The organism is Acidimangrovimonas pyrenivorans (assembly GCF_042643245.1).
Taxonomy (GTDB): Bacteria; Pseudomonadota; Alphaproteobacteria; order Rhodobacterales; family Rhodobacteraceae; genus Acidimangrovimonas; species Acidimangrovimonas pyrenivorans.
The window spans coordinates 54993-110710 of sequence record NZ_JBHRSK010000015.1 but is presented as its reverse complement, the minus strand read 5'-3'; the positions used below and the strand labels follow the sequence as shown (position 1 = coordinate 110710).

Below are 55718 nucleotides of genomic sequence, written 5' to 3'. Positions count from 1 at the left end.
GACTGGAAGGCGAAGACGCCGTCGGAACAGGCGGCGAAGTAGCGCGAGACGTTCATGTGGCCGAGGAAATCGCAGTCGGCGGGGTCGACGACCGAGCGGAAGGTGAGCATGGCGGGCACGGGCGGTCTCCTCGGACAGGGCTGTTCCCGCTTCATCATAGGCCGCCGCCGGGGGCAGGCCAGCAAAGACGGGACAGCAAGGACGGGCCAGCAAGGACGGGACAGAAAAGAAATGGCCCCGGGCCGAACCGCCTGTCGCGGTCTGGCCCGGGGCCCCTGTCTCACACCGTCCGGCCGGATCAGCCGATCGCGGCGGCCTTCACGTCATCGTCGATATGCGGGACGTATTGGGCGAAGTTGTCGGCGAACATCTTGACCAGCTTGGCCGCCTGGCGGTCATAGGCGGCGTGGTCGTCCCAGGTCCGGCGCGGGTCGAGCAGGACATCGGCCACGCCCGGGGCCGCGACCGGCACCTCGAAGCCGAAATTCGGGTCCTTGCGGAACTCGGCCTCGTTCAGCGAGCCGTCCAGCGCCGCGGTCAGCAGCGCCCGGGTCGCCCGGATCGGCATCCGCGAGCCGACGCCGTAGGCGCCGCCGGTCCAGCCGGTATTGACCAGCCAGCACGACGCGCCGTGCTCGGCGATCTTTTCCTGCAGCAACTTGCCGTAGACCTCGGGCCGGCGCGGCATGAACGGCGCGCCGAAGCAGGTCGAGAAGGTCGGCTCGGGCTCGGTCACGCCCTTCTCGGTGCCGGCCACCTTGGCGGTAAAGCCCGACAGGAAGTGGTACATCGCCTGCGCCGGGGTTAGCCGCGCGATCGGCGGCAGCACGCCGAAGGCGTCGCAGGTCAGCATGATGATGTTCTTCGGATGGCCCGCCAGCCCGGTCTCGGAGGCGTTCGAGATGTAGTGCAGCGGATAGGCGCAGCGCATGTTCGCCGTCAGGCTGTCATCCTCGAAATCCAGTTCCTTGGTCTGGGGATCGAAGACCATGTTCTCGACCACGGTGCCGAATTTCTCGGTCGTGGCGTAGATCTCGGGCTCGTGCTCGGGATTGAGGTTGATGGTCTTGGCGTAGCAGCCGCCCTCGAAGTTGAAGATGCCCTTGTCCGACCAGCCATGCTCGTCATCGCCGATCAGGGTGCGGCTCGGGTCGGCCGACAGCGTCGTCTTGCCCGTGCCCGACAGGCCGAAGAACACCGCGGCGTCGTTCGGATCGTCATTGGCGTGGTTGGCCGAGCAGTGCATCGGCATCACGCCCTTGCCCGGCAGGATGTAGTTGAGCAGGGTGAAGACCGATTTCTTGATCTCGCCGGCATATTCGGTGTCGGCGATCAGGATCAGCTTCTTGTCGAAGTTCAGCGCGACGACGGTCTTGGTGCGGCAGCCGTGACGCTCGGGGTCGGCCTTGAAGCTGGGGCAGTTGATGATGGTGAACTCGGGCAGGAAGCTGTCGAGCTCCTCGCGCGCCGGGCGGCGCAGCAGGTGGCGCGAGAACAGCGCGTGCCAGGCCATCTCGGTCACCACGCGGACGTCGAGCCGGTGCTCGGGATCGGCGCCGCCGTAGAGATCGGAGACGAAGACGTCGCGGCCCTCGAGATGCGCGATCATGTCGGCCTGGAGCCGGTCGAAGGCCTCGGGGTCCATCGGCTTGTTGTTCTCCCACCAGATCGAGTCCTCGACCGTGGGGGTGCGCACCACGAACTTGTCCTTGGGCGAGCGGCCGGTATGGACGCCGGTCTCGACGAGGAAGGCGCCCCCGTTGCCCAGCGTGCCTTCCTTGCGCTTGAGCGCGGCCTCGATCAGCGCGGGCTCCATCAGGTTGTAATAGACATTGCCCAGTCCGCCAATGCCCTGATCTTCCAGGCGATGCGCCGGGTTCACGCGTCCATTTGTCATCTGCAAGCTCCCAGTGCCGCTTGCGCGGCTCTTCAAATAAAAGGTGCGGCGCAGGGGGCCAACTCGGCGCCGATCGATCCGGCAGGGGACCGACAAAGGCCCTATAGCATGACGGTTCTGCGAAGGAACAGGAACCTTTGCCACAGTTAGCGCAACCAAGTTCAAGATAGCGCAACCATCCCGCGAAGGTGAGACATATTAGTCAAAGGTTACGATTTTTCGAGTCTGCTGGATCCGTGTCAACGCTCTGATTCGCAGTTTGCAGTTGATTCCGGTGCGCGGAATTCGGACAATGTGGCAAAAAGCGGGCACAGATCAGAGCAGTATGGGGATTAGTGTTATGTCGAGGATCGCACTCGTCGATGACGATCGAAATATCCTGACCTCGGTTTCGATGACCCTCGAGGCCGAGGGGTTCGAGGTGGATACCTACAATGACGGCCAGTCGGCGCTGGATGCGTTCAACAAGCGCCTGCCGGACATGGCCGTGCTGGACATCAAGATGCCGCGGATGGACGGGATGGACCTGCTCCAGCGGCTGCGCCAGAAGACGTCGATGCCGGTGATTTTCCTGACCTCGAAGGATGACGAGATCGACGAGGTCCTGGGCCTGCGCATGGGCGCGGACGATTACGTCAAGAAGCCGTTCTCGCAGCGCCTGCTGGTCGAACGCATCCGGGCGCTGCTGCGCCGGCAGGAGGCGATCGCCGGGGACGAGGTGGCGACCACCGAAGAGACCAAGGTGATGGAGCGTGGCAGCCTGCGCATGGACCCGCTGCGCCACGCGGTGAGCTGGAAGGGGCTGGACGTGTCGCTGACCGTCACCGAGTTCCTGCTGCTCCAGGCGCTGGCCCAGCGGCCCGGCTTCGTCAAGAGCCGCGACCAGTTGATGGACATCGCCTATGACGATCAGGTCTATGTCGACGACCGCACGATCGACAGCCACATCAAGCGGCTGCGCAAGAAGATGCGCTCGGTCGACCCGGATTTCTCGGCGATCGAGACGCTTTACGGTATCGGTTACAGATATAACGAAGAATGACGATCGCTTCGCGGATTGACACGCGCGACTCGAAATCCACGGCCAAGCCCGATGTGGTGCTGGGCGAGGATTGGGTCGGCACCGACGCCGACCCGGATACCCGGGCGCGGCGGCGGCGGTCCGGGCTTGTCTCGCTGAATCGCTCGCCGCTGGCGCGCAAGATCATCACCTTCAATTTGATGGCGCTGATCTTGCTGGTCGCGGGGGTGCTCTATCTCAACCCGTTCCGCGAAAGCCTGCTGGCGCAGCGCGCGACCGGGCTGACCAACGAGACCCGGCTGATCGCCAATCTGGTCGCCGACCGGTTGCCGCAGGACGGGCCGGTTTCGGGCGCCGCGGCGCAGGCGGCGCTTGCCGGGGCCGATCTGTCCACCGGGGTCATCGTCCAGGTCTTCGATCCCGCCGGGGCGCGGGTGGCGCAGGTCGACGGGCCGGCGCCGCAGCCGGCGCCCGAGGGCGGCGTGACGATCATCAGCGATTTCCTCAACTCGGTCTGGGCCGGGATTTCCGATCTCCTGGCCCCGCGCCACGGGCTGAACCGCGACCGCGATCCGGCGGCGCAGGCGCAGGCCCTAGTGGCGGCCGCGGCCGGGGGCGAGATCCGGGTCGGCAGCGGGCGCGACTCCGCCGGCAACACCATTCTTTCGGTCGCCGCGCCGATCCTGCGCGACGGCCAGATGCTGGGCGTGGTCACTGTCACCGGCGCGGCCGGTGAGATCGACCGGCTGGTCCGGCACGAGCGCGAGCAGATCCTGCAGATGTTCGTCATCGCCATCCTGGTGTCGATCGGCCTCAGCCTCGTGCTCGCCTCGACCATCGCCAACCCGCTCTCCGACCTCGCCGCCGCGGCCGAGCTGGGCCGCGACCGCCAGGCGCGCAAGATGGATCCCGGCCGGGTGCGCATCCCCGATCTCGCGGCGCGCCCGGACGAGATCGGCCGGCTCTCGGTCGCGATGCGCGGCATGGTCGGGGCGCTCTACGACCGGATCGACGCCAACGAGCAATTCGCCGCCGACGTCGCGCACGAGATCAAGAACCCGCTGGCCAGCCTGCGCTCGGCCGTGGCCTCGCTGCGCCTGACCAAGCGCGAGGATCACCGCGACAAGCTGCTGTCGGTGATCGACCACGACGTGCGCCGGCTCGACCGGCTGGTGAGCGACATCTCCAACGCCTCGCGGCTCGACAGCGAGCTGGTCAAGGAGGACGAGGAAGAGTTCAACCTGCTCAAGATGATGGGCGCCCTGGCCGAGCATCTGGGCCAGCAGGCGGCGAGCCGCGGGGTGGACTTCATCGCCGACCTGCCGCCCGAACCGATCATGATCCACGGCCTCGAAGGGCGGCTGGCACAGGTCTTCGTCAACCTGATCACCAACGCGATCTCGTTCTGCGAAGAGGGCGACGCGGTCCGCGTCTGGGCCCGCAAGCGCGAGAACCGGGTGCTGATCGTGGTCGAGGATACCGGGCCGGGGATTCCGGAGCAGGCGCTGGGCAAGGTCTTCAAGCGGTTCTATTCCGAACGGCCGCCGGGCCAGTTCGGCGATCACTCGGGGCTCGGCCTGGCGATCTCGAAGCAGATCGTCGAGGCGCATGGCGGCGTGATCTGGGCCGAGAACATCCGCCCGACCGATGCCGACATCACTTCGGACCCGCTCGGCGCCCGTTTCGTGGTGGGCCTGCCGGTGTGACACCCGAGCCGTCCGAAGAAACCATCCTCCATGCCAGCTGCGTCGCGGTCTCGGGCCGCGGCGTGCTGATCCTCGGGGCTTCCGGCGCCGGCAAGTCGGGGCTGGCGCTGCAGCTGATGGCGCTGGGGGCGGAGCTGGTCGCGGACGACCGCACAAGGGTGATCCGCCGCGACGATAGCGTCATCGCCCGCGCCCCCGCCGCCATCGCCGGCCGGATCGAGGCGCGCGGCCTGGGTATCCTCGGCGCCGAGGCGCTGGCCGAGGCGCCGGTCCGCCTGGTCGTCGATCTCGACCGGCCCGAACCCGACCGGCTGCCGCCGCTGCGCGAATACCGGCTGCTGGGCCTGGCGGTGCCACTGTGTCACAGGTCCGAAACGGTCCATTTTCCTGCCGCGATCATACAATATGTAAGGGGAGGACGGATCGCGTGAGGAAAGGCCGGGGATGACACAGGACCGCGAAGAGCACCGGGTCGTGCTGGTGACGGGGCCTTCGGGCGCCGGGCGCTCGACGGCGATCCATGCCTTCGAGGACCTCGGTTACGAGGTGATCGACAACCTGCCCTTTTCGCTGGTGCCGCGGCTGCTGGAAGGGCCGCCGCTGGTCCGGCCGCTCGCCCTGGGCATCGACGTCCGCAACCGCGACTTCAGCGCCGCCGGCCTGATCGAGCTGATCGACCGGCTGACCGCGCGGCCCGATATCACGCCCGAGGTGCTGTTCATCGATTGCAGCAGCGACGAGCTGATCCGGCGCTATTCCCAGACACGCCGCCGCCACCCTTTGTCGCCGGGCGACGAACCGGCGCAGGGCATCGCGCGCGAGATCGACCTGCTGGCGCCGATCCGGGTGCGGGCCGACGTCCTTATCGACACATCCGAGATGACGCCGCACGACCTGCGCGCCGAGATCGGGCGCTGGTACGACAAGGGCGGGACGGCGCGGCTGGCGGTTTCGGTCCAGTCCTTCTCGTACAAGCGCGGGGTGCCGCGCGGGGTCGACATGATCTTCGACTGCCGCTTCCTGCAGAACCCGCATTGGGAGCCGGAGCTGCGCGACCTCGACGGCCGCGACCTGGCGGTCGCCGATTACGTCGAGGCCGATGCGCGCTTCGAGGAGTTCTTCCGGCTGCTGACCGAGATGTTCGAGCTGCTGCTGCCGGCGCAGCTGGACGAGGGCAAGCCGCATTTCTCGATCGGCTTCGGCTGCTCCGGCGGCCAGCATCGTTCTGTCGCGGTGGCCGAAAAACTGGCCAAGGCGCTTGCGGATCGGGGATGGCAAGTGTCTAAACGGCACAGGGAACTGGAACGGCGGGCCACGGTGGCGCGCACGGGATCGGCGGGGTAGCGGGGCGTGATCGGGATCGTGATCGTCGCACATGGGGGCTTGGCGCGCGAGTATCTCGCCGCCGTCGAGCATGTCGTGGGCGCCCAGCCCGGCATCCGCGCGATCTCGATCGAGGACGACCATGACCGCAGCGCCAAGCAGGCCGAGATCTGCCGGGCGGCGGACGAGGTCGACGACGGCTCGGGCGTGGTGGTGGTGACCGACATGTTCGGTTCGTCGCCATCGAATCTCAGCCTGCGCGCCTGCGTCCCCACCGACCGGCGGATCCTCTACGGCGCAAATCTGCCGATGCTGGTGAAACTGGCGAAATCGCGCCGGCTGTCCGTGCCCGCGGCGGTGAAGGCCGCGATGGAGGCCGGGCGCAAATATATCGACAGCGTCGATGTCGACGGAGGGCAGGAAGAGTGATGGCTGACAAGGTCTTGCGCATCATCAACGAGAAGGGGCTGCATGCCCGCGCCTCGGCGAAATTCGTCGAGCTGGTCGAGGCGCATGACGCCGCGGCCGAGGTCTCGAAGGACGGGATGAGCGTTTCGGGCGATTCCATCATGGGCCTTTTGATGTTGGCAGCGTCGCGCGGAACCTCTATTGAAGTTCGGACCAGCGGACCGGAGGCCGACAAGCTGGCGGATGCCCTTGAAGCCTTGGTGGCGGACCGGTTCGGGGAAGAGTTTTGACGACGGGCGGGCCGCGCCTGGAAGGACCGAAGATCCGTGACTGACCACGTCCATCACTCGAACAGCAACTATGTCGGCGATCCCGACTACAAGCCTTACGACAAGCGGCGGCTGTCCTATGCCGGCACCTTCACCGACCCGCGCAAGGCCAACACCATCCGCACCATCGAATGGCTGACCGGCAAGCTGACCCTGCTGCGCCTGATCCGCCAGTTCGAGGCCCGCGGTCCGGCCTTGGGCGAGGAGTTCTGGCAGCGCACGCTCGACGTGATGGGGATCGACCTGAAGACCCCGGAAGAGCAGATCGCCCGGATCCCGAGGGAGGGCCCGGTGGTGGTGGTGGCCAACCACCCGCACGGGCTGGTCGACGGGCTGGTGATGGGCCGGCTGGTGGCGCGGGTGCGGCAGGACTTCAAGATCCTCACCCGCTCGCTGCTGACCGGCATCGACGAGATCGCCTATCACATGGTGCCGGTGCCCTTCCCGCACGAGGAGAACTCGCTGCAGAAGAGCCTCGAGATGCGGCGCCACGCGATGGAGCATCTGGCCGATGGCGGCGTGGTGATCCTGTTCCCCTCGGGTCAGGTCGCGGCCTCGGAAACCTGGTTCGGCCCGGCGGTCGAGGCCGAGTGGAACCCGTTCACCGCCAAGATGGTGCTGCGCAGCGGGGCGACGGTGCTGCCGATCTATTTCCCGGGCCAGAACTCGCGCTGGTACCAGATCGCCAACCGTATCTCGCCGACCGTCCGCCAGGGGCTGCTCCTGCACGAGATCGCCCATGCGCTGAACAAGCCGCAGGCGCCGGTGATCGGCGCGCCGCTGGCGCCGGAGGAAATCAAGGACTGGTCCTCCAACCCGCGCGGCTTCATGGCCTGGCTGCGCGAAACCACCCTCGCTCTGGGCTGACATTCCGGCCGTGGCCGGGCACGCGGCGCGATGCGCTGCCCGGCGGCCATCAGCCGGCCGCCGCTGTCGCAATTCACAAACACGCCTGCAACAGGGCGCCGATACCGGCTTTTCGGGCTTCCGGCTGTCCTGCGGCAGATGATCGCATCGGGCGCGCGGGCGCCCGCGCACCTGGCTGCAGGCGCGGTAATACGGCGCGTCGGAAATTTAACATCACAATTAGTCACACATATGTGAATGCTTGCGAAATGTCGTGAGCCGTGCAAACGTTGATCGCATGGGAGGAAGCGGCATCCGCACCTTGCCTCGGCAGGGTGAGGAGAATTTGGTGGACTTTGCGCGCTCACGGGGAGGTGAGCGCGCCGAGGGGATTGCGCCGCGATCTGCCTCCCTGACCAACCGGGCCCGGAGGATCAGGGGCCCGATCAACTCGGGAGGAATCATGAAACAGATGACCAACCGCAGGAATGCCCTGCGCACGCTGGCCGCAGCTGGCGCCGCGGGCCTTGCCGCGCCGCATATCGCCTCGGCCCAGGCCAATGGCACGACCTGGAAGATCCAGACCTCCTGGCCCGGTGGGGTCGGGCTGCAGATCTTCAAGGACTGGTGCGCCACCATCGTCGAGAAGACCGGCGGCGAGCTGGCCTTCCAGCCCTTCGGCGCCAATGACGTCGTCGGCGATTTCCAGCTCTATGACGCGGTGAAGAACGGCGTGCTCGACGCTGTCAACCCGTTCACCATCTACGCCCAGGGCATCATTCCGGCCGGGGTGTTCCTGAGCTCCTATCCGCTCGGCCTGCGCAACCCGCACGAGTTCGACGTCTTCTACTACGGCCTCGGCGGGCTCGAGATGGCGCGCGAGCTCTACGCCGCGCAGGGGATGCATTTCGTCGGCCCGGTCCATCACGGCCCGAACATCATCCACTCGAAGGTGCCGATCCGCTCGATCGACGACTTCCGCGGCCGCAAGATGCGGCTGCCGGGCGGCATGGTGGCCGAGGTCTTCGGCGAGATCGGGGCCGAGACCACGGTTCTGCCGGGCTCGGAGATCTTCCCGGCGCTGGAAAAGGGCACCATCGACGTCGCCGACTATGTCGGCCCGGCGGTGAACTACGCGCTCGGCTTCAGCCAGGTGACCAAGTACATCTCGATGGGCCCGCCCGGCATGATGTCGCTCTACCAGCCGGTCGACATCATGGACATCACCGTCGGCATGGACGCCTGGAACAAGCTCAGCCCGCAGATGCAGCAGTTCGTCGAGATGGAGACCCAGGTCTATTCCAACCATCACCACGCGATGATCCAGAAGGCCGACCAGGAGGCCTGGGCCAAGTTCGAGGCCGACGGCACCGAGGTCACGCGCCTGAGCCAGGACGACGTCGAACTGATGACCGAGGTCGCGGTGCCGATCTGGTTCAAGTACGCCAACCGCGACAAGGCGAGTGCCCGGATCTTCAAGACCCAGCTCGACTACATGATGTCCGGCTCGCTTGGCTACGTGACGCCCGATCTGGTCGACGGGCTCGAACTCAAGCTCTGACGGCGTTCGCGCCATGCAAGATGCGGGCCTGCGCGGGGGACGCGCGGGCCCGTTACAGCTGACGGCCGGGCGGGTGTCCGGCAACGGGGGGAGGGCCATGCCCAACATCGATTTCACCTTGCCGCACTGGGCCTACTGGGCGGGGTTGATCCTGTTCCCGCTGGTCGCGGCGGCGCTGGCCAACCGGCCGCGCAAGACCGAGCGGCGCTATTCGCTCAGCTTGGGCTATTTCATCCTGGTCACCGGCGGCATGCTCGGGCTGCACCGCTTCTACCTGAAGAACCTGCTCGGGCTGCTGTTCATCCCGGTCTTCGTCGCCATCCTCTATGCCAATTCGCAGGGCCACGACGCCCGGGGCACCCTGTCCAACATGGCCAACGCTGTGCGCCAGGCCGAACGCGTCATCGAGCGCGAGACCGACCGGGTGAAGACGGCCGAGGCCGATCTGCCGGACCTGCGTCAGAAGCTGGCCGAGGTCGAGCAGGGCAGCTTTGCCGAGCGCCGGGCGCAGCGCAATCTCGAGCGCGCCGAGCAGCGGATCAAGGACGGGCGCGCCCGCATCGCCGAGGCCGAGACCACGCTGGCGGATGACCGTCCGGCGATGGCGGCGGCGCAAGCGCAGCTGGCGCGCTGGCGCAACGTTTCCAAATACGCCTTCTGGCTGATCCTCGCCGCGCTCGGCATCGACGCGCTGCTGATGCCGATGATGGTGGGCCGCGCCAATGCACGGTTGCCCGTGCATGAGGAGGAAAGCGAGGTCGAGCGCGCGCTCGAGGCGCTGGAAGAGGAGGAGACGGCGGAGGACTCGCGCCACGTCTCGACCGGCTGGACCGGCTGGATCGACCGGCTGTCGCTGCGCGCCGGCGAATTCGTCAGCTACTGGGCGATCATCGCCGTCTTCGTCTACTATTTCGAGGTCATCAGCCGCTACGTCTTCAACAGCCCGACCAACTGGGCGCACGAGGCGATGTACCTGATGTTCGGGATGCAATACCTGATCGCCGGTGCCTACGCGATGCTGACCGAGAGCCATGTCCGGGTCGACATCTTCTACGCGCCGCTGTCGAAGCCGCGCAAGGCCTGGGTCGACCTGCTGACCTCGGTCTTCTTCTTCATCTTCGCCGGCACGCTGCTGGTCACCTCGTGGATCTTCGCCTTCGACGCCATCGCCGTGCCCACCGGCAACGGCCTGGTCTCGGACTGGGCGCGGGGCGAGATCGGCGCCGGCCAGATGATCGCCAACTGGAACATGGCGCAATGGACCGACCCCAATATCCGCTGGGGCGAGATCAGCTTCAACGAATGGGAGGTGCCTCTTTGGCCGATGAAATGGGTCATGGTGATCGGCGCCCTGCTGCTGGTGCTGCAGGGCATATCGAAATTCGCGAAAGACGTGCGCGCCGTGATGGGCAGGGGCTGAGCCATGGGACTTGAGATCGGAATCGAGTGGCTCACACTCATCATGTTCGGCTCGCTGGTGGTGCTGCTGATGGCAGGGCTGCCGCTGGCCTTCGTCACCGGCGGCCTCGCCTGCGTCTTCCTCTTCGTGCTGGGCGACGAACGGGCGCTGAACATCGTGCCCAGCCGCATCTTCCCGCTGATGACGAATTACCAGCTCTCGGCGATTCCGTTGTTCATCTTCATGGCCTCGATGCTCGAGAGGGCGGGGATCATCAACGAGATGTTCGACGTCATCTACAAGGTGCTGGGTGGCGTTCGCGGCGGGCTGGCGGCGGCGACCATCATCGCCTCGACCGTTCTGGCGGCGATGGTCGGCGTGATCGGCGCGGCGGTGGTGACGATGGGGATCATCGCCCTGCCGGCGATGCTCAAGCGCGGCTACGATCCCAAGATCGCGATGGGCTCGATCATGGCCGGCGGCACGCTGGGCATCCTGATCCCGCCGTCGATCCTGGCCATCATCTACGCCGTCGTCGCCGAGCAGTCGGTGGGCGAGCTGTTCATCGGCGCCGTCATTCCGGGGCTGCTGCTGTCGGGCATGTATGTCGCCTATGTCATCCTGCGCTGCACCATCAATCCCGACATGGGGCCGCCGATCCCGATGGAGGAACGGGTCTCGACGGCCGAGAAGTTCCGGCTGATGGGCAACATGTCGGCGCCGATCTCGCTGATCGTCATCGTGCTGGGGGTGATCTTCACCGGCGTCGCGACGCCGGTCGAGGCCGCCGGCATCGGCACCTTCGGCGCGATCATCGTCGCCGCCATCCACCGCAAGCTGGACTGGCAGACGATCCGCGAGGCCGCCCTGACCACGCTCAAGGCCTCGGCCATGGTGATCTGGATCATGTTCGGCGCGACGATCTTCGTCGGGCTCTACGTGCTCGAGGGCGGGCAGGAATTCGTCCAGAACGCGCTGCAGGCCACCGGCCTCGGCCCCTGGGGTATCCTGATCATCATGCAGATCGTGCTGATCATCCTCGGCATGTTCCTCGACTGGGTCGGCATCCTGCTGCTCTGCGTGCCGATCTTCGTGCCGATCATCAAGGCGCTGGGGGCGCCGGCCTTCGGCCTGACCGACCCCGACGACCTCGTGCTGTGGTTCGGCGTGCTCTACCTCGTCAACATGCAGATGAGCTTCCTGTCGCCGCCCTTCGGCTATGCCCTGTTCTACCTGCGCGGCGTGGCCCCGCCCGAGATCCCGATGGGCGACATCTTCCGCTCGGCACTGCCGTTCCTGGCGCTGCAGGTGGTCGGGCTGGTGCTGTGCATGGTCTTCCCCGAGATCATCATCTGGCTGCCCAGGCTGGTCTACGGCTGAGACGACAAAGCGGCCCGGAGACGGGCCGCTTTTCCGATCCGCTGGATCGCAAGAGAGGATGGACGAAGGCTGCCGGGGTCCGACGGGACCTCGGCAGTTCGCTTTCGGGGGCTCAGCGCGTCGGCACCGGGGTCTCGCCGCGATAGTCGTAGAAGCCGCGGCTCGTCTTGCGGCCCAGCCAGCCGGCCTCGACATATTTCACCAGCAGCGGGCAGGGCCGGTACTTGGTGTCGGCCAGCCCGTCATGCAGCACGTTCATGATCGCCAGGCAGGTGTCGAGGCCGATGAAATCGGCCAGTTCCAGCGGCCCCATCGGGTGGTTGGCGCCGAGCTTCATCGACTCGTCGATCGAGCGCACGTTGCCGACGCCCTCGTAGAGCGTATAGACCGCCTCGTTGATCATCGGCATCAGGATGCGGTTGACGATGAAGGCGGGGAAATCCTCGGCGCTGGCGGCGGTCTTGCCCAGCCGCTCGACCACGGCCAGCAGCGTCTCGTAGGTGGCGGTATCGGTGGCGATGCCACGGATCAGCTCGACCAGCTGCATCACCGGCACCGGGTTCATGAAGTGGAAGCCCATGAACTTCTCGGGCCGGTCGGTGCGGCTCGCCAGCCGGGTGATCGAGATCGAAGAGGTGTTCGAGGTCAGGATCGTCTCGGGCTTGAGATGCGGCTGCAGGTCCTCGAAGATCGCCTGCTTGACGGTCTCGCGCTCGGTCGCGGCCTCGATCACCAGGTCGGTCGGGCCCAGGTCGGCCAGCGTCAGCGTGGTGCGGATGCGGCCCAGGGCGGCGGCCTTGTCCTCGGCCGAGATCTTGTCGCGGCTGACCTGCCGCTCCATGTTGCGGTCGATCAGCGCCAGCGCCTTGTCGAGGCCCTCCTGGCTGATATCGTTGAGCAGCACGTCATATCCCGCAAGGGCGAAGACATGGGCGATGCCGTTGCCCATCTGGCCCGCTCCGACGATCCCGACCGACTTGATATCCATGCTTCTCCGTCCCCGGTTTGCGTTTCGCCCGACCATATGCGGGGCCGGGCCGCAGGCGCAAGCCGGGGCGGAGGTGTAAGCCCGCGGGATCGCCAAAATTCGCGTCGATTTTTCTCCTTAGCCCTTTGGAAACCCCCGGCGGTCAAGCTGGAGGACGAAGCGAATCGAGTGACGGACCGGGGGGCGGCCATGAGTATCGAGACACACGCTGTAGGGGCGCTGGACTATCAACCCTGCCACTACGGCAGTTCCAGGCTGGTATTTCGCGGCCCGGCGCATGAGTTGGCGGGCCGCTATTGCGCGGTGCTGGGCGGCAACGAAACCTACGGCCGGTTCGTCGAGCGGCCCTATCCGGCGCTGATCGAGGCGGCCACCGGCCTGGGGATGGTGAACCTGGGCTGCATGAATGCGGGGCTCGATGTCTATCTCAACGATTCCGGGGTGCTGGAGATCTGCGGTGGCGCCAGGGTGGCGGTTCTGCAGCTCACCGGGGCGCAGAACATGACCAACCGCTTCTACGCCGTCCATCCGCGCCGCAACGATCGCTTCCTGCGCGCCTCGCCGCAGATGCGGGCGATCTATCCCGAGGTCGACTTCACCGATTTCAACTTCACGCGCCACATGCTGCTCAGCCTGCAGCAGCTGTCGGCCGAACGGTTCGACCTGGTGGTGGAAGAGCTCAAGGCCGCCTGGGTGGCGCGGATGAAGACCTTGCTTGGCCGGCTTCCGTCACCGGTGGTGCTGCTCTGGGCGGCCGATCGCGCGCCGGGGCCTGCGGCGGCGCCGCAGCTCGACCGCGACCCGCTGTTGATCGACCAGGAGATGATCGCCGAGGTGCGCGGCGCCGCCAGCGATTACGTCGAATGCGTCAGCAGCCCGGCGGCCAAGGCCAAGGGTACCGCCGGCATGGTGTTCTCGGAATTCGACAGCTCGATGGCGGCGGAACTGCCCGGCCCGGCGGTGCATGCCGAGATCGCCGAGGCGCTGGCCCCGGTCCTGCAACGGCTGCTGTGAGGCAAAGCAAAAGGCCCGCCGGGGGCGGGCCTTCGCAATGCGCTTGTGCTCCCTGCCGGGCCTCAGAGCTTCTCGATCAGCTCCGGCACGGCGGTGAAGAGGTCGGCGACGAGGCCGTAATCGGCGACCTGGAAGATCGGCGCCTCCTCGTCCTTGTTGATGGCGACGATGACCTTGGAGTCCTTCATCCCGGCGAGGTGCTGGATCGCGCCGGAGATGCCGACGGCGACGTAGAGCTCGGGTGCCACCACCTTGCCGGTCTGGCCGACCTGCCAGTCGTTCGGGGCGTAGCCGCTATCGACCGCGGCGCGGCTGGCGCCGACGGCGGCGCCGAGCTTGTCGGCCAGCTTCTCGATCAGCGCGAAATCCTCTTCCGAGCCGACGCCGCGGCCGCCCGAGACGACGATCCCGGCCGAGGTCAGTTCGGGGCGGTCCGAGGCCGCGACCTTGTCCTCGACCCATTCGCTGAGCGCCGGGGCCTCGCCCGTGCCGATGGTCTCGACCGGGGCGCTATTGCCGGTGCCGGCGGCGTCGAAGGTCGAGGTCCGGACCGAGATCACCTTGGTCGCGTCGGAGCTCTTCACCGTCTGGATCGCGTTGCCGGCATAGATCGGCCGCTCGAAGGTGTCGCCGTCGACGACGCCCGAGACGTCCGAGATCACCATCACGTCGAGCAGCGCGGCGACCCGCGGCAGCACGTTCTTGGCGTCGGTCGTCGCCGGGGCGACGATGTGGCTGTAATCGCCGGCCAGCGAGACCACCAGCGCGGCGGTCGGCTCGGCCAGGCGGTGGCCCAGCGAGGCATCCTCGGCGACCAGCACCTTGGCGACGCCGTCGATCTTGGCGGCCTCGGCCCCGGCGGCGGCGGCCGAAGCCCCGGCGCAGAGCACGGTGACGTCGCCCAGCTTGGCGGCGGCGGTCACGGCCTTGGCGGTGGCGTCCAGCGCCAGCGTGCCGTCGGTCACTTCCCCCAGCAGAAGAACAGCCATCAGATCACCCCCGCTTCGGTTTTCAGTTTCTCGATCAGTTCGTCGACCGAGCCGACCTTGATCCCGGCCTTGCGGCCTTCCGGCTCGGCGGTCTTGACCACGGTCAGCCGCGGCGTGACGTCGACGCCGTAATCGGCGGAAGTCTTCTCGGCCAGCGGCTTCTTCTTCGCCTTCATGATGTTGGGCAGCGAGGCGTAGCGCGGCTCGTTCAGGCGCAGGTCGACGGTGACGATGGTCGGCATCTTGACCTTGATCGTCTGCAGACCGCCATCGACCTCGCGCGTCACCACGGCGCTGTCGCCGTCGATGTTGACCTCGGAGGCGAAGGTCGCCTGGGACCAGCCGAGCAGCGCCGAGAGCATCTGGCCGGTGGCGTTCATGTCGTTGTCGATCGCCTGCTTGCCGGCGATCACCAGGCCCGGCTGTTCTTCCTCGACCACCTTGGCCAGCAGCTTGGCGACGGCGAGCGGCTCGATGTCGGTATGGACGTCGTCGGCGGCGACGATCAGGATCGCCCGGTCGGCGCCCATCGCCAGCGCGGTGCGCAGCGTCTCCTGCGCCTGCTTGACGCCGATCGAGACCACCACCACCTCTTCGGCGGCGCCCTTCTCCTTCAGCCGGATCGCCTCCTCGACCGCGATCTCGTCGAAGGGATTCATCGACATCTTCACATTGGCCAGATCGACACCGCTCCCGTCCGCCTTGACGCGAACCTTCACGTTGTAGTCGATCACCCGCTTCACAGGCACAAGAACCTTCATCGGCGTGTCTCTCCCATTTCGCGCCCGCCGCGGCGGGCCTTCTCAAGCTCTCAAGGGTTGTTAGCGACTCCGCGGTGCAGAAAACAGGTCAAAATCGACATTGCCGCGCCTCGCGACGTCGCGTTTTTTGCCTCAGCGCGTCGCGCCGGGGACCCAGAGTACATCGTCCTTGCCATCGTCATTGGCGATCCGCCCGGCGACGAAGAACCAGTCGGACAAGCGGTTGAGATACTTGACCGCATCCGCGTTGGTCTCTTCCAAGCCGGCCAGTTCCACCGCCAGCCGCTCTGCCCGGCGGCAGGTGGTGCGGCACAGGTGGAGATGGGCGGCCAGCGCCGAGCCGCCGGGCAGGATGAAACTGCGCAGCGGCGTCAGGCGGGTGTTCATCTCGTCGATCTCGGCCTCGAGCCGGTCGGTCTGGCTGGCGACGATTCGCAGCGGGGTGTATTCGGCCTGGTCGTCTGCCGACGGGTTCGGCCGGCACAGATCGGCGCCGAGGTCGAACAGGTCATTCTGGATCCGCGCCAGCGCCGCGTCCAGCTCGCCCGTCGCGTGCAGCCGGGCGAGGCCGACCGTGGCGTTGGTCTCGTCGACGGTGCCGTAGGCGGCGACGCGGGGCGACTGCTTGGGCACCCGGCTGCCGTCGCCGAGCGCGGTTTCGCCCTTGTCGCCGGTGCGGGTGTAGATTTTCGACAGCACGACCATGGAAGCCTCACATGCGGCGGAAATAGACGTATACGAGGATCAGGACCACCGCGACGGCCTGGGCCATGATGCGCAGCCGCATGATGCGGTTGGCATGCTTGCGGTTGAAATCGCCGCCCCTGGCGAAGCCGCCGATGCCGACCATCAGGATGAAGACCACGGCGAGGGCGGCGACGGCGACGATGATGAAAAGCGGATCGTTGAGCATGAATTTATCCCCTCTTGGCCCCCATCTAGCGGTTATGGCGCCAAAAGCGAACCTCAAATGCTGCGGCGGATCGCCCGGTCAGGCCCACGTCAGCCCTTTGCCAGCACCCAGTCGAGCGCCCGGCTGGGCAGCAGTCGCCGCAGCGCGCCCGAGAAATAGGTCGGGGTGGTGACGTAGTAGCGTGGCCGCGGCCGGGGGCTTTCCAGCGCCCGGGCGAGCTTGGCGGTGACCGCGGAGGGCGGTAGCTCGAAGCGGTCGGGGCCGCGGCTTTCGTAGAGCCGTTTCAGCAGGCTGTCGCGATACTGCTCGGCGCGGGCGGAGCGTTCCCAGTCGACCCAGCGTTCGAAAGGCGGGATCGAGTTGACGCGGATCTTCGACGTCACCGGGCCGGGCTCGAGCAGGATCACCTTGACGGGCGTGTCGCGCAGTTCCAGCCGCAGCACGTCGGTCAGCCCCTCGAGCGCGAATTTCGTCGCCACGTAGGCGCCGCGCCACTTGATGCCGACGAGGCCGAGCACGGAGGAGCAGTTGACGATCCGGCCGTGGCCCTGCGCCCGCATCACCGGGATCACCCGGCGGGTCAGGTCGTGGACGCCGAAGAGGTTGGTCTCGAAGATCTCGCGCAGCGCGCCGCGCGGCAGGTCCTCGACCGCGCCGGGGCAGGCGAAGGCGCCGTTGTTGTAAAGCGCGTCGAGCGTGCCGCCGGTGCGGCGCAGCGCCTCCGCGACCGCTTCCTCGATGCTGGTCTCGTCGGCATAGTCGAGCCGGAAGCTCTCCAGCCCCTCGCCGCGCAGCCGTTCGCAATCGGCTTCGGCGCGGCAGGTGGCGAAGACGCGCCAGCCGCGTTGCTTCAGCCCGTGCGCCGCGTCGTAGCCGATGCCCGAGGAGCAGCCGGTGATGAGAATGGATCGTTCCGTCATGTCCTGCCTCTCGCCCCCGTCGTTCTATGCCCGATTTCGGGGCGCGATCAAACCCGCCCGGTTGAGTGCGGCCCGGCGCATTTCGGCTGGACCCGGAACCGGCACCGATTTACACCACATACATGACCGACGTCACCGACGACCCCAATATCGGCCCCGAGCCCGGCGGCCTTTCGCTGGCCGAACCGCTGCGCCGCGCGATCGGCGAGCGTTACCTGACCTATGCGCTGTCGACGATCATGGACCGGGCCCTGCCCGATGCCCGCGACGGGCTCAAGCCGGTGCACCGCCGCATCCTCTACGCGATGCGCGAGTTGCGGCTGACGGCGACCGGCGGCTTCCGCAAGTCGGCCAAGATTTCCGGCGACGTGATGGGCAACTATCACCCGCATGGCGACGCCGCGATCTACGACGCGATGGCGCGGCTGGCGCAGGATTTCAACGTTCGCTACCCGCTGGTCGACGGCCAGGGCAACTTCGGCAATATCGACGGCGACAACCCGGCCGCCAGCCGCTACACCGAGGCCCGGCTGACCGCCGCGGCCGAGGCGCTGATGGAAGGCCTGGCCGAGAACGCGGTCGACTTCCGCCCGAACTACGACGGCACGCTGGAAGAGCCCGTCGTCCTGCCCGCCGCCTTCCCCAACCTGCTCGCCAACGGCGCCAGCGGCATCGCGGTCGGCATGGCGACCAACATCCCGCCGCACAATATCGGCGAGCTGGTCAAGGCCTGCCTGCACCTGATCGACACGCCGGAGGCCCGCGACGAGACCCTCGTCAACATGATCCCCGGCCCGGATTTCCCGACCGGCGGCGTCATCGTCGAGCCGCGGGCGAATATCGTCGAGGCCTACCGCACCGGCCGCGGCAGCTTCCGGCTGCGCGCCCGCTGGCATGTCGAGGAACTGGGCCGCGGCACCTGGCAGATCGTCGTCACCGAGATCCCCTACCAGGTCCAGAAATCGCGCCTGATCGAGAAGCTGGCCGAGCTGATCCAGACCCGCAAGGTGCCGATCTTCGGCGACGTGCGCGACGAGTCGGCCGATGACGTCCGGCTGATCATCGAGCCGAAGTCGAAGAACGTCGATCCCGAGATGCTGATGGGGATGCTGTTCCGCAATTCCGACCTGGAAGTGCGCTTCAGCCTCAACATGAACGTGCTGATCGACGGTCGCACGCCCAAGGTCTGTTCGCTGAAGGAAGTGCTGCGCGCCTTCCTCGACCACCGCCGCGACGTGCTGCTGCGCCGCTCGCGCCACCGGCTGGGCAAGATCGACCACCGGCTGGAGGTGCTGGAAGGGTTCATCACCGCCTTCCTCAACCTCGACCGCGTCATCGACATCATCCGCTACGACGACGACCCCAAGGCGGCGCTGATGCGCGAGGACTGGTCGCGCAAGCAGGCGCGGGCGACGTCCGAGGCCGACTACGTCAGCCCGCCGCCGGGCAAGGGCGAACTGTCCGAAGTCCAGGCCGACGCCATCCTCAACATGCGCCTGCGCAGCCTGCGCCGGCTCGAGGAGATCGAGCTCTTGCGCGAGCAGGACGCGCTGATGCGCGAGCGGGCCGAGATCATCGACCTGCTCGACAGCGAAGTCCTGCAATGGCGCCGCATCGCCGAGGAGCTGCGCGAGGTGCGCAAGCAGTTCGGCAAGGATGCGCCGGGCGGCGCCCGCCGGACCGAGTTCGCCGAGGCCGGCGAGGTCGAGGAGGTGCCGATCGAGGCGATGATCGAGCGCGAGCCGATCACCGTGGTCTGCTCGAAGATGGGCTGGATCCGGGCGATGAAGGGCCATATCGCGCTCGACTCGGAACTCAAGTTCAAGGACGGCGACGAGGGCCGCTTCGTCTTCCATGCCGAGACCACCGACAAGCTCCTGGTCTGCGGCACCAACGGCCGGATCTACACCGTGATGGGCTCGAACCTGCCCGGCGGCCGCGGGATGGGCGAGCCGCTGCGGCTGATGGTCGACCTGCCGAACGAGGCCGACATCGTCGACATCCTGATCTACCGCCCGGGCGAGAAGCTGCTGATGGCCTCCTCGGCGGGGGACGGTTTCGTCGTCAACAGCGACGAGGTGCTGGCCCAGACCCGCGCCGGCAAGGTGGTGCTGAACGTGCGCGGCGAGGTCAAGGCCAGGGTCTGCCGCAAGGTGGCGGGCGATCATGTCGCCGTGGTCGGCGAGAACAGGAAAGTGCTGGTCTTCCCGCTGGCCGAGCTGCCCGAGATGGCGCGCGGCAAGGGCGTGCGGTTGCAGAAATACAAGGATGGTGGCCTGTCGGACGCCACCACCTTCACCCTTGCAGAGGGTCTCAGCTGGAAGGACCCGGCCGGCCGCACCCGCACCGAGACCGACCTGGCCGAATGGCTCGCCAAGCGCGCCAGCGCCGGCCGCATGGCCCCGCGCGGTTTCCCGCGCGACAACCGGTTCACCTGAGGCCGGGACCGCTGTGCCCAGCGAAGCCACGCGCTACTCTTTCATCTTCACTCAAATATCCTTGGGGGTCCGGGGGCGAAGCCCCCGGCCTCGCTCGGGCTTCGCCGCTAGACCCTCTCCACCGTCAGCCACACCCCGCCCTCGGGTCGCAGCGTCAGGATCAGCACCGGCTTGGGCGCCCGGCCCGGCACCGGGGCGAAGCGGAAGCGGGCGAGCAATGTGGCGAGGATGATCACCGCCTCCTGCACGGCGAAGGAGGCACCGATGCAGATCCGCGGCCCGTCGCCGAAGGGCAGGTAGGCATAGCGGTCGATCGCCTTGGGATCGGCGAAGCGGTCGGGGTCGAAGCGGTGCGGGTCGGGCCAGAGCAGATGATTGCGATGCAGCGCGTAGATCGGCAGCATCACCGTGTCGCCCGGCCGCACCTCGCGGCCGAGCAGGTTGTCGGGCGCCAGGGCGCTGCGCGACAGGAAGGCGGCCGGCGGGTAGAGCCGCAGCGCCTCGTCGACGATCCGGCGGATATAGGGCAGGGCGGGCAGGTCTTCCGCCGTCGCCGCCCGGTCGCCCAGCACCGCCTGCGCCTCGTCGCGGGCCTTCTGCTGCACCTCCGGATCGAAGGCGCAGAGATAGAGCGCCCAGGCCAGCGTCAGCGCCGTGGTCTCGTGCCCGGCGACGATGAAGGTGAGCAGGTTGTCGCGCAGCTCCGAGGTGGTCATCTGGCGGCCGCTCTTGGGGTCCTCGCCGGCCATCAGCAGGTCGAGCAGGTCGGGGACGCCCGCGTGCCCCGCCGCCCGCCGCGCCTCGATCGCCTCGTCCGCGACCCGCTTCATCTCGCGCATGGCGCTGGTCGAGAACAGCCGCCGGGCCCGCGGGATCCATTCCGGCGCACCGATGATGTCGAGCAGCGAGACCTTGGCGGTCTCGGCGATATAGGCGTCGATGGCGCGGTGGACGCCGGCGCGGTCGAAGGCCTCACCGCCCGAGAAGGTGACGTCCGAGATCACCTCGAAGGTCGCGGTGACCATCTCGTCATGCAGGTTGGCGGCGCGGCCGGCGGCCTTGTCCAGCCTTTCGCTGGCTCGCTCGGCGGCGGCGGTCATCACCGGGCCGAGGGCCGAGATGTTGCGATGGCTGAAGACCGGCGCGGCGACCCGGCGCTGCCACAGCCAATGGGCGCCCTCGGCGACGAACAGGCTTTCGCCGATCGCCGGCCGCAGCACCATCTTGGTGACGTCGGATTTCGGGTAGTCCTCGACCCGCTCCTTGAGGATGCGGCGGTTGCAGTCCGGGTCCATCACCATGTGCCAGCGCTTGCCGGTGCGGCCCGAGACGATGGGCTGGCGGGTGGCCAGTTCCGGGATCAGCTCGAGCAGGTTGCGGCGCGCGTTCCTGAACGAGCCCCAGATGCCGAGGGGCTCGGTGACGAGCGGAACCTGAACGGGCGTGGCGGCGGTCATCGGCGGCCCCTGTTTGCCTGAAGGGAAATATAGGCGGGACAGGGCAGGGGGCAAAGGGGAAGCGCCTTCTATCAGGTCGCCCGTTTCGCCCGGCGGCAACGCCGGGCAGCGCCCGACCCTCCCCCCGGGAGGGCGCATTCTGCAGCTGGCCAAGCGGATCGCGCTCCTGGCGGACGGAGAACGCTGGCCTGTGGCAGAGGTTGCAGGCGCCCACCCAGGGTCGGGCGCCGCCCTTGCCGCTCAGTTCAGCCCCGGATCGCCCTTAGCATCACGTTGACATTCTCCGGATCGGCATCCGGCGTGATGCCGTGGCCGAGGTTGAAGATATGCGGTCCCTTCGAGAACGCCTTGACGATCCGCCTGGTCTCGTCGATCAGCTCCTGCCCGCCGGTGACCATCAGCTTGGGATTCAGGTTGCCCTGGACGCAGCCGTCGACCTGCACCTTCGCCGCCGCCCAGTCGGCCGAGACCGAGTTGTCCAGCGCGACGCAGTCGGCCCCGGTCGCACGCGCGAAACCGACATAGCGCTCGCCCGCTTCGCGCGGGAAGGCAATCACCGGCAGTCCCGGGTGGCGCGCCTTGAGTTCGGTGATGATCCGCTTCGCCGGTGCCAGCGCGAAATCGTCGAAATCCTGGCCCTTGAGCGAACCGGCCCAGCTGTCGAACAGCTTGACCACCTCGGCCCCGGCCTCGACCTGCTTCGACAGGTACTCGATCGTCGCCTCGGCGATCAGGTCGATCAGCGCCGAGAAGCTCGCCCGGTCGGCCGCCTTGAAGGCATGGGCCGGCCCCTGGTCCGGCGTGCCGCGACCGGCGATCATGTAGGTCGCCACCGTCCACGGCGCGCCGGCGAAACCGATCAGCGTGGTCTCGGCCGGCAGTTCGCCGGACAGGATCTTCACCGTCTCGTAGACCGGCGCCAGGTGCTCGTGGATGTCGTCCTTGCCCTTCAGCGCGGCCAGTCCGGCGGCGTCGGTGATCGTCGACAGCCGCGGCCCCTCGCCGGTGACGAACCACAGGTCGGCGCCCAGCGCCTGCGGCAGCAGCAGGATGTCGGCGAACAGGATCGCCGCGTCGAAACCGTAGCGCCGGATCGGCTGCAGCGTCACCTCGGCCGCCAGCTCGGGCGTGTAGCACAGCGACAGGAAGTCGCCCGCCTTGGCCCGGGTGGCGCGGTATTCCGGCAGGTAGCGCCCGGCCTGGCGCATCATCCAGACCGGCGGCACCGGCAGCACCTCGCCCGCAAGGGCGCGCAGAATGGTCTTGTCCTTGGCTGCCGTCATCGGTCCCTCCTCGTCTTTCGCGCCTTGCCTTGCCCCTCTGCGTCTCCGTGTCAAGCCGGCGGGGCATTGTCAGGCCGATTTGCCACGGCTAGAGGTGTGCCATGACAAACGCCACGCCCACCCCCGACCAGCCCCTGCGCATCGGCACCCGCGGCTCGCCGCTGGCGCTGGCCCAGGCCCACGAGACGCGTGACCGGCTGAGGGCGGCGCATGGCCTGCCCGAGGCCGCCTTCGAGGTGGTGGTGATCAAGACCACCGGCGACGACCGCGCGATGATCGCCGCCGACCGGCCGCTGAAGGAGATCGGCAACAAGGGGCTGTTCACCAAGGAGATCGAGCAGGCGCTGAGCTCGGGCGCGATCGACATCGCGGTCCATTCGATGAAGGACATGCCGACCGAGCAGCCCGCCGGGCTGATCCTCGACTGCTACCTGCCGCGCGAGGATGTCCGCGACGCCTTCGTCTCGCCCGCGGTCAAGCGGCTGATCGACCTGCCCGAGGGCGCCACCGTGGGCTCGTCAAGCCTGCGCCGCCGGGCCCAGCTGGCGCAGCGCCGGCCCGACCTCAAGCTGGTCGAGTTCCGCGGCAACGTGCAGACAAGGATGCAGAAGCTGCAGGACGGCGTCGCGGCGGCCACCTTCCTCGCCATGGCCGGGCTCAACCGCCTCGGCATGGCCGATGTCGCCAGCTCGGCCATCGACCCCGAGGAGATGCTGCCCGCCGTCGCCCAGGGCGCCATCGGCATCGAGCGGCGCAGCGCCGACGCGGCCACGGGGGATCTTCTGGCCGCGATCCACGACACGCCGACCGCGCAGCGTCTCGCCGCCGAACGCGCCTTCCTCGCCACGCTCGACGGCTCCTGCGAGACGCCGATCGCCGGCCTGGCGCTGCTCGACGGCTCGGAGCTGTGGCTGCGCGGCGAGATCCTGCGCCCCGACGGCTCGGAGGTCATCAGCGGCGAGCGTCGCGGCGCGGTCTCCGACGGCGCCGACCTCGGCGCCGACCTTGCCCGCGAATTGCTGGCCCAGGCCCCGGCAGGGTTCTTCGACTGGCGCAGCCACTGACAGGCGGAACGAAAGAGGGGCAGAAAACCCGCCCCCTTTCATCTTCATGAAAATATCCCGGGGGTTCGGGGGCAGCGCCCCCGGCCTTGCCTCTCGATCCCTAGGCCGGGTCGGCCCCGATCCGCACCAGCTGCTTGCCGAAATTGCCGCCCTCCAGCATCTTCATGAAGGCGGCGGGAGCGTTTTCCAGCCCCTCGGCCACGGTCTCGCGGTAATGGATCGTGCCGTCCGCGACCCTGGGCGCGACCTCGGCGACGAAGGCGGGCTGGCGGTCGTAGCGGTCGAAGATGATGAAGCCCTCGACCCGCAGCCGCTGGCGCAGGATCGCGCCCCAGACCACCGGCGCCGGGGCCGGGTTCTCGGCGCCCGAATACCAGGCGATCATGCCGCACAGCGCGATCCGGCCGAAGGTCTTCATGTTCGGCAGCACCGCCTCCAGCGTCTTGCCGCCGACATTCTCGAAATAGCACTCGACGCCGTCCGGCGCCGCCGCGGCGATCTGCTTGCCCAGCTCCTTGGCATCCGCCGCCGCGCGGTGGTCGAGGCAGGCGTCGAAGCCCAGCTCCTCGACCGCGTAGCGGCACTTGTCGGCCCCGCCGGCGACGCCGATCACGGTCATCCCCTTGAGCCTGGCCAGCTGCCCGACCAGGCTGCCGACCGCGCCGGTGGCGGCCGAGACGACGATGGTCTCGCCCGGCTTGGCCTCGAGGATGTCGTTCAGCCCGACCCAGGCGGTCAGCCCCGGCATCCCCAGCACGCCGAGATAGGCCGACAGCGGCGCGCCGGCCTTGGGGTCGATCTTCTGCACCAGCGTGCCGTCCGAGATACCGTGCGTCGCCCAGCCCAGCGGCGCGACGACGAGGTCGCCGGGGGCATAGCCGTCATGGTTCGAGGCGATCACCTCGGCGACGCAGCCCGCCGTCATCGTCTCGCCGATCTCGACCGGCTTGGCATAGGATTTCGCCGCGCTCATCCGGCCGCGCATGTAGGGATCGAGCGACAGCCAGATCACCCGGGCGAGGAACTCGCCGGGGCCGGGCTGCGGCAGCGGTTCTTCCTCGAGCCGGAAATTCTCGGGGCCGGGTTTCCCCGGCGGGCGGCTGGCAAGGACGATGCGTTTCATCGTTTCGGTCATCGGGGCCTCCCTTGAATGGATCGGTGACACCATAGGAGGGTGCCGGGACACGGCAAGGGGCCGCCGGGCTTGACCCTGCGTCGCAGCGCCCGCGCCGTCCTGCGCCGGTCGGGCCTCAGGGCAGCACCTTGCCCGGGTTGAGAATGCCCTTGGGATCGAGCGCCGTCTTCACCGCCCGCATCACCTCCAGCGCCACCGGGTCCTTGCGTCGGCGCATGCTGGGCAGCTTCGACAGTCCGACCCCGTGCTCGGCCGAGAAACTGCCGCGCAGCTCGAGCACGACATCCTCGATCGCCTCGCGGATGCGGTCGGCCAGGACGGGATCGTCCGAGGTGGGATAGACCGTGAAATGCATGTTGCCGTCGCCGAGGTGGGCGACGTTCATCGTCTCGAACCCCGGGTCGAGCGCGGGCAGCCGGGCATGGATGCGCTCGATGAAGGTCGCCACCTGGTCGAGCGGCACCGCGATGTCGGTATCGACCAGAGGGTGGCGGCTGAGCGTGATCTCGGCCGCCAGTTCGCGCCGGTGCCACATCTCGTTGCGCTGGGCCTCGGAACTGGCGACGACGGCGTCGAGGATCATCTCCTCTTCCAGCATCCCGGCCAGCGTCTCCTCCAGCAGCGCCGCGATCGGCACCGTGCCGTCGGGGCCCGGGGTGACGTCGCGCGGCGCGGTCGCGCCGACCTCTACCATCAGGGTGACGTCGTAGGTCTGCCCGAAGGGCGGGCGCAGCTCGGGATGGCAGATCGCCATGCGCTCCATGTAGCTGCGCGGCATGAACTCGAAGGCCTCTACGGCGCCGCCGGTCGCCTCCTGCAGCCGGTTGAGCAGCACCAGCGCCTCGCTGAGCGACGGCGCCGCGACCATCGCGGTGGCATAGGCGCGCGGCTTCGGCACCAGCTTGAGCACCGCCGCGGTGATCACCCCCAGCGTCCCCTCGGCGCCGATGAACAGGTCCTTGAGGTCGTAGCCCGAGTTGTCCTTGTGCAGCTCGCTCATCAGGTCCATCACCCGGCCGTCGGCCAGCACCACCTCGAGCCCGAGGCAGAGCGCCCGGGTATTGCCGTATCGCAGCACGTTCGAGCCGCCGGCATTGGTCGACAGGTTGCCGCCGATCATCGCCGAGCCGCGGGCGCCGAAGAACAGCGGAAAGGCGAGCCCGTGCTGCTCGGCCGCCTCGTGCAGCTTGGCCAGCACGACGCCGGACTCGACGATCGCCACCCGCGCCTCGGGCCGGATCTCGCGGATCCGGTTCATCCGCTCCAGCGACAGCATCAGCACGCCCTCGGCCGAGGTGCCGCCGTTGAGACCGGTATGGCCGCCGACCGGCACCACCGGCATGCCGGCCGCGTGGGCCAGCTGCATCACCGCCGAGACCTCTCCGGCCGTCGCCGGTCGCAGCACCGCCAGCGGGTTCCAGCTGTATTTCCCGGTGACGTCGCGGCCATAACGCGCGGCATCGGCCCCGGTCAGCACCTGCGCCTCGCCCAACTCCGCCCGCAGCGCCTCGATCAGCTCCATCCTGCTCTCCTTCGCAACCTGCCGGCAGTCTTGACCCCGGCGCCGGGCGCGGTCAATGGCCCGGCCGGACGAGAGCGGCGGGCGGCGGAAGCCTCCGGCGGGAGTATTTCGCCAAAGAAGAAGCCCGTTTCTTCTTTGCCCAAATACTCCGGGGGAGCCGCCAATGGCGGCGGGGGCAGCGCCCCCTCCCCGGCCGGGCAGGGGCGGCACGCCTAGTTCACGCGCGCCAGCAGCTCCAGCACCTTCGGGCCGAGATCGTCGACGATCAGCTTCACCCCGGCGGCGCTGGGATGGATGGCGTCGCCCTGCATGTAGTCGTTCATCGCCTTGGTCCGGTCGGGCAGGGCGTCGAGCGCGGCGAAGAAGTTCGGCACGTAGAGCGCGCCGTATTTCCGCGCCAGCTCGGGGAAGATCGCGTCGAAGCGGCGCTGGAAGTCGGGGCCGTAATTCGCCGGCGCGGTCATCCCGATCAGCAGGATCGGCAGGCCCTTGTCGCTGGCCGCCTTGAGGATGCCGTCGAGATTGGCGCGGGTGTGAGCCGGGTCGATGCCGCGCAGCAGGTCGTTGCCGCCCAGCTCGACGATGATCGCGTCGCCTGCGCCGCTCAGGGTCCAGCCGATCCGCGACAGCCCGCCGGCCGTTGTGTCGCCCGAAACCCCGGCATTCATCACCTTCACATCGGCGCCATGGGCGGTCAGCCAGGCCTGCAGCTGCGGCACGAAGCCCTCGCCCTGGATCAGGCCGTAGCCCTCGGTCAGGCTGTCGCCGAAGGCAATCAGCGCCGTCCTGGCGGCGGCGGGCAGCGGCGCGGCGGCCACGAGGGCAAGGCTCAGCGCGGCAAGGAACTTGCGCCGCCCGGCCCGCGCCCCATATCCCTTCCAGAGCTGCCGCAGGAGTTTGACGATGCCCGACCCGATCCTCAGCCTCGAGGGGCTGCGCCTGTCGCTCGAAGGCAATGCCGGGCCGGTCGAGATCCTGCGCGGGATCACGCTGTCGGTGGCCAGGGGCGAAACGCTGGGGCTGGTCGGGCCGTCGGGATCTGGCAAGTCGTCACTCCTGATGGTCATGGCCGGGCTGGAACGCGCCACGGCGGGCACAGTAAGGGCGCTGGGCCAGGACCTGACGACGATGAACGAGGATCAGCTGGCCCGCTTCCGCAGGGGCAATATGGGGATCGTGTTCCAGTCCTTCCACCTGATTCCCACCATGACCGCGCTGGAAAACGTTGCCGTGCCGCTGGAACTGGCGGGCGTGGCCGATGCCTTCGAACGGGCCGAGGCCGAGCTGGTGGCGGTCGGGCTGGCGGAACGGATGGGCCACTACCCCAGCCAGCTGTCGGGGGGCGAGCAGCAGCGGGTGGCGCTGGCCCGCGCCGCGGCGCCGCGGCCGGCGCTGCTGCTGGCCGACGAGCCGACCGGCAATCTCGACACCGCCAACGGCGCGGCGATCATGAAGCTGCTGTTCGAGCTGCGCGACCGCCACGGCGCGACGCTGGTCCTGGTCACCCATGCGCCGGAGCTGGCCGGGCGCTGCGACCGGGTGGTGCGGCTGGCCGACGGCCAGATCGCCGGAGAGGGGCTGCAGAGGGCCGCGGAATGAGCCCGCCCGGCACCCTGCGCCTGGCCGCCCGCTTCGCCCGGCGCGAGCTGCGCGGCGGGCTGGCCGGGTTCCGCATCTTCCTCGCCTGCCTGACGCTGGGCGTCGCCGCCATCGCCGGGGTCGGCATGGTGCGCTCGGCGATCGAGGCCGGGCTGGCGCAGCAGGGTGCGGTCCTGCTGGGCGGCGACGCGCAGATGGAGTTCACCTACCGTTTCGCCAGCGAGAAAGAGCGCGCCTTCATGGTCGAGCATGCCGATAGGGTCTCGGCGGTGGTCGATTTCCGCTCGATGGCCGTGGTCGGCCATGGCGACCAGGCCGAGCGGGCGCTGACGCAGGTCAAGGGTGTCGACCGGAATTACCCGCTGACCGGCACGGTCGGGCTGGCGCCGGCTATGCCGATCCGGGTGGCGCTGGCCGGCGGCGACGGGCTGCCGGGCGCGGTGATGGACCGGGTGCTGGTCGACCGGCTTGGGCTGAAGCCGGGCGACAGCTTCCATCTCGGGCGGCAGGACTTCCGGCTGATGGCGGTGCTGACGCATGAACCCGACAGCGCCACGGCGGGGATCGGCCTCGGCCCCCGCACCATCGTCGCCACCTCGGCCTTGGACAATTCCGGCCTGCTGGTGCCCGGCTCGCTGTTCGAGTCGAAATTCCGGTTGTTGCTGCCGCCCGGCACCGATCTGGCGCGCCTCAAGCAACAGGCGATGGCGCAGTTCCGCGATACCGGGCTGCGCTGGGCCGACCGGCGCAAGGCGGCGCCCGGGGTCGAGACCTTCGTCCGTCGCATCGGCTCTTTCCTGGTGCTGGTCGGGCTGGCCGGGCTGGCGGTCGGCGGGGTCGGCATTTCCGCCGCCGTGCGCGCCTATGTCGAGGGCAAGACCGCGACCATCGCGACGCTGAAGACGCTGGGCGCCGAGGGCAGCCTGATCTTCGCCAGCTACCTGATGCAGATCGGTGCGCTGACCCTGCTGGGCGTGGCACTGGGCGTCGCTCTGGGCGCGGCGGTGCCGTTGCTGCTGGCCCCGGCGATCACCGCCGCGCTGCCGTTCCCGGCCGTCTTCGCCCTCTATCCCCAGCCGCTGGCCGAGGCGGCGCTCTACGGTCTGCTGACGGCGTTGCTGTTCACCCTGTGGCCGCTGGCCCGGACCGAGGAGATGAAGGCGGCGGTGCTGTTTCGCGACGAATCTGGCCGGCGCCGGCCCTGGCCGCGGCCGCGCTACCTGGCGGCGACGGCGGTGCTGGCGGCGGCGCTGGTCGGGACGGCGACCTGGTTCTCCGGCGTGCCGGCGCTGGCGCTGTGGAGCGTGGGCGGCATCCTTGCCGCGCTGGCGATCCTGCTGCTGGCGGCGCTGGCGGTGCACCGGCTGGCACGGCGGCTGGCCCGGGCTAGGGCGCTGCACGGCCGCACCGCGCTGCGGCTGGCGCTGGGCGCCGTCGGCGGGCCGCGCAGCGAGGCGGCGCCGGTGATCCTGTCGCTGGGGCTCGGGCTGGCGGTGCTGGCGGCGGTCGGCCAGATCGACGGCAACCTGCGCCGCGCCATCGACCGCGACCTTCCGCAACGGGCGCCGAGCTATTTCTTCATCGACATCCAGCCCGACCAGCTGGCCGGCTTCCTCAAGCGGCTGAAGGACGACCCGGGGGTCAGCAAGGTCGACACCGCGCCGATGCTGCGCGGCATCATCACCCGGATCAACGGCAAGCCGGCGACCGAGGTGGCCGGCAATCACTGGGTGCTGCGCGGCGATCGCGGCGTCACCTTCTCGGCCACGCCGCCGGCGCGGACCAAGATCACCGCCGGCACATGGTGGCCCAAGGACTATTCCGGCCCGCCGCAGATCAGTTTTGCCGCGCAGGAGGCGCAGGAACTGGGACTGAAGCTGGGCGACACCCTGACGGTCAATATCCTCGGCCGCGACATCACCGCGACGATCACCAGCTTCCGCGCCGTCGATTTCGCCACCGGCGGCATCGGCTTCGTTCTGTCGATGGACCCGGCGGCGGTGGCCGGCGCGCCGCACAGCAACATCGCCACGGTCTATGCCAGGCCCTCGGCCGAGGCGGCGATCCTGCGCGACGTCTCCGACGCCTATCCCAACATCACCGCGATCCGCGTCCGCGACGCCATCGACCGCGTCACCGAGGCGCTTTCCGCCATCGCCGCCGCCACCTCGGGCGCGGCGGGGGCGACGCTGCTGACCGGTTTCATCGTGCTGATCGGCGCGGCGGCGGCGGGCGAGCGGTCGCGGGTCTACGAGGCGGCAGTGCTGAAGACGCTGGGGGCGACGCGGGCGCGCATCCTCGCCAGCTTTGCCCTGCGCTCGGCGGTGCTGGGCGCGGCGGCGGGCGGCGTCGCCATCGTCGCCGGCGGGCTGGCCGGCTGGGCGGTGATGCGCTTCGTCATGGATGCGCCCTTCGTCTTCGAGCTCGGCCCGGCGCTGGCCATCGTCGCCGGCGGGGCGCTGGCGACGCTGTTGGCCGGGCTCCTTTTCGCCCTGCGGCCGCTGGCGGCGCGGCCGGCGCGGGTGCTGCGGGCGCGGGAATAGGGCGCCGTCGGCGTGGCGGGGCCGGGGCAAAGCTGCTATAGCTCTCGAAAATGTCAGATGCCCCCGGCGGGCCTTGCAGCGGAACAGAATGCCAGACGACCCCTTTCCCGATTTCGTGCCGGTCACGGTGCACAAGCGCGACGTCTTTTCCGAAACCGTTTCGGGCCACCTGCGTGACGCGCCCGAGGCAACTGTGGTGCTGCGCCGGATCGACCATACGCCGCTCTGGGCCCGGCCGATCGCCTGGCTGCTGATCCGGCGCGAGATCCGGGCGCTGCGCGCGGCGAAGGGGATCGCGGGCGCGCCGCAGCTGGTCCGGGTCGGCCGGCTGGCCCTGCTGCGCAGCTGGATCGCGGGCACGCCGCTGCAATTTGCCCGGCCGGCGGGGCCGGAATGGTATCGCGATGCCCGCCGCCTGCTGCGCGAGATGCGCCGCCGCGGCATCACCCATAACGATGTCGCCAAGCCGCAGAACTGGCTGATGACGCCCGACGGCCGCGCCGCCGTGATCGACTTCCAGCTCGCCTCGCGGCATCGCCGCCGTGGCCGCTATTTCCGCACTCTGGCGCGCGAGGACATGCGCCACATGCTCAAGCAGAAGCGCGCCTTCGCCCCCGACCTGCTGACCCCGGCCGAGCGCAAGATGCTGGCGCGCAAGGCCTGGCCGTCGCGGGTCTGGATGGCGACCGGCAAGCGGGTCTACAACTTCGTCACCCGGCGGCTGATGCACTGGTCCGACGGCGAGGGCAGCGGCAACCGGCTGGCCGAGGACGGACCGAAGATCCGCGCCGCGCTTGAACCGCGGGCCGAGATCGCGGAAGTGGCGATCTGCGCCTATCCCCAGCCCGCCGGCGGCACCGGCCTGTACGTCTTCGCCGAGACCGGGCTGAGCGACAAGCGGCTGCGGGCGCTGGTGCCGGCGCGGCTGGCCGAGCTGGTCCAGCCCGTGCCGGCCCTGCCGCGCGGCCCGAATGGCGAGTTGCGCGACGACCTGTTGCAGCTGGTGGCGATGAACCGGCTGGACGAGCTGGAACCCAAGCTCGCCGCCGACCCGGCGCTTGACGACTTGATGGCCCCGATCGTGAACCAGCGCCGCAATCTCAAGGACCGCTACGACAAGGCGGCCGGGCCGGGCAAGGACCGGCCGTCGGTGCAGGGCGCCTTCTGACCGTCCGCTGTCGCCAATGCGCTTTGCGTTACCGGGCGCCTCGGCCTAGCATCGCCGGGCAAGCCGGAGGACGCCCATGACCGATCACCCCCGCCTGATGTCGCCGTTGACCTTGCGCGGCCACAGCCTGCGCAACCGCATCGTCTTCGGCGCCCATACCGCCAACATGGCCGAGGAGGGGCTGCCGGGCGACCGTTTCGGCGCCTACCTGCTCGAGCGGGCGCTGGGCGGGGCGGCGATGATCGTCGCCGAGCCGATGCCGATCCATCCCACCGCCGTGCTGACGCGGGGCAATTTCCGCCCCGGCACCGACGACGTCATCCCCTATTTCCAGCGCGTCACCGAGCCGGTGAAGGACGCCGGCGCGGTGATCCTGCAGCAGCTCTACAGCGTCGGTCAGCACGGCGATTCCGATCTGTCGTTCCGCCCGCATTGGGGCCCGTCCGGCCGGCCGTCGTATCACGACAGCGACGGCTCCCACGCCATGACCGAGACCGAGATCGAGGAGATCATCGACGCTCATACCGCCGCCGCTGTCCGCTGCCAGAAGGCGGGCTTTCAGGGGGTCGAGATCTGGGCCGCCTACCATTCCCTGCTCGACCAGTTCTGGACCCCGTGGTCGAACCGGCGCGACGACCGCTGGGGCGGCAGCCTGGAAAACCGCACCCGGTTGTCGCGCAGCATCGTCGAGAACATCCGCCGCGCCTGTGGCGAGGAGTTCATCGTCGGAATGGCGATCTCGACCTCGGATGCCTACGACGTGCTGCTGAGCCAGGAGGCGCTGGCCGAGATCGTCGCGCTGCACGACGCCACCGGCCATATCGACTACGTCACCTGCGGCCATGGCGGCTATCTCGATTTCGAGCGGCTGATGCCGACCTTCCTCTACGGCGACAAGCTGACCGCCCCCTTCACCGAGGAACTGAAAAGGGTCGTCAAGCAGGCCAAGGTCACCTCGGAGGCGCATATCCGCACGCCCGAGAATGCCGAGGCCGTCATCGCCTCGGGCCAGGCCGACCTGGTGTCGATCGTCCGCGGCCAGATTGCCGACCCGCACCTGGCGCGTAAGACCGCCGAGGGCAGGGCCGAGCAGGTGCGCGGCTGCATCTCCTGCAACCAGATGTGCTGGGGCCGGCGCTCGCGCGACTACTGGATCTCCTGCCTGATCAACCCCTCGGCCGGGCGCGAGTTCGAATGGGGCGGCGACCGCTTCACCAGGGCCGAGGCCTCGCGCAACGTGCTGGTGGTCGGCGGCGGCCCGGCCGGGCTGGAGGCGGCGCGGGTGGCGGCCGAACGCGGCCACGAGGTGGTGCTGGCCGAGGCGAGCGGCGATCTGGGCGGCCAGTTCCGGCTTGCGGGCATGCAGCCGCGCCAGGCCCAGATCCTCGACCTGATCGACTGGTACGAAAGCGAGTTCCGCCGCCTCGGCGTCTCGGTCCGGCGCCACAGTTATCTCGAGGCCGAGGAAGTGCGGAAGTCGGACGCCGACACAGTGGTGCTAGCCACCGGATCGCTGCCCGACGGCACCGGCCGCCAGCGCTGGCTGCCCGGCGCCGAGGAATTGCCGGGGCTGGGCCACGGAAGGGTGTGGTCGGCCGAGGAGGTGATGCGGCGCGAGGCCCGGCTGGGCAACACGGTGCTGGTCTATGACGAAGGCGGCAACTGGCGTGGCTGCGGCACCGCCTGGCACCTGGCCGAGATGGGCAAGCAGGTGATCCACGTCACCCCCGACCCGATGATCGGCAAGGAGCTGGTGCGGACCTCGGCCGACGGCCCGTTGCGCGCCCGTCTCGCCCGGGCCGGGGTGCGGATGCTGACCGAGCGGGTGATCGCCGAGTGGTTCGGCAATGCCGCCCTGCTGCGCAGCCTGCTCGACGGCAGCGAAGAGCGGGTGGCGGCGGATTCGGTGGTGATGGCGACGACGAACATGGCCTTCGATCCGCTCTCGGCCGCGCTGGAGGGCATGGAGGTCCACCTGATCGGCGACGCCGCCGCGCCCCGGCTGGCACCCTACGCCTTCCATGACGGCCGCCGGGTGGGGCTGCGGCTATAGCGTCGTGCTGGCCTCGGCATGGGCCAAGGCCGAAGGTGCGTTGCAGCCGCAGATCGCCGGCGCCTCGCGGATCAGGCTGTCGTCGGTCAGGGCATGGACCATGAACAGCGCGAAATCGGTGCGCCGGGTCAGGTTCGAGGCCAGCACCGGGTCGCCGACATGGCGCGCCCAGACCGGCAGGCCCTCGCTCGGCCCTTCCTCGAGATCCGAGCCGCGCACCACGGTCCAGTCCCGGTCCGAGGCGAAGATGCGCCGCGTCGCCTCGACCTGGTCATTGAGGTCGACCAGCCGCAGCCAGCGGGCGACGGCGCCGAAGACGGCGACGAAGGCGCGCAGCTTGAGCGGGTAGCGGTCCTTGCCATCGCGCGAGATGTGCCAGCCGCAGGAGAAGACCAGCCGGGCGCCCGGCTCGGCGAGGTCGAGCACCGCCTGCGCCGTGCCCGAGGCGTAGTGCTGCATGCCCCAGGGCACCAGCACGGTCAGCACGCCGTCGCAGCCCTTCACCGCCTGCGCGATCACCGCGCGATCGTCGGTGCGGCCGGGGAACAGGGTGATGCGGCCGGCGAAGCGGTCGAGCTTGGCCACGCTCTCGGGCCGGCAGACGCCGACGACCTCGTAGCCGCGGGCCAGGGCGTGTTCGGTCATGTGTTGGCCGAGCTTGCCGGAGATGCCGATGATGCAGACCCGTTTCATGGGGCGTCCTTTCAGTTTCGAAGACGGGCAGGGGATAGCGCGCCGCCATTCCAAAGGAAATTGACATATTTTGTCTGGATATTATGCATAAATGCATGGATTGGCGCTCTGTCACCTTCGATTGGAACCGGGTCCGGGCCTTCCTCGTCACCGCCGAGGAGGGCTCGCTCTCGGCGGCCGCCCGGGCGCTGGGTCTGGCGCAGCCGACGCTGGGGCGGCAGGTCGACGCGCTGGAGCAGGAGCTGGGCGTGGCACTGTTCGAGCGGGTCGGGCGCGGGCTGCGGCTGACCCCGGCGGGGCATGAACTGGTCGCGCATGCGCGGGCGATGGGCGATGCGGCCGGGCGGCTGTCGCTGGCCGCCGCCGGGCAGAGCGAGGCGATCGCCGGCGAGGTCTCGATCAGCACCTCGGATGCCTATGCGGCGATGTTGCTGCCGCCGATCCTGCAGCGGCTGCACGCGGCCGAGCCGCGGATCCGGATCGAGGTCATCGCCGCCAACGACCCGGCGGACCTGCTGCGCCGCGAGGCCGACATCGCGATCCGCAACTTCCGACCCGAGGAACCCGACCTGATCGCCCGCAAGCTGCGCGAGGCCGGGGCGCGGCTCTACGGCACGCCGGACTACCTCGACAGCCTCGGTCCGCTGCGCGAGCCGGCCGATCTGGGCCGGGCCAGTTTCATCGGCATCGAGGGCGCGGGGATGCTGATGGCGCGGCTCAACCAGTTCGGCCTGGGGCTGACCGAGGCGCATTTCCCGTTCCGCTGCGCCAGCTACCCGGCGATGTGGGCGCTGGTGAAGCAGGGGCTGGGGCTGGGCATCCTCGACGACCGGCTGGGCGATGCCGACCCGGCGGTGCGCCGCGCCCTGCCGGAATTCGTGCCGGTGACCTTCCCGGTCTGGCTGGTCGCCCATCGCGACATCCACCGCAGCCGCCGGCTGCGGGTCGTCTTCGACTTCCTTGCCGAGGCGCTGCGCTAGCGGCGGGGCAGGGCAGGCTCAGGCGGCCGAGCCGCCCACGGTCAGCCCGCCGACCAGCAGCGTCGGCTGGCCGACGCCGACCGGCACCCACTGCCCGGCCTTGCCGCAATTGCCGATGCCGGGGTCGAGCTTCATGTCGTTGCCGATGGCGCGGACGCGTTTCATCGCCGTCGGCCCGTCGCCGATCAGGGTCGCGCCCTTGACCGGGGCGCCGATCTTGCCGTTCTGGACCCGGTAGGCCTCGGTGCAGGAGAAGACGAACTTGCCGTTGGTGATGTCGACCTGGCCGCCGCCGAAGCCGACGGCATAGATGCCGTCCCTGACCTCGGCGACGATCTCTTCCGGCGCCGCGTCGCCGCCGAGCATGTAGGTATTGGTCATCCGCGGCATCGGGATATGGGCGTAGCTTTCGCGCCTTCCGTTGCCGGTCGGCTCGACGCCCATCAGCCGGGCGTTCTGGCGGTCCTGCATGTAGCCGACCAGCACGCCGTCCTCGATCAGCACGTTCTTGCCCGAGGGCGTGCCCTCGTCGTCGAAGGTGAGCGAGCCGCGGCGGTCGGGGATGGTGCCGTCGTCGAGGATGGTCACCCCCTTGGCGGCGACCTGCTGGCCCATCAGACCGGCGAAGGCCGAGCTCTGCTTGCGGTTGAAGTCGCCCTCGAGCCCGTGGCCGACCGCCTCGTGCAGCAGCACCCCGGGCCAGCCGTTGCCGAGCGCGACATCCATCACCCCGGCCGGGGCCGGGACGGACTCGAGGTTGACCAGCGCGATGCGCAGTGCCTCGCGCGCGGTTTCCTCCCAATGGCCGCGCTCGATGAGTCCCGTCAGGCCGACGCGGCCGCCGCCGCCGGCACCGCCGGATTCCCGCCGTCCGCCCTGTTCGACGATGACTGAGACATTTAGTCGCGCCATTGGCCGGATGTCGGTCATCAGCCCGCCCTCGGGGCGCAGGATGTAGACCTCCTGCAGCGAGGCGGCGAGCGTCGCCGAGACCTGGACGACGCGCGGGTCGAGCGCCCGGGCGAAGGCGTCGATCTCGCGCAGGGTCTCGATCTTCACGCCGAAGCCGGCATCGCCCATCGGGTCGGTCTCGGCATAGAGATGGCGGTTGGTGCGGGCCGGCGGATCGGCCAGAACTCCGCCGCCGTCGCCGACCGCCAGACGCGCGGTTTCGGCCGCCCGAACCAATGCTGCCTCGGTCAGATGCGTCGAATGGGCGTAGCCTGCGACCTCTCCGCGCACCGCCCGCAGACCGAAGCCTTCCGAGGCGTCGTAGCTCGCGTTGCGAATCCTGCCGTCGTCGAGAACCAGCGCCTCCGAGCGCCGCCGCTCGAGGAAAAGCTCGCCATCATCGGCCCCGTCGGTGGCGCCGCGCAGGATGGCGAGGGCGCGCTCCTGATCGAGGTGCGTCTCGAAGGGGCGAAAGCTGTCCTGGGTCATTGGCGGTGCCTCGATATGTCTTTGATCTGGATCAAGCGGCGTCACTACGCCGCGACGTTTTGCTTGTCGATTCAGTCGTAATATGGTTTCACGAAAAAGAGAAACAACGGGGCACCGCCGGTCGGGAGGACGGCAGGGGGGAGCCCGGACAAGCAGGCGTGAACGCCGCGGACAGCTACGGGAACATAACATGCGACTCTCGACCATTTTCTCGGGCCTGGGCGCCACATCCGCATCGCTGATGATTGCCGGCGGCGCACTGGCGCAGAACGTCAAGATCATCGGCCAGCCGGTGGACGGCAAGATGGGCTTCCAGCCGGCGGGCACTCCGGTGGCGCAGGAGCTGCAGCGGCTCGACGGCATGATGACCTACATCATGACCGGCATCGTCATCTTCGTCACGCTGCTGCTGCTTTATGTCATCTTCCGCTTCAATTCCCGCGCCAACCCGACGCCGGCGAAGTTCACCCACAACACCCCGCTCGAGATCACCTGGACCCTGGTGCCGATCCTGATCCTCGTCGTCATCGGCTCGTTCTCGCTGCCGGTGCTGTTCAAGGAACTGGAGATTCCGAAGGCCGACCTGACCATCAAGGTGACCGGCAACCAGTGGTTCTGGACCTACCAGTACCCGGACGAGGGCTTCAGCTTCGACAGCTTCATGCTGGGCAAGGACGAACTGGCCAACAAGGGCTATGACAAGAGCGAGTATCTGCTGGCCGTCGACGAGCCGGTCGTGGTGCCGGTCGGCAAGACCGTGGTCGTGCAGATCACCGGCGCCGACGTGATCCACTCCTGGGCGGTGCCCGCCTTCGGCGTCAAGCAGGACGCGGTGCCCGGCCGCCTGGCCGAGGCCTGGTTCAAGGCCGAGAAGGAAGGCGTCTATTTCGGCCAGTGCTCGGAGCTGTGCGGCAAGGACCACGCCTACATGCCGATCGAGGTCAAGGTGGTGAGCCAGGCCGATTACGACAAGTGGCTGGCCAACGCCAAGAAGGAATTCGCCAGCAACAAGCCGGCGAAGAAGCCGACCACCGATTTCGCCAGCGCCGCGCCGTCGGCGCCGGCCGGGGCCATGCCGCTGCGGCTTGCCTCGAACGACTGAGGGGCGTAGGGCGCGGAGGGCTTCCGGGAGGGGAAGCCATCCGTTCCTGCCCTGATATGAGGACGCAATGACCGACATCCGTGCGTATGAACAAAGCGGCGACGCGGGCTTTGGCGACTATGTCGCCCTGCTCAAGCCGCGGGTGATGTCCCTGGTGGTCTTCACCGCGCTGGTCGGGTTGCTGGCCGCGCCGGTTTCCGTCCATCCCTTCATCGCCTTCACGGCCGTTCTGTTCATCGCCCTGGGCGGCGGCGCCTCGGGCGCTCTCAACATGTGGTGGGACTCGGATATCGACCGGGTGATGCGCCGCACCCGCGGCCGGCCGATCCCCTCGGGCCGGATCGAGCCGGGCGAGGCGCTGGGCCTCGGTCTCGGGCTGAGCGTGATCTCGGTCACCATGCTGGGCCTGGCCTCGAACTGGCTCGCCGCCGCGCTGCTGGCCTTCACCATCTTCTTCTATGTCGTCATCTACTCGATGTGGCTCAAGCGGACGACGCCGCAGAACATCGTCATCGGCGGTGCCGCGGGCGCCTTCCCGCCGATGATCGGCTGGGCCGTGGCCACCGGTGGCGTCAGCATCGAGAGCGTGCTGATGTTCGCGCTGATCTTCATGTGGACGCCGCCGCATTTCTGGTCGCTGGCGCTGTTCATGAAGTCCGACTACGCCGATGCCAAGGTGCCGATGCTGACCGTCACTCACGGCCGCAAGTCGACCCGGACCCATATCCTGGTCTACACCCTGCTGCTGGCGCCGGTGGCGCTGGCCGCCGGCTTCACCTCGATCGGCGGGCCGGTCTACCTGGCGGCCTCGCTGGTGCTGAACGCGATCTTCCTGACCGGCGCCTGGCGCATCTGGCGGCGCGACGAGGCGACGGCCGAGGCCGACAAATATGCCGTCGAGAAGAAGGTCTTCGGCTTCTCGCTGGTCTACCTGTTCCTCCATTTCAGCGCCTTCCTGGTGGAAGCGGTGCTGCATGGCTACGGGCTGGGGGGCTGGTGATGCCGATCGCCCAGGAACACGAGCTGCACAAGCGCCGGCTGAGCCGCAATCTCGGCCTCGGCCTGACGCTGATCGCCTTCGTCGTGCTGGTCTTCGGCATGACCATCGTCAAGGTCCAGCACCAGGACGAGGCCAAGAAAGCCGCGCATCTGTCCCTGACCGCGGGGGCGAAGAAATGAAGCGTCTCGAGGGCCCCCGCAAGACGGTCGCGCTGCTGGTCGGCGTGGTGCTCGTCATGGGATCGCTCTCCTTCGCCGCGGTGCCGATGTACAACTGGTTCTGCCGCACCACCGGCTTCGGCGGCACCACCCAGACCGCCGCCAAGCCTTCGGACAAGATCCTCGACCGCACGATCACGGTGCGCTTCGACGGCTCGCTGGAGCGCGGCATGCCGTGGCAGTTCAAGCCGGTGCAGACCAAGATGGACCTGCGCATCGGCGAGACCGGGCTGGCCTTCTACGAGGCCTACAACCCGACCGACCACCCGATCGCCGGCACGGCCAGCTACAATGTCGCGCCCTACAATGCCGGGGCCTATTTCATCAAGATCGCCTGCTTCTGCTTCACCCAGCAGGTGCTGCAGCCGGGCGAGCGGGTGCAGATGCCGGTGACCTTCTACATCGACCCGGCCATCGCCGAGGACCGCGAGGCGAAATACACCGACCACATCACGCTGTCCTACACCTTCCACGAAACCGAACTACCCGCGGAGGAGGCGAGCGCCGCTCCCCTCCCTGCCAATGACAATGACCGAGTAAACTGAGAGCCGACGAGGGATCGCCATGGCGCATGCAAAGAACCACGACTACCACATCCTTCCGCCGTCCATCTATCCGTTCCTGGGCGCGGTTGGGGCCTTCATCATGCTCTTCGGAGCCGTGCTCTTCATGCACGACAAGGGCTGGATCATGTTTGCCGTGGGCGCGGCTCTGGTGCTCTACGTCATGTATGGCTGGTGGTCTGACGTGATCTACGAGGGCAACCACGGCGATCACACCCCGGTGGTGCGGATCGGGCTGCGCTACGGCTTCATCATGTTCATCATGTCCGAGGTGATGTTCTTCGCCGCCTGGTTCTGGAGCTTCTTCAAGCACGCCATGTATCCCGGCGGGCCGACGGAGCCGGCGATGTACAACACCTGGCCGCCGCAGGGCATCACCCCGTTCGACCCCTGGCACCTGCCGCTGATCAATACGCTGATCCTGCTGTGCTCGGGCGCCGCGGCCACCTGGGCCCACCACGCGCTGGTGCATGAGAACAACCGCAAGGACCTGAAGAACGGCCTGATGCTGGCGATCGTGCTGGGGCTGATGTTCACCTTCTTCCAGGGCTACGAATACAGCCACGCCGCCTTCGGCTTCGCCGGCAACATCTACGGCGCCAACTTCTTCATGGCGACCGGCTTCCACGGCGCCCATGTCATCATCGGGACGATCTTCCTGTTCGTCTGCCTGCTGCGGGCGATGCGGGGCGACTTCACGCCTGACGAACATGTCGGCTTCGAGGCCGCCGCCTGGTACTGGCACTTCGTCGACGTCGTCTGGCTGTTCCTGTTCGGCGCCGTCTATATCTGGGGCTCCGCGTAAGACCCCCGCCCCCGGCGCCCGTTGCGCCGGGCAGAGCAACGATCCCGGAAGCGCGGGCCCCTCGGGGCGCGCGCTTTTCCTTTGGTGATGTCGAAAGCGCGTCCGGGGCCGCCTTGCGGAGGGAGGCGGGGCCTCACAAAGCGCTGATCCGCCCGGTGCGCGGGTGAAACCCGCCGGGCGCGCGCCTGCCCGTCCCGGCGGGCTGGCGCTTTGGGGGCCCGCGCGCTTGCGTTCGCATTGCGGAGGGGCGTGGCTACCATAAAGCGCGCGGTTCGACAGTCGCGTGCGCCATCCCACGGGCAGGCGCGCGCCCGGCTCAGGTGGCGCACTCGGTTGAAACCTGCGAAGAGGCGCGCTCTCAGCCGCTGTCCCCCCAAGACATCGCTGTTCCACTCCCCGACGCCCCCTTTGCACCTTGAACCCTGTCCCGTTTGGCGAAACAGTGCGCCCTGCAGTTGCAAGGAGAGCTCATGACCCGTCGCCTGATCGCCCCCCTCCTCTTCGGCCTGATCGGGGCCGGGATTCTGGTCGGGCTCGGCGTCTGGCAGCTGCAGCGGCTGCACTGGAAAGAGGGGCTGCTGGCCCAGATCGACGCCCGGATCACTGCCGCCCCGGTGGCGCTGCCGGCCGATCCCGACCCGGCGACCGACAAGTACCTGCCGGTCACCGTCTCGGGCCGCCTGACGGCCCGGGAGCTGGACGTCCTGACCAGCCGCAAGAACATCGGCCCCGGCTACCGCATCGTCACCGCGATGGTCACCGCCGACGGCCGCCGCATCATGGTCGATCGCGGCTTCCTGCCCGAGAACCGGAAGGACAGCCCGCGCCCGCCCGAGGAGGTGACCGTCACCGGCAACCTGCACTGGCCGGACGAGACCGACGCTTTCACCCCGCCGCCGGACCCGAAGGCAAACCTGTGGTTCGCCCGCGACGTTCCCGCCATGGCCAGGGCGCTGGGAACAGACCCGGTGCTGGTGGTCGCGCGCAAGGTCGAAGGCGACCGGTCGAAGATCGAGCCGATGCCGGTCGACACCTCGGGCGTCCCCAACAATCACCGCAACTACGCCATCACCTGGTTTTCGCTCGCCGTCGTCTGGCTGGGGATGACAGGGCTGCTGCTCTGGCGTATCACGCGACGGAAAGACTGAAGGCAGGACCACATGCGTCACGTTTCACGCTACGTTTCGACCCGGGGCGATGCCCCGGCCCTGAGTTTCGAACAGGCGATGCTGACCGGGCTGGCCCGCGACGGCGGGCTCTACGTGCCCGAGTCGGTGCCGGTGATGCCGCATGAGCAGATCGCCGCGCTGGCGGGGCTGAGCTACGAGGAAGCCGCCTACCGCATCATGCGCCCCTTCGTCGGCGACAGCTTCGGCGACGACGAGTTCCGCGCCATCATCGACCGGGCCTATGCCGGCTTCGGCCACAGCGCCCGCGCGCCGCTGACCCAGATCGGCCCGAACCACTTCCTGCTCGAGCTGTTCCACGGACCGACGCTCGCCTTCAAGGACTTCGCGATGCAGCTGATCGGCCAGCTGTTCCAGGTTGCGCTGGAACGCTCGGGCCAGCGCGTCACCATCGTCGGCGCCACCTCGGGCGATACCGGCTCGGCCGCGATCGAGGCGTTCCGGGGGCTGAGCAATGTCGACGTCTTCATCCTGTTCCCGCGGGGCCGCGTTTCCGAGGTCCAGCGCCGCCAGATGACGACCCCGGTCGAGTCGAACGTCCACGCCCTGGCGCTGGAGGGCGATTTCGACGATTGCCAGGCCCGGCTGAAGGACATGTTCAACGATTTCGAGTTCCGCGACGCGGTCGGCCTTGCCGGCGTCAACTCGATCAACTGGGCCCGGGTGCTGGCGCAGGTGGTCTATTACTTCACCTCGGCGGTTTCGCTGGGCGCGCCGCACCGGCCGGTCAGCTTCACCGTGCCGACGGGCAATTTCGGCGACATCTTCGCCGGCTACATCGCCCGCGCCATGGGGCTGCCGATCGAGAAGCTGGTGATCGCCACCAACCAGAACGACATCCTGCACCGGGCGCTGAGCACGGGCGCCTATACCACGACAGGCGTCGCCCCCTCGATCAGCCCGTCGATGGACATCCAGGTTTCGTCGAATTTCGAGCGGGTGCTGTTCGACGCCTATGGCCGCGACGGCCGCGCCGTGGCCCAGTTGATGGATGAGTTGAAGACCGAGGGCGGCTTCACCATCAGCCAGGGCGCGCTCGAGACGCTGCGCGCGACCTTCGAGTCCGGCCGCTGCTCGGAAGACGAGACCTATGCCACGATCCGCACCGAGCATGACCGGAATGGCGAGACGATCTGCCCGCATACCGCCGTCGGCGTGAATGTGGCCGGCGGCTTCCTGTCCGAGGTGCCGATGGTGACGTTGTCCACCGCGCATCCGGCCAAGTTCCCCGACGCGGTCGAAAAGGCCACCGGTCAGCGCCCGCCGCTGCCCGACCGCATGGCCGACCTGTTCGACCGGCCCGAGCGCATGACCGAGGTGCCGAACGACCTTGCCGCGCTCGAGGCGCTGATCCGCGAAAGGACCGGCCGATGACATCGCGCCTGACCACCCTTCCCAACGGTTTCCGCGTCGTCACCGAGGCGATGCCGGGCATGATGTCGGCCTCGATCGGCGTCTGGATCGCCGCCGGCGGCCGCCACGAGCGGATCGAGCAGAACGGAATCGCCCATTTCCTCGAACACATGGCCTTCAAGGGCACCGAGCGCCGCAGCGCGCTGCAGATCGCCGAGGCGATCGAGGATGTCGGCGGCTACATCAACGCCTATACCAGCCGCGAGATGACGGCCTATTACGCCCGGGTGCTGACCGAGGACGTGCCGCTGGCGCTGGACGTGATCGCCGATATCGTGCTGCACCCGGTCTTCGATCCGAGGGAGATCGAGGTCGAGCGCGGGGTGATCCTGCAGGAGATCGGCCAGGCGCTCGATACGCCCGACGACATCATCTTCGACTGGCTGCAGGAGGCCGCCTATCCCGACCAGCCGATCGGTCGCACCATCCTCGGCCCGTCCGAGCGCGTGCGCGGCTTCTCGCGCGATGACCTGCGCCGCTTCGTCGGCGAGCATTACGGTCCCGACCAGATGATTCTCGCCGCCGCCGGCGCCGTCGATCACGACCGCATCGTCGAACTGGCGGGCGAGATGTTCGGCGGCCTCGGCCCGGTGCCGGGCGCCGGGCACGAGCCGGCAGCCTTCGCCGGCGGCGAGCGCCGGGTCGACAAGCAGCTCGAACAGGCGCATTTCGCGCTTGCCTTCGAGGCTCCGGGCTACCGCGACGATGCGATCTATACCACCCAAGTGCTGTCGACGGCGCTTGGCGGCGGCATGTCCTCGCGCCTGTTCCAGAAGATCCGCGAGGAGCGGGGGCTGTGCTACTCGATCTTCTCGCAGGTCGGGGCCTATGCCGATACCGGGCTGTTCACCATCTATGCCGGCACTTCGGGCGCGGAGCTGAGCGATCTGGCCGGGCTGACCGTCGACGAGTTCAAGCGCGCGGCCGAGGACATGAGCGCCGCCGAGATCGACCGCGCCCGCGCCCAGATGAAGGCCGGCATGCTGATGGGGCTGGAAAGCCCCTCGGCCCGGGCCGAGCGGCTGGCGCGGCTGATGGCGATCTGGGGCCGGGTTCCGGATGTCGAGGAGGCGGTGGCCAAGATCGACGCGGTGACCGCCGAGGCCGTGCGCGCCCATGCCGCGGGGATGATCGAAGGCGGCCGCACGGCGCTGGCGCTCTACGGTCCCGTCGGCGGCGCCCCCGACCTGGGGACGCTGCGCCAAAGGCTTGCCGCCTGATGCGGCTGACACGCCGCAAGGTGCGGATCGAGACCGAGCGGATGACGCTGCGGTTGCCGGTCCATGCCGACTACCGGCCCTGGGTGGCGCTGCGCGACGAGAGCGCCGATTTCCTCCGCCCCTGGGAGCCGAGCTGGTCCGACGATCACCTGACCCGCCGGGCCTTCTCGAACCGGGTCTACTGGGCCCGCCGGACGATGAGCCAGGGCACGGCGCTGCCGTTGTTCCTGATCCGGCGCCAGGACGATTGCCTGGTCGGGGCGATCACGCTCGACAATATCCGCCGCGGCCCGGCCCAGGCCGGCACGCTGGGCTACTGGGTCGGCAAGGACCATGCCCGCCACGGCTACATGCGCGAGGCGATCCAGGCGGTGGTGCATCACGCCTTCACGGTGATGGACCTGAGCCGGATCGAGGCCGCCTGCCTGCCCGAGAACGCCGCCTCGCGCGGGGTGCTGGAGAAATGCGGCTTCAAATACGAGGGCGTGGCCCAGAGCTACCTGCAGATCAGCGGCCGCTGGCGCAACCACGTCCTCTACGCCAACCTGCGCAGCGACCGGCGCGGCCGGACCGATGTCGGATAGGCCCACTCGCATCGCGCTTCTGCGCGGGGTGAATGTCGGCGGCCGCGGTCGCCTGCCGATGGCGGATTTCCGGGCGTTGCTGGCCGGCCTCGGCTACGGCACGCCGCAGACCTACATCCAGAGCGGCAACGCCGTCTTCCGCGCCGCCGGCCCGGCCGAAGAGATCGCGACGGCGATCGGGAAGGCCATCGCTGCCAGCCACGGCTTCCGCCCGCATGTCCTGCTGCGCAGCCTGGCGGAGATCGAGGCGGCGCTGGCCGCCTGTCCCTTCCGCCCGGCGCCTGGGGCCGAGAAGACCGTTCAGCTCTACTTCCTCGACCCTCCGCCCGGCGCCCCGGATCTTGCCGCGCTCGAGGCGCTGAGGGCAGCGGACGAGGAGGTCGCGCTGGCCGGCAAGGTCTTCTATCTTTCCGCCCCGTCCGGCATCGGCCGCTCGAAACTGGCCGCGGCGGTCGAGCGTCACCTCGGCACGCCGGCCACCGCCCGCAACCTGCGCTCGGTGCGGGCGATCCGCGATCTCGCCCGCACCCTGCCAAACTGACCGCGGCTTCACGGTTTCGTGTTATCCTCCCCGCCGGAGGTGCCGCCGATGATCCGTCTCGTCCTTGCCCTTGCCGCTCTGCTTGCCGCGGCCGCCATGCCCGCCGCCGCGCAGGACCGCATCCCCAGCCATTGCATCGCGCTCGCCGATGCCGCGCCGGGGCTCGAATATGTCCAGCTCGCCGCCTATGGCGATCCGCTCGACCGCAACGTTGCCCGGCTGACCTATGTCGCCCACGCCACCTTCCTGCTGGAAAGCGCCGGCGGGCTGCTGGTGGCGACCGACTTCACCGGCGACCTTGGCGGCATCGCCCGCATCCCCGACGTGGTGACGATGAACAACGCCCACAGCACCCATTTCACCGGCTATCCCGACCCGGCGATCCCCCATGTGCTGGAGGGCTGGGCGACCGACGGCAAGGCGGCCGACCATTACCTCGACCTCGGCGAGATTCTGGTGCGCAACGTGCCCACCGATGTCCGCGGCCGCTCCGGCACCGTGCGCAAGAACGGCAACTCGATCTTCGTCTTCGAGCTCGCCGGGCTCTGCATCGGTCATCTCGGCCATCTCCATCACGAGCCCGACCCGCGCCAATACGCGGCCCTCGGCCGGCTCGACGTGGTGATGGCGCCGGTCGATGGCGGGCTGACGCTGGACCTGCCGACGATGATCCGGGTGCTGCAACGGCTGCGCTCCTCGGTGGTGATCCCGATGCACTGGTTCTCGGAAGGCTCCCTGCAACGCTTCCTCGACGGCATCTCCGGCGATTTCGCCATCGACCGGCCGGGGCGCAGCTTCCTCGACGTCTCGCTGAAGAGCCTGCCGTCGCGGCCGACGGTGGTGGTGCTGGAACCCGCGCGCCTGCTCGAGTGACTTGCGCCGCCGGGGCCGCCATGCTTCACCTGCGGGCGAGAGGAGCCGCCCATGCTGACCGCCGCCGATAGCGCCTTCGCCGCCCGCCTGGATGCGGCGCTGCCCGAGGGCACGCTGCGCCCGCTGACCGCCGCCTACCAGGAAGAGCCGCGCGGCCGGTTCCACGGCAATGGCGGGCTGCTGGCGGCGCCGCGCGATACCGAGGAAGTGGCGCGCGTCGTCGCCCTGTGCAACGACGCCCGGGTCGGCATCGTGCCCTGGGGCGGCGGCACCGGGCTGGTCGGCGGCCAGATCCTGTCCGACGGCCCGGCGCCGCTGATCCTCAGCCTCGAACGGATGAACAAGGTCGAGGCGGTCTATCCCGAGGAGAACGTGCTGATCGCCCAGGCCGGCGCGGTGCTGGAGGACATCCACGCCGCCGCCCGGGCGCGGGACCGGCTGTTCCCGCTGACTCTGGCCAGCCAGGGCAGCTGCCGGATCGGCGGCAACCTCGCCACCAATGCCGGCGGCGTCAACGTGCTGCGCTACGGCAACGCGCGCGAGCTCTGCCTCGGGGTCGAGGCGGTGCTGGCCGACGGCTCGGTGCTGCGCGGGCTCAAGCGGCTGCGCAAGGACAATACCGGCTACGATCTCAAGGACCTGCTGATCGGCTCCGAGGGCTCGCTGGGCGTCATCACCGCCGCCAGCCTCAAGCTGTCGCCGATCCCGGCCGCCGAGGGCGCGGCGCTGATGGTGGTCGAAAGCCCCGCCGCCGCGCTCACGCTGCTGGCGATGGCCCGGGCGCGGCTGGGCGAGGGGGTCTCGGGCTTCGAGCTGATCGCCCGCCAGGGGCTCGACTTCCTGGCCGAAACGATGCCCGAGCTGCGCCAGCCCTTCGCGACGCCGCCCGACTGGATGGTGCTGGTCGATCTCGGCCTGCCACGCGGCCTCGACCCGCAGGCGGCGCTGGAGGAGCTCTTCGCCGCAGGTGCCGAGGCCGGGCTGGTCCATGACGGCGTGATCGCCCAGAACGAGGCCCAGCGGGCCGAATTCTGGACCCTGCGCGAGACCATCCCCGAGGCCAACCGCAAGATCGGCGCGATCTCGTCGCACGACATCTCTCTGCCGCTGGGGGCGATCCCCGACTTCATCGCCGAGGCCGGCGCCGCGCTGGCCCGGCTGGGCGAAATCCGGATCAACTGCTTCGGCCATCTCGGCGACGGCAACCTGCATTACAACGCCTTCCCGGCGCCGGGCCGCGACCGCGCCGATTACGAGGCCCTGCGCGAGCCGGTGAAGCGGCTGGTTCATGACCTCGTCGACCGCTACGACGGCTCGGTCAGCGCCGAGCACGGCATCGGCCGGCTCAAGGTGCCCGACCTGGAACGCTACGGCGATCCCGCCAAGCTGGCGGTGATGCGCGCCATCAAGGCCGCGCTCGACCCCAACGGCATCATGAACCCGGGCGCGGTGCTGCGCGCGTAGAAGGAAGACGTTCCTTCCCGTTCATCTTCACGCAAATATCCCGGGGGTCCGGGGGCAGCGCCCCCGGCCATGCTGCCGGGCTGCTCAGAGCCCCTCGAACTCGCACAGCACGTGCACGTCCATGCCCATCGCCTCGAGCTTCTTGCGGCCGCCCAGCTCGGGCAGGTCGACGATGAAGGCGCAGCCGACGACTTCGGCGCCCAGCCGCTCGATCAGCTTGATCCCGGCCTCGGCGGTGCCGCCGGTGGCCAGCAGGTCGTCGACCAGCAGCACCTTCTCGCCCGGCTTCAGCGCGTCGTCATGGATCTCGACGATCGCCTCGCCATATTCCAGCTGGTAGTCCTGCGCGATCGTCGTGCCCGGCAGTTTGCCCTTCTTGCGGATCGGCACGAAGCCCAGCGTCAGCTGGTGGGCGATGGCGCCGCCGAGGATGAAGCCGCGCGCCTCGAGGCCGACCACCTTGTCGATCGGCTCGCCGGCATAGGGGTGCAGCAGCTGGTCGATCGCCATCCGGAAACCGCGCGGATCGGCAAACAGCGTGGTCACGTCGCGGAACAGGATCCCCTCGTGGGGGAAGTCGACGATGGTGCGGATGTAGTCCTTGACGGTCTTTGCCATTCCGGTGGCCTCTCGAAGGGAAGTCGGTGATCGCGCCTGCGATAGCATGCGCCGGGAAAGGGCGACAAGCGGTCAGCGGGCCGGCGGAGCGGCCCGCGAGCGCCTAGCCCAGCACCCGGCCGGCGACGGCGTCCAGCCGGGCCAGCAGCGCCGGGTCGCGCTTGTCCGGCGCGGTAATCATGGCATGCTCCAGCGCGTGGTCGCAGCCATGCGGGCAGGCCGCGCGCGCGCTGCCGAGGAGGCCGGGCAGGCGGCCGACGAGGTTGCGCGCCTTCTCGGCATTGCCGGTCAGGGTCGCGATCACCGCGGCGACATCGACATTGTCGTGCTCCGGGTGCCAGCAGTCGTAATCGGTCACCATCGCCACGCTGGCATAGCAAAGCTCGGCCTCGCGGGCGAGCTTGGCCTCCGGCATGTTGGTCATGCCGATGACATCGGCGCCCCAGGCGCGATACATCCGGCTTTCGGCCAGGGTCGAGAATTGCGGCCCCTCCATCGCCAGGTAGGTGCCGCCGTCATGGACGGTGATGCCGGCATCCAGCGCCGCCGAGACGCAGGCCGCCGACAGCCGGGCGCAGGTCGGGTGGGCGACGCTGACATGGGCGACGCCGCCGGTGCCGAAAAAGCTCTTCTCGCGGGCGAAGGTGCGGTCGATGAACTGGTCGACGACGACGAAATCGCCCGGCGCCATCTCCTCGCGGAACGAGCCGCAGGCCGAGACCGAGATCACGTCGGTCACGCCCAGCCGCTTGAGCGCGTCGATATTGGCGCGGTAGGGCACGGCGGTCGGGCTGTGGACGTGGCCGCGGCCGTGGCGCGGCAGGAAGACCATCTCGATCCCGTCGAGCCGCCCGGTCAGCACCTCGTCCGAGGGCGCCCCCCAGGGCGTCTCGACCGCCTGCCAGCGGGCCTCTTCCAGCCCCGGGATGTCGTAGATGCCCGAGCCGCCGATCACGCCGATCTTCATCGCCATTGCCTGCCTCCACCTGCAAGTTCTCGGCGCCACCCTAGGGGCTCGGGCCGGACGGGAAAAGGGCCGTCGCGGCCTGTCGTCGGGCCCTCTGCCGAAAATCCGGGCAGTCCTCTGCGGCGCGTGGCCGCAATGCGCAGCAGACATGCAGCCGGCGCATGGCTTTGGGCTTCCGCTGCGTCGCGGCATCGGCTAGAGGTCGCGCGCGAACAGAACCATCCGCCCATCCGAAGGAAACGCCATGCCCCGTTCCGCGCTCGCGGCCTTTGCCCGTGCCGTATCGCCCGATCATGCCCCGGCCGTCCCCTATTCGCTGGCCGAGGTGCGGACCGAGCTTCTGGCCGGTCTGACCGTCGCCCTGGCGCTGGTGCCCGAGGCCGTGGCCTTCGCCTTCGTCGCCGGGGTCAACCCGCTGGTCGGGCTCTATGCCGCCTTCATCGTCGGCCTCGTCACCGCGCTGATCGGCGGCCGGCCGGGGATGATCTCGGGCGCCACCGGGGCGCTGGCCGTGGTCATGGTCTCGCTGGTGGCACAGCACGGCATCGAATACCTGTTCGCCACCGTGGTGCTGATGGGGGTGTTTCAGATCCTGGCCGGTGTGTTCCGCCTCGGCAAGTTCATCCGCCTGGTGCCGCACCCGGTGATGCTGGGCTTCGTCAACGGCCTCGCCATCGTCATCGGCCTGGCCCAGCTGCACCAGTTCCGGGTGCCGGACGGGCAGGGCGGCACGATGTGGATGCACGGGCCGCAGCTGGTCACCATGCTGGCGCTGGTCGTCACCACGATGATCGTGATCTGGCTGATGCCGCGCATCACCCGCGCCATCCCGGCGCCGCTGGCCGGCATCGTCATCACCGCCGCGCTGGTGATCGGCTTCGGCATCGACGTGCCGCGGGTCGGCGACATGGCCTCGATCACCGGCAGCCTGCCCAGCTTCCACATCCCCGCGATGCCGCTCAATCTCGCAACGCTGAAGATCGTCGTGCCCTACGCGGTGATCCTCGCCGCCATCGGGTTGATCGAGAGCCTGCTGACCCTCAACCTGGTCGGCGAGATCACCGGCAAGCGCGGCGGCGCCAGCCAGGAATGCATCGCCCAGGGCACCGCCAATTTCGTCACCGGCTTCTTCGGCGGCATGGGCGGCTGCGCGATGATCGGCCAGAGCATGATCAACGTCACCTCGGGCGGCCGCACCCGGCTGGCGGCGGTCACCGCGGCGCTGTGCCTGCTGTCCTTCATCCTCTTCGCCGCGCCGCTGATCGAGCAGATCCCGCTCGCCGCACTGGTCGGCGTGATGTTCATGGTCGTGATCGGCACCTTCGCCTGGCAGAGCTTCCGCGTCCTGACCAAGGTGCCGCGGATCGACGCCGTGGTCATCGTGCTGGTCACCGCCATCACCGTCGCGACCGACCTCGCCACCGCCGTCGTCGCCGGCGTCATCGTCTCGGCGCTGGCCTATGCCTGGCAGAACGCCAAGCGCATCCACGCCCGGACCTACACCACCCCGGAAGGCGCCAAGGTCTACCAGATCGAGGGGCCGCTGTTCTTCGGTTCGACCGACGGCTTCAACGAGCTGTTCTCGCCCGAGATCGACCCGGGCCATGTCATCGTCGATTTCGCCGGCAGCCGGGTCGCCGACCAGTCGGCGCTGGCGGCGATCGAGGCGCTGGCGGCGCGCTACGAGGCGCAGGGCAAGCGGCTGGTGCTGCGCCACCTGAGCCGCGACTGCTACCGCCTGCTCGCCCGCGCCGGCCAGCTCATGGTCGATAGTGCCGACGATCCGGATTACGGCGTCGCCGTCGACTACGGTATCCGCCCCGGCGCCCTGGGCGGCGCGCACTAGGCGCTATTTCCGGTGGAGGCCCCGGCGGTGCTGTCGGATGCCTCCGGCGGGGATATTTTCATGAAGATGAAAGCGCCGGCCTGTCCCTGCTTTCATCTTCACTCAAATATCCTCCGCGAAGCGTCCTCGGCGGGCCACGGGCGCGGCCACCGGGACAACCGCGGTGCGGGTTATTTCTGCCCGGGCCGGTTCAGTTCGAACACGCTCTTGACGATCGCGTAGTCCTTGTAGCCCAGCCGGCTGACGGGGTGGAATTTCGTCACGTCGAAGCGGCCGTCGACGACGCAGTCGTCGCGCAGGTGGACGCCGATCACCTCGCCCAGCACCAGGAAATTGCTCTCGCCCAGCAGCGGCACGATCTTGTTCAGCCGGCATTCCAGCGCGGCGGGAGCATGGCTGACGCGGGAACAGGCGATGGTCTCGCATTCCACCCGTTCCAGCCCGGCGAGGGCGAACTCGTCGATCTCGCGGCCGTAGCTGCCCGAGGTCGCGTTCATCTCGTGCAGCTGCTCCTGGCCGACGACGTTGACGCAGAAGACCTCGGTCTCCTCGATATTCGACAGGCTGTCCTTGCCGCGCGGGCGGTCGTCCTTGGTTCCGGTGGTGGCGAACATGACCTGCGGCGGGGTGTAGGCGACGGCGTTGAAGAAGGAATAGGGGGCGAGGTTTTCCGACCCGTCGGCGCCGCGGGTCGAGATCCAGCCGATCGGCCGCGGCGTGACGATGGCGTTGAACGGGTTGTGCGGCAGGCCGTGGCCGTCGGCAGGGCGATAGAACATGGCGTCTCCTCGTTCCGGTTTGTGTCTGACCTAGCCCCGTGCTAGGCGCCTTTCCAGTGGAATCGGGCCGGAGCGGGAGGCGGCGCGTGTATCGGCTCGAAGAGGAAGGCAAGGCGGATTTCTGGGAGGTCGAGGCGCTCTACGACCTCTGCTTCGCCCCCGGGCGCGAGGCGCTGTCCTCCTACCGGCTGCGCGACGATGTCGCCCCGGTGGCGCCGCTTTGTCTCGTGCTGCGCGAGGACGGGGTGCTGGCGGCCGCGATCCGCTACTGGCCGGTGCTGGTCGGCGGCCAGCCGGTGCTGTTGCTCGGGCCGGTGGCGGTGCACCCGACCCGGCAGGGCGAGGGGCTGGGCGGTTACCTGATCCACGAAAGCCTCGCCGAGGCGCGGCGGCTGGGCTGGAAACGGGTGTTGCTGGTCGGCGATGCGCCCTATTACGGCCGCTTCGGCTTCCGCCGGCTGACCGGTGTCCGCATGCCGCCGCCGACCAACCCCGAGCGGGTGCTGGGGCTCGAGCTGGCGCCCGATGCCTGGGCCGGCGTCACCGGTGCCGTGGAGAAGTGGCGCGGGTGAGGCGCCCCGGCACCGTGCCGGCCATTGCAAGCGCCCCTGCAGCCTCCTACTTTCCATACATGGAAAATGCCCCGCCCCTTCCGGTGCCCGTCGCCGAGATCCCCGAGGCCGAGATCGTCCGGCTGGTTACCCGCTATCGCAAGGCGGGCGGGCCGGTGATGCATATCGTCAACCTGTTCGGCACCCGGGTCGAGAGCCAGATCGAGAAGCTGCCCGACAGCATCAAGGACCGCATCGAGCGGGTGGTCGAGACCGCGCTGCACCGTTGCTACACCCTTGCCGGCCGGATCCTGGGCGAGGGCGACACGCTGGGCGAGAGCGGCCACCGCACGGTGGCGCTGCTGACCGGCGCGGTGGGCGGTTTCGGCGGACTGCCCTCGGCCGTGGCCGAGCTGCCGGTCACCGTGACGGTGATCTTCCGCGCCATCCAGAAGATCGCCGAGAGCTACGGCTACGATCCGGCCGATCCGGAGGTGCGGCTGGAATGCCTGCAGGTCTTCGGCGCCGGCAGCCCGCTGCACGAGGATGACGGCGTCAATACCTCGTTCCTGGGCGCGCGGGTGACGATGACCGGGCCGGCGCTGAACCGGGTGATCGCGGCGGTGGCGCCGCGACTGTCGCTGGTGCTGGGCGAGAAGCTGGCGGCGCAGACGGTGCCGCTTCTGGGCTCGGTCGCCGGCGCCGGGGTCAATTACGCCTTCCTGTCCTATTACCAGGAAATGGCCCATGTCCGCTTCGGCCTGATGAAGCTGGCCGAGACCCATGACCGCGCCGCGCTGCTCGAGACCTTCCGCGCCATTGCCGCGGGTGAGCGGGTCGGAAAGAGCTAAAGCACCGCCGATCCACGTCGCCTTGACACGTCGTCCCCGCTCCCATCGCTTGCGCGGCGGCCCGTGGCCTTGTTTCCGCGCAGGGGGACGGACGTCGCCTGAAACGGGGGAACCGGCTTTCGAACCGCTCAGCCGTGAAATGGAGGTTCAGTCTCGCGCATCCGAGGCGACCGGCACGCCGGGCCCCTTCGAAAATCAGCCCTGGCCGGCGCCGCCGGCAAGCCAGTTCATCATCGCCGGGCGCACCGATTGTTCGCCGGCCTCCTCCGCCGCCTCGATCACCTTGCGCGCCTCGACCAGGTTGACCCGGCGGATCAGGTGCTTGACCGGCCCGACCGAGGCCGGCCGCATCGACAGCATCCGCAGCCCCATCGCCGCGAGGCACAGCGCCTCGACCGGGCGGCCGGCATCCTCGCCGCAGAAGGACAGCGGGGTGTCGGTCTCGGCGCAGCGGGCGACGATCTGCTCGATGAAGCGCAGGAAGCTGACATTCAGCGTGTCGTAGCGCCGTCGCACCAGCTCGTTCTCGCGGTCGGCGGCGAAGAAGAACTGCTTGAGGTCGTTGCCGCCGATCGAGACGAAGTCGGCCAGCTCGAAGAATTTGCGCGGCGCGAAGGCGAGGCTGGGGGTTTCCAGCATCGCGCCGATCTCGAGCTTCTCGGGCAGGACATGGCCCAGCTCGCGCTCGCGCTCGATCTGGCGCAGCAGGTGGTCGCGGGCGGCGACGAATTCCTCGTATTGGGCGACGAAGGGGAACATCACCGCAAGCGGCCGGCCATTCGCCGCCCGGATCAGCGCCTGCAGCTGCATCGTCATCACGCCCGGCTTGTCGAGCCCGACCCGGATCGCCCGCCAGCCGAGCGCCGGGTTGGGCTCGTCCTGCCGCTTCATGTAGGGCAGCACCTTGTCCGAGCCGATATCGAGGGTGCGGAAGACGACGCGGCGGCCGTTGGCGGCATCGAGCACGCGGGCATAGAGCGCCGCCAGCTCGCCCCGCCGCGGCACCTTGTTGCGGATCAGGAACTGCAGCTCGGTGCGGAACAGGCCGACACCCTCGGCCCCCGAGCCTTCGAGCGACGGCAGGTCGGCCATCAGCCCGGCATTCATGTGCAGCGAGACGGTGGTGCCGCATTTCGCCGTCGCCGGCTGGTCGCGCAGCCCGGCATAGCGTTCCTGGGCCTTGGCCTGCATCGCGATCTTGTCGCGGAAGGCCGAGGAGATGGTTTCCTCGGGCCGCAGGTGGACGATGCCCTGGTCGCCATCGACGAGGATGCTGTCGCCGTTCAGCGCCTCGGTGGTGATGCGTGCGGCATGGATCACCAGCGGGATCGCCAGCGCCCGGGCGACGATCGCCGCATGGCTGCCGACCGAGCCCTCCTCAAGCACCACACCCTTGAGCTTGCGGCCATAGGCCAGCAACTCGCCGGGGCCGATATTGCGCGCCACCAGCACCGGGTTGTCGGGCATCTCGGCGCCGGTCTCGCTGCCCTGGCCGGTGAGGATGCGCAGCAGGCGGTTCGACAGGTCGTCGAGGTCGTGCAGCCGTTCGCGCAGGTAGGGATCGGGCACCTGGCCCATGCGGGCACGGGTCAGCGACTGTTCCTTCTCGACCGCCGCCTCGGCCGACAGGCCACGGGCGATGTCCTCTTCCATCCGCCGCATCCAGCCGCGCGAATTGGCGAACATGCGGTAGGCCTCGAGCACCTGCATCTGCTCCTTGTCGGCGCCCGAGGTGGTGGCCAGCAGGTCGTCGACCGAAATCCGCAGCTGGTCGACCGCGGCGTGCAGCCGGGCATGCTCGGCCTTGGGATCGTCGGCGACCGGGTTGGTGATGACGACGCGCGGCTCGTGCAGCCAGACCCGGCCCTCGGCCGCGCCCTCCTGGCCGGTGGCGCCGCGGAACACCACCGCGTGCTGGTGCAGCGCCGCCAGCGCCTCGCCCTCGCCGATGAACGCCCCCAGTTCCGTCATTTCCGCCAGCACCATCGCCACGACTTCCAGCGCGTAGACCTCGTCATCCGAGAACTTGCGGCTGTGTTTCGACTGCACGACCAGCACGCCCAGCGTCTCGCCCAGCCGCTGGATCGGCACGCCGAGGAAGCTGGAATACTTCTCCTCGCCGGTCTCGGGCATGTAGCGGAAGCCGCGCTCCGACGGGGCGTCGCCGGTGTTGATCGGCGCCGCTGTCTTGGCCACCCGACCGACAAGGCCCTCGCCCAGCTTGAGCCGGGTCTGGTGCACCGATTCCGCCTTGAGCCCCTCGGTGGCGCAAAGTTCGAGCGTGTCGCTGTCGCGGAACAGGTAGA

52 protein-coding genes (2 of these 52 cut by a window edge) are annotated in these 55718 nt (G+C 68.8%); 33 read left to right on the top strand and 19 right to left on the bottom strand.

Going from position 1 to position 55718, the window contains the following annotated elements; all coding sequences use genetic code 11:
• Together ACFOES_RS17060 and ACFOES_RS17055 are read right to left on the bottom strand one after the other, a co-directional pair.
• Window positions 1–110: the 5' portion of an acyl-CoA thioesterase gene (locus tag ACFOES_RS17060; RefSeq protein WP_377834631.1), read on the bottom strand. It extends 307 nt beyond the left edge of the window; 110 of the gene's 417 nt are visible here — the first part of the coding sequence; its start codon is at window positions 108–110; the stop codon falls past the left edge of the window.
• A 188-nt stretch (window positions 111–298) separates the two neighbouring features.
• The gene (locus ACFOES_RS17055) at window positions 299–1897 is read right to left on the bottom strand and encodes a phosphoenolpyruvate carboxykinase (protein ID WP_377834573.1); all 1599 of its coding nucleotides are present in this window, start codon (window positions 1895–1897) and stop codon (window positions 299–301) included.
• Window positions 1898–2237: 340 nt separating this feature from the next.
• On the opposite strand from ACFOES_RS17055, the gene ACFOES_RS17050 reads away from it, so the two are divergent.
• The 10 genes from ACFOES_RS17050 to ACFOES_RS17005 all read left to right on the top strand — a co-directional run bounded on the left by ACFOES_RS17050 (window position 2238) and on the right by ACFOES_RS17005 (window position 11870).
• Window positions 2238–2939, top strand: coding sequence for a response regulator transcription factor (locus tag ACFOES_RS17050; RefSeq protein WP_377834572.1), 702 nt, complete (start codon window positions 2238–2240; stop codon window positions 2937–2939).
• The gene (locus tag ACFOES_RS17045; RefSeq protein ID WP_377834571.1) at window positions 2936–4624 is read left to right on the top strand and encodes a sensor histidine kinase; all 1689 of its coding nucleotides are present in this window, start codon (window positions 2936–2938) and stop codon (window positions 4622–4624) included. Before ACFOES_RS17050 ends, ACFOES_RS17045 begins: the two co-directional genes overlap by 4 nt.
• Window positions 4621–5055: an HPr kinase/phosphorylase gene (locus tag ACFOES_RS17040; protein WP_377834570.1), complete on the top strand. Its 435-nt coding sequence runs from the start codon at window positions 4621–4623 to the stop codon at window positions 5053–5055. Before ACFOES_RS17045 ends, ACFOES_RS17040 begins: the two co-directional genes overlap by 4 nt.
• A gap of 13 nt (window positions 5056–5068) precedes the next feature.
• Window positions 5069–5968 carry an RNase adapter RapZ gene (gene rapZ / locus ACFOES_RS17035; protein ID WP_377834569.1) on the top strand — a complete coding sequence of 300 codons (900 nt, stop codon included), beginning with the start codon at window positions 5069–5071 and terminating at the stop codon, window positions 5966–5968.
• A 6-nt stretch (window positions 5969–5974) separates the two neighbouring features.
• A complete protein-coding gene (locus ACFOES_RS17030; protein WP_377834568.1) occupies window positions 5975–6376 on the top strand; it encodes a PTS sugar transporter subunit IIA in 402 nt (133 codons plus the stop codon).
• Window positions 6376–6645: an HPr family phosphocarrier protein gene (locus ACFOES_RS17025; protein ID WP_377834567.1), complete on the top strand. Its 270-nt coding sequence runs from the start codon at window positions 6376–6378 to the stop codon at window positions 6643–6645. The genes ACFOES_RS17030 and ACFOES_RS17025 overlap by 1 nt, the downstream gene beginning before the upstream one ends.
• 36 nt (window positions 6646–6681) lie before the next feature.
• Window positions 6682–7551, top strand: a complete 870-nt coding sequence (locus ACFOES_RS17020) for a lysophospholipid acyltransferase family protein (RefSeq protein WP_377834566.1) — start codon at window positions 6682–6684, stop codon at window positions 7549–7551.
• Window positions 7552–7993: 442 nt separating this feature from the next.
• Window positions 7994–9091, top strand: a complete 1098-nt coding sequence (dctP, locus tag ACFOES_RS17015; protein ID WP_377834565.1) for a TRAP transporter substrate-binding protein DctP — start codon at window positions 7994–7996, stop codon at window positions 9089–9091.
• Between the two features lie 97 nt (window positions 9092–9188).
• Entirely contained in the window at window positions 9189–10511 is a 1323-nt protein-coding gene (locus tag ACFOES_RS17010) for a TRAP transporter small permease subunit (protein WP_377834564.1), read from the top strand.
• A 3-nt stretch (window positions 10512–10514) separates the two neighbouring features.
• Window positions 10515–11870 (top strand): TRAP transporter large permease, encoded by a 1356-nt coding sequence (locus ACFOES_RS17005; RefSeq protein WP_377834563.1) that lies wholly within the window; start codon window positions 10515–10517, stop codon window positions 11868–11870.
• Window positions 11871–11982: 112 nt separating this feature from the next.
• Here the strand turns inward: ACFOES_RS17005 and ACFOES_RS17000 are convergent, their stop codons facing one another.
• Window positions 11983–12858 carry a 3-hydroxybutyryl-CoA dehydrogenase gene (locus ACFOES_RS17000; RefSeq protein WP_377834562.1) on the bottom strand — a complete coding sequence of 292 codons (876 nt, stop codon included), beginning with the start codon at window positions 12856–12858 and terminating at the stop codon, window positions 11983–11985.
• Between the two features lie 189 nt (window positions 12859–13047).
• On the opposite strand from ACFOES_RS17000, the gene ACFOES_RS16995 reads away from it, so the two are divergent.
• Entirely contained in the window at window positions 13048–13872 is an 825-nt protein-coding gene (locus tag ACFOES_RS16995; RefSeq protein ID WP_377834561.1) for a DUF6473 family protein, read from the top strand.
• Window positions 13873–13934: 62 nt separating this feature from the next.
• On the opposite strand, the gene ACFOES_RS16990 is transcribed toward ACFOES_RS16995, so the two are convergent.
• The 5 genes from ACFOES_RS16990 to ACFOES_RS16970 all read right to left on the bottom strand — a co-directional run bounded on the left by ACFOES_RS16990 (window position 13935) and on the right by ACFOES_RS16970 (window position 17455).
• A complete protein-coding gene (locus tag ACFOES_RS16990; RefSeq protein ID WP_377834560.1) occupies window positions 13935–14861 on the bottom strand; it encodes an electron transfer flavoprotein subunit alpha/FixB family protein in 927 nt (308 codons plus the stop codon).
• A complete protein-coding gene (locus tag ACFOES_RS16985; RefSeq protein WP_377834559.1) occupies window positions 14861–15622 on the bottom strand; it encodes an electron transfer flavoprotein subunit beta/FixA family protein in 762 nt (253 codons plus the stop codon). Before ACFOES_RS16985 ends, ACFOES_RS16990 begins: the two co-directional genes overlap by 1 nt.
• Window positions 15623–15754: 132 nt before the next feature.
• On the bottom strand, window positions 15755–16327 hold the full coding sequence (locus ACFOES_RS16980) for a cob(I)yrinic acid a,c-diamide adenosyltransferase (protein ID WP_377834558.1): 573 nt from the start codon (window positions 16325–16327) through the stop codon (window positions 15755–15757).
• A gap of 7 nt (window positions 16328–16334) precedes the next feature.
• Window positions 16335–16535 (bottom strand): twin transmembrane helix small protein, encoded by a 201-nt coding sequence (locus ACFOES_RS16975; protein WP_377834557.1) that lies wholly within the window; start codon window positions 16533–16535, stop codon window positions 16335–16337.
• A gap of 89 nt (window positions 16536–16624) precedes the next feature.
• Window positions 16625–17455, bottom strand: coding sequence for an SDR family NAD(P)-dependent oxidoreductase (locus ACFOES_RS16970; RefSeq protein ID WP_377834556.1), 831 nt, complete (start codon window positions 17453–17455; stop codon window positions 16625–16627).
• Between the two features lie 122 nt (window positions 17456–17577).
• Between ACFOES_RS16970 and ACFOES_RS16965 the strand changes: the two genes are divergently transcribed.
• Entirely contained in the window at window positions 17578–19893 is a 2316-nt protein-coding gene (locus ACFOES_RS16965; RefSeq protein WP_377834555.1) for a DNA topoisomerase IV subunit A, read from the top strand.
• A 107-nt stretch (window positions 19894–20000) separates the two neighbouring features.
• Here the strand turns inward: ACFOES_RS16965 and ACFOES_RS16960 are convergent, their stop codons facing one another.
• Window positions 20001–21350: a cytochrome P450 gene (locus tag ACFOES_RS16960; RefSeq protein WP_377834554.1), complete on the bottom strand. Its 1350-nt coding sequence runs from the start codon at window positions 21348–21350 to the stop codon at window positions 20001–20003.
• Window positions 21351–21595: 245 nt separating this feature from the next.
• The gene (gene hemE, locus ACFOES_RS16955; protein WP_377834553.1) at window positions 21596–22633 is read right to left on the bottom strand and encodes a uroporphyrinogen decarboxylase; all 1038 of its coding nucleotides are present in this window, start codon (window positions 22631–22633) and stop codon (window positions 21596–21598) included.
• A 101-nt stretch (window positions 22634–22734) separates the two neighbouring features.
• On the opposite strand from hemE, the gene hemC reads away from it, so the two are divergent.
• Complete coding sequence (hemC, locus tag ACFOES_RS16950) at window positions 22735–23697, top strand: hydroxymethylbilane synthase (RefSeq protein WP_377834552.1); 963 nt, start codon at window positions 22735–22737, stop codon at window positions 23695–23697.
• Window positions 23698–23797: 100 nt separating this feature from the next.
• Here the strand turns inward: hemC and ACFOES_RS16945 are convergent, their stop codons facing one another.
• From ACFOES_RS16945 to ACFOES_RS16935, 3 genes are all read right to left on the bottom strand, one after another.
• Window positions 23798–24832, bottom strand: a complete 1035-nt coding sequence (locus ACFOES_RS16945; protein WP_377834551.1) for an NADP-dependent oxidoreductase — start codon at window positions 24830–24832, stop codon at window positions 23798–23800.
• 115 nt (window positions 24833–24947) lie between these two features.
• Window positions 24948–26354, bottom strand: coding sequence for an FAD-binding oxidoreductase (locus ACFOES_RS16940; RefSeq protein ID WP_377834550.1), 1407 nt, complete (start codon window positions 26352–26354; stop codon window positions 24948–24950).
• A 212-nt stretch (window positions 26355–26566) separates the two neighbouring features.
• Window positions 26567–27172: an arylesterase gene (locus ACFOES_RS16935; RefSeq protein WP_377834549.1), complete on the bottom strand. Its 606-nt coding sequence runs from the start codon at window positions 27170–27172 to the stop codon at window positions 26567–26569.
• An 85-nt stretch (window positions 27173–27257) separates the two neighbouring features.
• On the opposite strand from ACFOES_RS16935, the gene ACFOES_RS16930 reads away from it, so the two are divergent.
• The 4 genes from ACFOES_RS16930 to ACFOES_RS16915 all read left to right on the top strand — a co-directional run bounded on the left by ACFOES_RS16930 (window position 27258) and on the right by ACFOES_RS16915 (window position 33717).
• Window positions 27258–27953, top strand: a complete 696-nt coding sequence (locus ACFOES_RS16930; RefSeq protein ID WP_377834548.1) for an ABC transporter ATP-binding protein — start codon at window positions 27258–27260, stop codon at window positions 27951–27953.
• On the top strand, window positions 27950–30496 hold the full coding sequence (locus ACFOES_RS16925) for an ABC transporter permease (protein ID WP_377834547.1): 2547 nt from the start codon (window positions 27950–27952) through the stop codon (window positions 30494–30496). The genes ACFOES_RS16930 and ACFOES_RS16925 overlap by 4 nt, the downstream gene beginning before the upstream one ends.
• Before the next feature lie 88 nt (window positions 30497–30584).
• Window positions 30585–31664, top strand: a complete 1080-nt coding sequence (locus ACFOES_RS16920; RefSeq protein ID WP_377834546.1) for a serine/threonine protein kinase — start codon at window positions 30585–30587, stop codon at window positions 31662–31664.
• Window positions 31665–31740: 76 nt separating this feature from the next.
• A complete protein-coding gene (locus ACFOES_RS16915; protein ID WP_377834545.1) occupies window positions 31741–33717 on the top strand; it encodes an oxidoreductase in 1977 nt (658 codons plus the stop codon).
• Here the strand turns inward: ACFOES_RS16915 and ACFOES_RS16910 are convergent.
• On the bottom strand, window positions 33712–34410 hold the full coding sequence (locus ACFOES_RS16910; RefSeq protein ID WP_377834544.1) for an NAD(P)-dependent oxidoreductase: 699 nt from the start codon (window positions 34408–34410) through the stop codon (window positions 33712–33714). The two genes, ACFOES_RS16915 and ACFOES_RS16910, sit on opposite strands and share 6 nt — an antisense overlap.
• Before the next feature lie 95 nt (window positions 34411–34505).
• Here ACFOES_RS16910 and ACFOES_RS16905 point away from each other — a divergent pair, with 95 nt between their 5' ends.
• Window positions 34506–35390, top strand: coding sequence for a LysR family transcriptional regulator (locus ACFOES_RS16905; RefSeq protein WP_377834543.1), 885 nt, complete (start codon window positions 34506–34508; stop codon window positions 35388–35390).
• 18 nt (window positions 35391–35408) lie between these two features.
• Here ACFOES_RS16905 and tldD read toward each other — a convergent pair whose 3' ends face one another.
• Complete coding sequence (tldD, locus tag ACFOES_RS16900; protein ID WP_377834542.1) at window positions 35409–36830, bottom strand: metalloprotease TldD; 1422 nt, start codon at window positions 36828–36830, stop codon at window positions 35409–35411.
• A gap of 190 nt (window positions 36831–37020) precedes the next feature.
• On the opposite strand from tldD, the gene coxB reads away from it, so the two are divergent.
• The 12 genes from coxB (at window position 37021) to ACFOES_RS16840 (ending at window position 47800) form a co-directional block, all read left to right on the top strand.
• Window positions 37021–37932: a cytochrome c oxidase subunit II gene (gene coxB / locus ACFOES_RS16895; protein WP_377834541.1), complete on the top strand. Its 912-nt coding sequence runs from the start codon at window positions 37021–37023 to the stop codon at window positions 37930–37932.
• Between the two features lie 67 nt (window positions 37933–37999).
• Window positions 38000–38932: a heme o synthase gene (gene cyoE / locus ACFOES_RS16890; RefSeq protein ID WP_377834540.1), complete on the top strand. Its 933-nt coding sequence runs from the start codon at window positions 38000–38002 to the stop codon at window positions 38930–38932.
• A complete protein-coding gene (locus tag ACFOES_RS16885) occupies window positions 38932–39111 on the top strand; it encodes a hypothetical protein (RefSeq protein WP_377834539.1) in 180 nt (59 codons plus the stop codon). Before cyoE ends, ACFOES_RS16885 begins: the two co-directional genes overlap by 1 nt.
• Entirely contained in the window at window positions 39108–39695 is a 588-nt protein-coding gene (locus ACFOES_RS16880) for a cytochrome c oxidase assembly protein (protein ID WP_377834538.1), read from the top strand. Before ACFOES_RS16885 ends, ACFOES_RS16880 begins: the two co-directional genes overlap by 4 nt.
• Window positions 39696–39714: 19 nt before the next feature.
• Window positions 39715–40518: a cytochrome c oxidase subunit 3 gene (locus ACFOES_RS16875; RefSeq protein ID WP_377834537.1), complete on the top strand. Its 804-nt coding sequence runs from the start codon at window positions 39715–39717 to the stop codon at window positions 40516–40518.
• A 470-nt stretch (window positions 40519–40988) separates the two neighbouring features.
• Entirely contained in the window at window positions 40989–41666 is a 678-nt protein-coding gene (locus ACFOES_RS16870; RefSeq protein ID WP_377834536.1) for an SURF1 family protein, read from the top strand.
• Between the two features lie 12 nt (window positions 41667–41678).
• Window positions 41679–43079 carry a threonine synthase gene (gene thrC / locus ACFOES_RS16865; protein ID WP_377834535.1) on the top strand — a complete coding sequence of 467 codons (1401 nt, stop codon included), beginning with the start codon at window positions 41679–41681 and terminating at the stop codon, window positions 43077–43079.
• Window positions 43076–44338, top strand: coding sequence for a M16 family metallopeptidase (locus ACFOES_RS16860; RefSeq protein WP_377834534.1), 1263 nt, complete (start codon window positions 43076–43078; stop codon window positions 44336–44338). The genes thrC and ACFOES_RS16860 overlap by 4 nt, the downstream gene beginning before the upstream one ends.
• Complete coding sequence (locus ACFOES_RS16855) at window positions 44338–44922, top strand: GNAT family N-acetyltransferase (RefSeq protein ID WP_377834533.1); 585 nt, start codon at window positions 44338–44340, stop codon at window positions 44920–44922. The genes ACFOES_RS16860 and ACFOES_RS16855 overlap by 1 nt, the downstream gene beginning before the upstream one ends.
• A complete protein-coding gene (locus ACFOES_RS16850) occupies window positions 44912–45463 on the top strand; it encodes a DUF1697 domain-containing protein (RefSeq protein WP_377834532.1) in 552 nt (183 codons plus the stop codon). The genes ACFOES_RS16855 and ACFOES_RS16850 overlap by 11 nt, the downstream gene beginning before the upstream one ends.
• Window positions 45464–45511: 48 nt before the next feature.
• Window positions 45512–46336: an MBL fold metallo-hydrolase gene (locus ACFOES_RS16845; protein ID WP_377834531.1), complete on the top strand. Its 825-nt coding sequence runs from the start codon at window positions 45512–45514 to the stop codon at window positions 46334–46336.
• Between the two features lie 51 nt (window positions 46337–46387).
• Window positions 46388–47800 (top strand): FAD-binding oxidoreductase, encoded by a 1413-nt coding sequence (locus ACFOES_RS16840; RefSeq protein WP_377834530.1) that lies wholly within the window; start codon window positions 46388–46390, stop codon window positions 47798–47800.
• Between the two features lie 84 nt (window positions 47801–47884).
• Here ACFOES_RS16840 and ACFOES_RS16835 read toward each other — a convergent pair whose 3' ends face one another.
• Window positions 47885–48418: an adenine phosphoribosyltransferase gene (locus ACFOES_RS16835; RefSeq protein ID WP_377834529.1), complete on the bottom strand. Its 534-nt coding sequence runs from the start codon at window positions 48416–48418 to the stop codon at window positions 47885–47887.
• Between the two features lie 103 nt (window positions 48419–48521).
• A complete protein-coding gene (locus tag ACFOES_RS16830; protein WP_377834528.1) occupies window positions 48522–49391 on the bottom strand; it encodes an S-methyl-5'-thioadenosine phosphorylase in 870 nt (289 codons plus the stop codon).
• A 238-nt stretch (window positions 49392–49629) separates the two neighbouring features.
• Between ACFOES_RS16830 and ACFOES_RS16825 the strand changes: the two genes are divergently transcribed.
• The gene (locus tag ACFOES_RS16825; protein WP_377834527.1) at window positions 49630–51231 is read left to right on the top strand and encodes a SulP family inorganic anion transporter; all 1602 of its coding nucleotides are present in this window, start codon (window positions 49630–49632) and stop codon (window positions 51229–51231) included.
• 170 nt (window positions 51232–51401) lie between these two features.
• Here ACFOES_RS16825 and ACFOES_RS16820 read toward each other — a convergent pair whose 3' ends face one another.
• A complete protein-coding gene (locus tag ACFOES_RS16820; protein ID WP_377834526.1) occupies window positions 51402–52010 on the bottom strand; it encodes a flavin reductase family protein in 609 nt (202 codons plus the stop codon).
• 86 nt (window positions 52011–52096) lie between these two features.
• Between ACFOES_RS16820 and ACFOES_RS16815 the strand changes: the two genes are divergently transcribed.
• Together ACFOES_RS16815 and ACFOES_RS16810 are read left to right on the top strand one after the other, a co-directional pair.
• Window positions 52097–52582, top strand: coding sequence for a GNAT family N-acetyltransferase (locus ACFOES_RS16815; protein ID WP_377834525.1), 486 nt, complete (start codon window positions 52097–52099; stop codon window positions 52580–52582).
• Between the two features lie 59 nt (window positions 52583–52641).
• Window positions 52642–53412 carry an EcsC family protein gene (locus ACFOES_RS16810; RefSeq protein ID WP_377834524.1) on the top strand — a complete coding sequence of 257 codons (771 nt, stop codon included), beginning with the start codon at window positions 52642–52644 and terminating at the stop codon, window positions 53410–53412.
• A 195-nt stretch (window positions 53413–53607) separates the two neighbouring features.
• Here the strand turns inward: ACFOES_RS16810 and ptsP are convergent, their stop codons facing one another.
• A protein-coding gene (ptsP, locus tag ACFOES_RS16805) for a phosphoenolpyruvate--protein phosphotransferase (protein ID WP_377834523.1) crosses the window boundary here: on the bottom strand, window positions 53608–55718 show its 3' portion. The gene runs 142 nt beyond the window's last position; 2111 of the gene's 2253 nt are visible here — the last part of the coding sequence; its start codon lies beyond the right edge, outside the window; its stop codon occupies window positions 53608–53610.

Coding starts and splice junctions, on each gene's coding strand:
- ACFOES_RS17055 (WP_377834573.1), bottom strand. CDS start 1,897: ATGACAAATGGACGCGTGAACCCGGCGCATCGCCTGGAAGATCAGGGC.
- ACFOES_RS17050 (WP_377834572.1), top strand. CDS start 2,238: ATGTCGAGGATCGCACTCGTCGATGACGATCGAAATATCCTGACCTCG.
- ACFOES_RS17045 (WP_377834571.1), top strand. CDS start 2,936: ATGACGATCGCTTCGCGGATTGACACGCGCGACTCGAAATCCACGGCC.
- rapZ (WP_377834569.1), top strand. CDS start 5,069: ATGACACAGGACCGCGAAGAGCACCGGGTCGTGCTGGTGACGGGGCCT.
- ACFOES_RS17025 (WP_377834567.1), top strand. CDS start 6,376: ATGGCTGACAAGGTCTTGCGCATCATCAACGAGAAGGGGCTGCATGCC.
- dctP (WP_377834565.1), top strand. CDS start 7,994: ATGAAACAGATGACCAACCGCAGGAATGCCCTGCGCACGCTGGCCGCA.
- ACFOES_RS17010 (WP_377834564.1), top strand. CDS start 9,189: ATGCCCAACATCGATTTCACCTTGCCGCACTGGGCCTACTGGGCGGGG.
- ACFOES_RS17005 (WP_377834563.1), top strand. CDS start 10,515: ATGGGACTTGAGATCGGAATCGAGTGGCTCACACTCATCATGTTCGGC.
- ACFOES_RS17000 (WP_377834562.1), bottom strand. CDS start 12,858: ATGGATATCAAGTCGGTCGGGATCGTCGGAGCGGGCCAGATGGGCAAC.
- ACFOES_RS16995 (WP_377834561.1), top strand. CDS start 13,048: ATGAGTATCGAGACACACGCTGTAGGGGCGCTGGACTATCAACCCTGC.
- ACFOES_RS16990 (WP_377834560.1), bottom strand. CDS start 14,861: ATGGCTGTTCTTCTGCTGGGGGAAGTGACCGACGGCACGCTGGCGCTG.
- ACFOES_RS16985 (WP_377834559.1), bottom strand. CDS start 15,622: ATGAAGGTTCTTGTGCCTGTGAAGCGGGTGATCGACTACAACGTGAAG.
- ACFOES_RS16980 (WP_377834558.1), bottom strand. CDS start 16,327: ATGGTCGTGCTGTCGAAAATCTACACCCGCACCGGCGACAAGGGCGAA.
- ACFOES_RS16975 (WP_377834557.1), bottom strand. CDS start 16,535: ATGCTCAACGATCCGCTTTTCATCATCGTCGCCGTCGCCGCCCTCGCC.
- ACFOES_RS16970 (WP_377834556.1), bottom strand. CDS start 17,455: ATGACGGAACGATCCATTCTCATCACCGGCTGCTCCTCGGGCATCGGC.
- ACFOES_RS16965 (WP_377834555.1), top strand. CDS start 17,578: ATGACCGACGTCACCGACGACCCCAATATCGGCCCCGAGCCCGGCGGC.
- ACFOES_RS16960 (WP_377834554.1), bottom strand. CDS start 21,350: ATGACCGCCGCCACGCCCGTTCAGGTTCCGCTCGTCACCGAGCCCCTC.
- hemE (WP_377834553.1), bottom strand. CDS start 22,633: ATGACGGCAGCCAAGGACAAGACCATTCTGCGCGCCCTTGCGGGCGAG.
- hemC (WP_377834552.1), top strand. CDS start 22,735: ATGACAAACGCCACGCCCACCCCCGACCAGCCCCTGCGCATCGGCACC.
- ACFOES_RS16945 (WP_377834551.1), bottom strand. CDS start 24,832: ATGACCGAAACGATGAAACGCATCGTCCTTGCCAGCCGCCCGCCGGGG.
- ACFOES_RS16940 (WP_377834550.1), bottom strand. CDS start 26,354: ATGGAGCTGATCGAGGCGCTGCGGGCGGAGTTGGGCGAGGCGCAGGTG.
- ACFOES_RS16930 (WP_377834548.1), top strand. CDS start 27,258: ATGCCCGACCCGATCCTCAGCCTCGAGGGGCTGCGCCTGTCGCTCGAA.
- ACFOES_RS16925 (WP_377834547.1), top strand. CDS start 27,950: ATGAGCCCGCCCGGCACCCTGCGCCTGGCCGCCCGCTTCGCCCGGCGC.
- ACFOES_RS16920 (WP_377834546.1), top strand. CDS start 30,585: ATGCCAGACGACCCCTTTCCCGATTTCGTGCCGGTCACGGTGCACAAG.
- ACFOES_RS16915 (WP_377834545.1), top strand. CDS start 31,741: ATGACCGATCACCCCCGCCTGATGTCGCCGTTGACCTTGCGCGGCCAC.
- ACFOES_RS16910 (WP_377834544.1), bottom strand. CDS start 34,410: ATGAAACGGGTCTGCATCATCGGCATCTCCGGCAAGCTCGGCCAACAC.
- ACFOES_RS16905 (WP_377834543.1), top strand. CDS start 34,506: ATGGATTGGCGCTCTGTCACCTTCGATTGGAACCGGGTCCGGGCCTTC.
- tldD (WP_377834542.1), bottom strand. CDS start 36,830: ATGACCCAGGACAGCTTTCGCCCCTTCGAGACGCACCTCGATCAGGAG.
- coxB (WP_377834541.1), top strand. CDS start 37,021: ATGCGACTCTCGACCATTTTCTCGGGCCTGGGCGCCACATCCGCATCG.
- cyoE (WP_377834540.1), top strand. CDS start 38,000: ATGACCGACATCCGTGCGTATGAACAAAGCGGCGACGCGGGCTTTGGC.
- ACFOES_RS16885 (WP_377834539.1), top strand. CDS start 38,932: ATGCCGATCGCCCAGGAACACGAGCTGCACAAGCGCCGGCTGAGCCGC.
- ACFOES_RS16880 (WP_377834538.1), top strand. CDS start 39,108: ATGAAGCGTCTCGAGGGCCCCCGCAAGACGGTCGCGCTGCTGGTCGGC.
- ACFOES_RS16875 (WP_377834537.1), top strand. CDS start 39,715: ATGGCGCATGCAAAGAACCACGACTACCACATCCTTCCGCCGTCCATC.
- ACFOES_RS16870 (WP_377834536.1), top strand. CDS start 40,989: ATGACCCGTCGCCTGATCGCCCCCCTCCTCTTCGGCCTGATCGGGGCC.
- thrC (WP_377834535.1), top strand. CDS start 41,679: ATGCGTCACGTTTCACGCTACGTTTCGACCCGGGGCGATGCCCCGGCC.
- ACFOES_RS16860 (WP_377834534.1), top strand. CDS start 43,076: ATGACATCGCGCCTGACCACCCTTCCCAACGGTTTCCGCGTCGTCACC.
- ACFOES_RS16855 (WP_377834533.1), top strand. CDS start 44,338: ATGCGGCTGACACGCCGCAAGGTGCGGATCGAGACCGAGCGGATGACG.
- ACFOES_RS16850 (WP_377834532.1), top strand. CDS start 44,912: ATGTCGGATAGGCCCACTCGCATCGCGCTTCTGCGCGGGGTGAATGTC.
- ACFOES_RS16845 (WP_377834531.1), top strand. CDS start 45,512: ATGATCCGTCTCGTCCTTGCCCTTGCCGCTCTGCTTGCCGCGGCCGCC.
- ACFOES_RS16840 (WP_377834530.1), top strand. CDS start 46,388: ATGCTGACCGCCGCCGATAGCGCCTTCGCCGCCCGCCTGGATGCGGCG.
- ACFOES_RS16835 (WP_377834529.1), bottom strand. CDS start 48,418: ATGGCAAAGACCGTCAAGGACTACATCCGCACCATCGTCGACTTCCCC.
- ACFOES_RS16830 (WP_377834528.1), bottom strand. CDS start 49,391: ATGGCGATGAAGATCGGCGTGATCGGCGGCTCGGGCATCTACGACATC.
- ACFOES_RS16825 (WP_377834527.1), top strand. CDS start 49,630: ATGCCCCGTTCCGCGCTCGCGGCCTTTGCCCGTGCCGTATCGCCCGAT.
- ACFOES_RS16820 (WP_377834526.1), bottom strand. CDS start 52,010: ATGTTCTATCGCCCTGCCGACGGCCACGGCCTGCCGCACAACCCGTTC.
- ACFOES_RS16810 (WP_377834524.1), top strand. CDS start 52,642: ATGGAAAATGCCCCGCCCCTTCCGGTGCCCGTCGCCGAGATCCCCGAG.